The sequence below is a fragment of the Arthrobacter sp. ISL-85 genome (assembly GCF_018613675.1).
Taxonomy (GTDB): domain Bacteria; phylum Actinomycetota; class Actinomycetes; order Actinomycetales; family Micrococcaceae; genus Arthrobacter.
The window spans coordinates 110634-167331 of sequence record NZ_JAGGPQ010000004.1; the positions used below are offsets into that span (position 1 = coordinate 110634).

A 56698-nucleotide genomic window follows, 5' to 3' on the forward strand; every position below is an offset into this window, starting at 1 on the left:
CAGACGCCAAGAAGGTGGGCGAAAGCGTGAAGGACGAGTTCAAGCGCAACTAGTCCTTGCTGGTGCAGCCGCAGTGAACGGCGTGCTGCTACAGCCCAAAACGGCGGCGGGTCCATGGGATCTGCCGCCGTTTCGCTGCCCACCCACTATCGACTGCTGCGTATCTGCCGTTTAGAAGCGCCAAAACGGCAGATGCTCAGCAGTCGATGGGGTTACCAGCCGCTGCGGGTAGGCGTGTGCCCCTTTCGGGAATCTTCGGGCATCGTCATTCCGGCGCGCAGCCCGAGGAGCCGGATAGGGCGCCCGGGCTCGATCTTCGCCGCGAGATCAAGGGCGCGGGCCAGCACGTCAGCCGGGTCCGATGTCTCGGGGATCTTCCGCGCGTACGTCTTGGTGGTGAACGGGGCGTACCGGACCTTCAGCGTCAGGCCGACCACCGGCCTGCCTTCGGCAGCGACATCCTCCAGGACGTGCCCGGCCAATTCGCGGACGGCGTCGAAAATGTGTGCCTCGTCGGTTAGATCCTGCTGGAAAGTGGTCTCGCGACTGTGCCCACGGGCCACCCATGGGGTGTCATCAACCGTGCGTGAGCCGTCGCCCCGTCCCAGCTGCGCATACCAGGGGCCCATTCTCGGCCCGAATTCGGGAACCAGGTCAGACGGGTCGGCAGCCGCGAGCTCCGCCACTTTCTTGATGCCCAGGGTGGCGAGACGGCGGGACACTGCCTTTCCCACGCCCCACAGGTCGATGGTGGGCCGCTCCCCCATTACCTGGAGCCAATTGCCTTGCGTGAGGCGGAAGACGCCCGCAGGTTTGCCGAACGTCGTCGCGACTTTGGCACGGACCAGGGTGTCCCCGATGCCGATGCTGCAATGCAACTGCGTTTCCGCCAGGACGGCCTGCTGCAGGTGCCGGGCGAAGGCTTCTGGGTCAGCCGTCTCAAGGCCGACGAATGCCTCGTCCCAGCCGAGCACCTGGACGGTGGTTCGCGGTTGTGAACGCAGGACCGCCATGACTTTTTCCGACGCTTCAAGGTAGGCCTCGTGGTCCACCGGGAGAATGACTGCTTGGGGCACTTTCCGCGCCGCGATGCGCAGCGGCATTCCGGAGCCAACGCCGTAGGCCCGGGCTTCATAGGACGCCGTAGACACCACTGCCCGCTCGGTGGGGTCGCCGCGGCCGCCCACGATCACCGGCTTGCCCGCAAGCTCCGGACGGCGCAGCACCTCGACGGCAGCGATGAATTGGTCCAGGTCCACATGCAGCACCCACGGTTCGCTCACAGGCCCAGTCTGCCCCGCCCAGACGGCACACACCACCCCGCCTCCCGCCGTCGAAAGCCCTGGACCGCAACCGGCGCGACATCACCGTAGGCCGGTTACCCTTGGGCATGACGAACGTGGATCTGAGCGCCGTGAGCGCCGCCGCCGGTGGATCCTCCTCCCTTCACGGCTACCTTGCAGTACCTGAAGGACCGGGCCCGTTTCCGGGGGTCGTCATGATCCACGAAGTGTTCGGCCTGGATGACCAGACGCGCCGGCACGCCGACCGGCTGGCCCGGGCCGGCTACCTCACCCTGGCACTGGACCTGTACAGCGACGGCGGCCCGCGACGTTGCCTGGTGGGAACCATGCGTGCCATGGCGGCCCGCACGGGCCGGCCCTTCACTGACCTCGCCACGGCCCGCACATGGCTTGCGGAGTCGGAATTGGGCAACGGCAAAACCGGCGTGATCGGCTTCTGCATGGGCGGCGCATTCGCGCTGCTGGTGGCCCGGGACGGGTTCGATGCCGCCTCCGTCAATTACGGCCGCCTCCCCGGCAAACGTCAGGAGGACCTGGAAGAGGCACTGCGCGGCGCCTGCCCCATCGTGGCCAACTACGGCGGCGCAGACAAATCCCTGAAGGGAGCCGCGGCCAGGCTCGAATCAGCCCTGGACCGGCTGGGCATCGAGCACAGCGTGAAGGAATTCCCCGGCGCCGGCCACACCTTCCTCAACGATGAAGTGCTGGGACCGGCAATCCTCAGGCCGCTGATGCGGGTCATGGGCGTGGGGCCGGACCCGGAATCCGCACCGGAGGCATGGCAGCGCATCGAGGACCACTTCGGCCGGTACCTGAAGGACTGAACGGTACCTGACGGGCTGAGCCTTCCGGACATCCGGGGAAACGCCGACGGCGGGCCGCCCACTCAAGGGGACGGCCCGCCGTCGAACGTTGTCCGGAAAGAAAAGCCCTAGCTGAAGAGCTCGCTCTTGGGCTGGTTGTTCTTGACCTTCTGCCAGCCCAGCCAGAGGACCACGGCAAAGAACGGAATGGTGGCCAGCGTCCAGAGGCCCAGGTAGAACACTTCGCCGTCCTTGCTCGTCATGGTGTCGAAGCCGATCAGCACGGTGATGGCCAGCAGCCCGAGCAGGCCGGCCCAGCTGGTCCACGGCGAACCGGGCATGGGCAGGGTTGAGGTGACGCCCTTGCGGCGCCGCAGGACGATCTGGCTGGCGAAGATGGAGCCCCAGCAGAAGATCACACCAATCGAGGCGGTATTCAGCGCCAGGTCGAACGCGTGCGAGCCACCCAGCCAGATGTTCAGCAGGATGCCCACCAGGTAGAACGCGGCGATCGCCAGGATCGCGGCATACGGGACGTGGCGCTTGGACATCTTCGTGAGCCACTGCGGGGCGTGTCCGTTGTTGGCCATGGTGCGGAAGACGCGGCCGATGGAGTACAGGCCGGAGTTGCAGGAGGAAAGGGCGGCGGTGATGACGATCATGTTCATGACGTCACCCACCCAGCCCAGGCCCATCTGGCCGAAGACGGTCACGAACGGCGAGGTGCCGGCCTTGTACTGGTCCGACGGCAGCAGCATGGCCAACAGCAGGACGGACCCTACGTAAAACACCACGATGCGCAGTACGACGGCGCGGATCGCCTTGGGCACTTCGCGTTCCGGCTTTTCCATCTCGCCGGCAGTGACGCCGACCAGCTCGATGCCGTTGTAGGCAAAGATCACGGCGTTCAGGACCAGGACCATCACCAGGGCGCCCTTGGGGAACATGCCGCCGTCAGCTGCGAACAGGTTGTTGACGGAGGCGTGCCCGTCACCCACCTTGGCGTTGGTGACCACCATGAAAGTGCCCACCACCAGGAAGATCAGGATGGCCGCCACCTTGAGGCAGGAGGCCCAGAATTCGAACTCGCCGAACGCCTTGACGCTGAGCAGGTTCACTGCCACCAGGAGCGCCAGCGCGGCGATGGCCGAGACTTCCACGGGGACGTTGGGGAAGAAGAACTGGAAATACAGGCCGATCGCGATGAGTTCGGCGATGCCGGTCATGCCCCAGTTGATGAAGTACATCCAGCCGGACATGTACGCGCCCTTTTTGCCGAACATCTCGCCGGAGTAGCTCACCAGGGAACCCGAGGTTTGGCGGTACATGATGAGCTCGCCCAGGGCCCGCATAAGGAGGTAGGCGATGACGCCCGCGATGGCGTAGGAGAAGATCAGGGCCGGGCCGGTGGACGCGAGGCGGCCGCCGGCTCCCATGAAGAGGCCCACGCCGATGGCGCCGCCCATGGCGATCATGGTGACATGGCGGCGGCCCAGGGTCTTGCTGTAGCCCTCGGCGCTGAGGGATGGGTCGACGGCGGTGGATGGCGCCGTGCTGTTCTTTAGGTCTGTGGGGGTACTTTGAGGCACAACTGTTCCTTGTGGGTTGGGGGTTGGCCGCATCCGGACTTCTTATGATCAACCTCACAAAATTCGGCCCTTAGCGCTGGGGGCCAACAAATGTGAGGGTGAACGGCCGAACTGCCGAAGCTTCACGCGACCCGTCCATATTACAAGACGGTCGGGGGTGGTACGTGACGCGCACTACACGCCGGCGCCCGGCGATAGGCTGGTGGCATGGCCACAGCCCACCGCTTACCGCCCGCTCCACAGCCCCAGCTGTACCGTTTCTCCCGGATGGACCTGGCCACGTTGTGCCTCTACGTTGCCATTGCCGGCCTCTTCGCGGTGGCCGGTGATCTGCTGGCCCCGCTGCTTCGACAGGTAGCGCCTTCGCCGGCGGCAGCCTCCTACGCAGTGAACCTGCTGTTCTATGCCTCGGTGGGAATACTGGCGCTCCTGGCCGCCCGCAAAGTCGTAGTCCGGGACCTCAAAGTCCTGGCAACCCGGCCCTGGTTCACGCTGTTGATGGTGCCGGCAGCCGTGATCGCGATGATGATCCTCACCGCTGTTGTAGTTGCCGCGAACGGGCAGGTCGAAACCTCCGCGAACCAGGCCGGACTGCAGGCGCTGATGCAGCAGGTCCCTGCCTGGCTCATGGTTCCGCTGCTGGTGGTGGTGGGCCCGTTCGTAGAGGAATACATCTTCCGCCACCTGCTCATCGGCAAGATGTCCAGGCGCGTGAACATCTGGATCTGCTGCTCACTGTCCGTGGTGCTGTTCGCAGGACTGCACATCGTGGGCCAGGAAGCCATCACCCTCACCGCACTGCTCCCCTACCTGGCCATGGGCGCCACGCTGGTGTCCGTCTACATGTGGACGGGGAAGAACGTCATGTTCTCCTACTTCGTCCACGCCACCAAGAACCTGCTGGCCGTGATCCTGGTCTACGCCATCCCGCCGGAATTCTTCAACCAGATGCAGAACGTCCAGGCGTAAGCGCCCACTCAGGACCTTCCGCAAAACCCCGGCCGCCTTTACCGTGGACGGATGGGACTGAACATCCAGATAGTTGTCGATTCCGCCAGCCCCCATGAGCTGGCCGACTGGTGGGCCGAAACCCTGCAGTGGGCGGTGGAACCGCAGGACGCCGGCTTCATCCGTTCCATGATCGAACAGGGCTTCGCCGCGGAGAACCAGACCACGACGCACCGCGGCAACCTCGTGTGGAAGGACGGCGCCGCCATCCGGCCGCCGGAAGAAATCGAGTCCAAGGCCCCGGAACGGCGCATCCTGTTCCAGACCGCACCGGAGGGGAAGACGGTCAAGAACCGGGTGCACTGGGACGTCCGGCTGGACGGCCGGGACAAGGACGAGGTGCGGCGTGAGCTCGAGGCACGTGGGGCTTCTTTCCTTTGGTCCGCACGGCAGGGACCGCATTCCTGGCACACCATGGCGGACCCCGAGGGCAACGAGTTCTGCATCAGCTAAGCACGATTACTAGACTTGGACGGTGAGCAACCAGATCCCCGCCCCGGTGTCCGATGTCTTCGATCCCACGCGCTGGCGGGTGGTCTCCGGCTTCGAGGACTTCCAGGACATGACCTACCACCGCCAGGTGGAGCGGGATTCCGACGGCGGCTGGGTCCGCGACCTGCCCACGGTCCGCATCGCCTTCAACCGCCCCGAGGTCAGGAACGCGTTCCGGCCCGGGACCGTTGATGAGCTCTACCGCGCCATGGACCATGCCCGGATGACGCCGGACGTTGCCACGGTCCTGCTCACGGGCAACGGGCCCTCCTCCAAGGACGGCGGCCACTCCTTCTGCTCCGGCGGCGACCAACGGATCCGTGGCCGGGACGGCTACCGGTACGCGGACGGCGAGACGCAGGAAACCATCGACCCCGCCCGGGCCGGCAGGCTGCACATCCTGGAAGTCCAGCGGCTCATGCGCACCATGCCCAAGGTGGTCATCGCCGTCGTCAATGGCTGGGCAGCCGGGGGCGGGCACTCCCTGCACGTGGTGGCAGACCTCACCATTGCGTCCCGGCAGCACGGAAAGTTCAAACAAACGGACGCCACGGTGGGAAGTTTCGACGCCGGCTACGGCTCCGCGCTCCTGGCCCGGCAGGTGGGCCAAAAGACAGCCCGGGAGATTTTCTTCCTGGCCCGCGAATATTCCGCGGAAGACATGGTTCGCATGGGTGCGGTGAATGAGGCAGTGGACCACGGGCGCCTGGAGGAGGTGGCGCTGGAGTACGCCGCTGACATTGCCCGGCAGTCCCCGCAGGCCATCCGCATGCTGAAGTTCGCCTTCAACCTGGCCGACGACGGCCTGGCCGGCCAGCAGGTATTCGCCGGCGAAGCCACCCGGCTGGCGTACATGACGGACGAGGCGGTTGAGGGCAAGGAGGCCTTCCTGCAAAAACGCGACCCCGACTGGTCACGCTTCCCGCACTACTTCTAAGGCAGGACGGCAATGAACAGCGAAGACTCACCCAGCACCGCCCACGGTGGCCCGCTCAACATCGAACCGGCCCTGAAGGCCCTCGCGGCCGCCCTCCACGGCGAGGGCCCCGCCGTCGAACTGTCCGTTGGGCCGGACGGCGCCCTGGTGGTGGGCCACGTGGAGACCCCCGGCTGCGACGACGCCGTGGCCGTGGTCCGCACCTCCGGTTCCACCGGCACGCCCAAGGCAACCCTGCTGACCGTGGAGTGCCTCGCAGCGTCCTCGATGGCCACCGCGCTGCGGCTCAAGGGCGAGGGCCAATGGCTGCTGGCGCTGCCCGTGCAGTTCGTGGCCGGCATCCAGGTCCTGGTGCGGTCCCTCTTTGCCGGCACCCGGCCATGGGTCATGGACATGTCCGGCGGCTTCACCCCCGAGGCCTTCACGGCGGCCGCCCTGGAACTCACGGACAAGATCCGCTTCACCTCCCTGGTTCCCACCCAGTTGCAACGGCTCCTGGACGATCCCTCACCGGACACGCTCGCCGTGCTCCGCCGCTTCAACGCCATCCTGCTGGGCGGCGCCCCCGCTTCCCCGGACCTGCTGGCCGCCGCCCGCGACGCCGGGGTCCGCGTGGTCACCACGTACGGTTCCGCGGAGACCTCCGGCGGCTGCGTGTACGACGGCTACCCCCTGGAAGGCGTCTCGGTCCGGGCGGATACCGACGGCCGGATCCTGCTGGGCGGGGACACGGTGGCCGCAGGGTACATCGAGGCACCGGACGAAGAGACCGGAACATTCTTCGAGGAGGACGGGGTGCGCTGGTACCGCTCCAGCGACCTCGGCACGATTGACGACGACGGCCGGCTCACCGTACTGGGCCGGGCCGACGACGTGATCATCACCGGCGGTGTGAAGGTCTCAGCCGGCCACGTGCAGGAGCAGCTGGAAAAGTCCGACGCCGTCGCAGCGGCTTTCGTGGCAGGCGTCCCTTCCGCCGAATGGGGCCAGGCCGTGGCGGCCTACGTGGCGCTTGCACCCGAAGGTACCGCCGGCAAAGGCGCCGCCGGTGACGGCGGGCCAGGGCAGGAAGCCGGGGACACCGCCGTCGTACTTCAACAGCACTGGCAGCGGCAGCTGGGTGCCCTCGCGCCCAAAACGGTTCTCGCTGCACCGGCACTGCGGATGCTGCCGAACGGAAAACCGGACCGGCTCGCCATGACCGCGGAACTCAGCACCCTGCACGGGGGAAAGTAGAGTGGACCTGCACCACCGCGGCGGGTGTGCACGTCCCGTCCCGCCGTCTTACCGAAACAACACGAGGTACTAACCGTGGCAACAGCCGCCCAATGGATCCAAGGCGCCCGACTCCGGACGCTGCCGGCAGCGATCGCGCCCGTGCTGATCGGCACGGCCGCCGCCTACGAAATGGGCTCGTTCCTCCTGCCCAACGCCATCCTCGCCGCGCTCGTGGCGCTCCTGCTCCAGGTGGGCGTGAACTTCGCCAACGACTACTCGGACGGCATCCGCGGGACCGACGATGACCGGGTGGGTCCGCTGCGGCTGGTGGGCTCCGGTGCCGCCAAGCCGGAACACGTCAAGTGGGCGGCGTTCGGTACGTTCGCCCTGGCCATGGTCTTCGGCCTGGTCCTGGTATTCCTCACCCAGGCATGGTGGCTGATCCTGGTGGGCCTGGGCTGCGTTATGGCCGCGTGGGGCTACACGGGCGGCAAGAACCCCTATGGCTACATGGGCCTGGGCGACCTGTTCGTGTTCGTCTTCTTCGGCCTGGTGGCCACCCTGGGCACCACCTACACCCAGGCAGGGCACATCAGCCTGTCCGCGGTCATCGGCGCCATCGGCACCGGGCTCATCGCCACCGCGCTGCTCATGGCCAACAATGTCCGGGACATTCCCACCGACATGCAGGCCGGCAAGAAGACCCTGGCCGTGCGGCTTGGTGACAAGCACGCGCGCGAAAGCTACGTCCTGATGCTCGCCGTGGCCATCCTGCTGGTGGTGATCCTGGCTCCGGGCCGGCCGTGGATCCTGATCGTGCTGCTGCTCATTCCGGCCTGCCTGATGCCGGCCTGGCTGATGATCAACGGCCGCAAGCGCAAGAGCCTGATCCCGGTGCTGAAGCAGACCGGACTGATCAACCTGGGCTACAGCGTGCTGTTCTCACTGGGACTGATCCTCAGCCACGGGTTCTAGCCCTTATTGTTGCTGCCCTTGGCGTTGTTGATGGTGATGTCCGGGTTGGCGTCCAGCAGGGCGTCCTCGGCGTTGGCGTCCTGCACCTCACCGTGGGAGCGCAGCGGCTTGGCCTTCCCGGAGAAGCGGTACTGCAGGGCCGCGGAGGCGGCGTCGCGCTGCTTCTGGAAGAACAGGTAGCTGATGGCAAAGGCAATAAGCGCGGCGCAGATCACCGCCATCAGCGCCCCGACCTGCAGGAGCACGAACACGACAAACAGGGGCACGAAGATCGCCAGGCGGATCAGGGAATATTTCAAAAAGGCCACTATTCAAGTTTAGCCGTCCCGGCCAGCGGCCCCTGCGCCTCCTGACGATAGACTTGATGGCATGCTCTTCCGTGTGGCTTTGGCCGTCGCAGTCCTCGTCATCTTTGTGTATGGCCTGGTGGACGTGATCCGCACTGAGGGCCGCCAGACCCGGGGGATTTCAAAACCGGCGTGGATCATCGTGCAGGTTGTCCTGCCCGTCCTGGGTGCCATCCTGTGGCTGCTCATCGGCCGGCCGCGGGGCACCGCCCAGCCGCGGCCCAGCTACCCGCACCCCTCGGCTCCGGATGATGATCCGGACTTCCTCCGCAACCTTGAGGCGCGCCGCCGCAACCAGGCCGAGGCCGAGCGCCTCAGGAAACTTCGTGACGAGCTGGAGTCCAAGGCCAAGGATAACCGCGGGAAGCCCCAGCGCGGCACCGACGAACACGATACTGACGGACTGAAATAGGCGCATGACGTCCCGTTCCGGCGGAGAAGAGCGGCGCGTGTCCGCACCCCCACCGAGGCCCGGACTGTCCTACTCCGCGCCACCGCCCATCCCGCTCACGCCCCCGGTACCCCGGACCGTCCGCACCGCCCGCATGCTTTGGCTCTTCAGCTTCCTCGCCGGCCTTGCCGTCCTGCTGGGGTCCTTCGTGGCCCGCGACTCCAACCTGCAACGGCTGCGCGGCGTGGTGGCGGACATGGCGGCAGGCAACGACGCCGAATCGGTGGGAACGGCGGTCAGCATCGTCTTCTGGGGCAGCATCGGTGCACTGCTGCTGGTGACCCTGCTTGAGGCGGCTGTCCTGGCCGCGGTGCTTGGCCAAAGGAACTGGGCCCGCTGGGCCCTGGCCCTGCTGCTGGCCGCCCATCTGCCCGTCATGGTCCTGGCGTCCGCCTTCCTGGTCCCCGGCGGTGCCGCCGGCAGCTACGTGGTGATGTTGTGGGGCGCGGGACTTATCCTGGCCTTCGCCGGACTGGTACTGCTGTTCCTGCCGTCCTCCGCTGCCTGGCTGAAGCGCGGCCGCAGCCGGGGCTGAGCGCTTATTAGGCCGATTGCGGCTGCCGGGCCCTGCCGGTGCAGTCAGCCAGCACGCCCTCGCAGCTGCGGATGACCACCCGGCAGGCTTCCACTGCAGGCCGTGCGGCCAGCGGGCTTTCAGCGACTGACCGCCAGCGGGCCAGGGTCCGGCGGGCCTCGGACACCAGCACTTCCGGACCCGATCCGGGCGCCACGGCCAGCCGCTGCGATGCCGCGGTGCCGTGGCCGCCAATGATCCGTTCAGCTTCCGCAGCCAGCTCCGGGGCCAACTGAACCCCCGTGGTCCGCAGCGCCGCCAGCAGCCGGAGCTCACGGAATTCATGCGCGTTGGCCTGCAGCCGCTCCAGGGACACAGCCAAACGCTCTGTTGCCTGCCGCGGGCGGCTGGCCAGGAGGTCTTCCACGGCTGCGAGCGCCGTCCTGGCCTTCAGCGCCTCTGCCCTCGCCTGGAACTGCCGGTCCAGCAGCTCCAGCAGCGGATCGAGGCCGCTGCGCCTGGCAAGTTCGTGGGCCAGTGGGGTTGGTTCCCCGAATCCGTTGCGGACCAGGACAATGGCCAGCCGGATGCCAAAGAGCCCATAGCGCTCCAGCAGTGACGCCCGTGCCTCTTCTGTCAGCCCCTCCGGTTCCGTGGACCGGCGGAACCTGTCGGCCGAAAGCATCATCCGTTCGCGCGCGGCGCGGTCCAGGGTGGCCAGCAGCTGGAGGGCTTCGAAGTCCGGCTGGCGCAGGGTGCGGGCGCTTTGGGCGAGGAGCCCGGCCACCGGGACAACACCCAGTGCAAGCTTCCGGAGGTTGGGATCCAGGCTGTACCTTTCCGCGATGGTGCCGGCGGACAGGAGGGAGTCGATGCGCCCGGCTCCCACCTCATCGGCCCGGGACAACACCGCGATGGCGTTGACCGTGCCCGAGCGCCCGGCCTCGGTGTCGCGGAAAGCCTCCAGGAACCGGATGTCGGACGCGTGCAGGTGCCGCATCAGGTAGATCACGGCATCAGCTTCCGACGGCGAATCCTCCGGGGTCAGGAACCGAACGGACCGTGCGGACACGTCCTGGGAAAGAGAGGCGATGCCGGGTGTGTCGATCAGCGTCATCGCCTGCAGTGCGGGCGACGGCCATTCGACGTCGAGGCGTTCCACCTCATCCGCCCGCACGCCGTCCAGGGCGAAGACCAGGCGCCCGTCCACGCGCTTCAGCGGGAGGTTCCGAGGCTCGCCTTCTGTGGGGTGCAGGGTGATGCTGGGAGTGTGTCCATGCCGGTACCACGTGACAATGCGGGTGCATTCTCCGGTGTCGGTGGGCGCGATCTCCTCGCCGATGATGGCATTCAGGAGGGTGGATTTCCCTGCTTTCACCATGCCTGCGACGGCAATCCTCAGCGGCTCCGCCAACCGCCGGGCGTAGCCCTGCAGCGCCTGGACGGCTTGCGGGTCATCCGCATATACCTCCAGGGCTTCGCGGATCAACGCCGCGGCCCCGGCCGTGGTGGACGCCGTCATCCCACGCCTGCCGCGCTACGGGTCCCGGCCGCGGCAACCTCCACCGACACGGCTTCCGCGGCGCGATGCAGCGCGTCCACCTTTTTGAGCTCGGCCCTGATGTCCCGGATGCGGCCCTCCCGTTCCTGGGTATAGGAGTTGGCCGCCTTTTGGGCTGCTGCCACCGAATCCGACAGCGACCGGTGATATTCATCGGCGATCTCGGTGAAGTGGTCCCGGATGGTCCGCTGAACCAGGCGCAACCTGTCCTTCAACTGCTTTCCCACCTGGAACGTGACATCGTCCAGTTGGCGCCTGACCAATGCTTTCGCCTCGCCCTGGCGGCGCTTCAGCCGTGTCTCCTTGTCCTCCCGGTAGGCCTTCCGCCCCAGCAGCAGCCCGGCACCGACCGAAAGCGGATTGATCAGGGCCATCCCGAAAATGCCCGTCAGGAGGCCGAACATCAGGACACCCCCGTAGGATCCGCGCATGCCGATGAGGACTTTCTGGATCGGGTTCACACGGCCGGGATCCAGGTCCGGCATCTGGTCCACCGGGTCCAGGGCATCACCGGAATCGGACACGTGCAGGAGGGGCAGCGACACCTCGTCGGCGGCGAAGTGTTCGGCCACCTGTGCCGCCAGCCATTGCGACCGCTCGCTGGTCCAGACGAAGGTATCCGAAACCGCCGCGGCAACGCACTCCTCGAGCCACTGGGAGAATTGTGTCCAGACCGGTCCGGGATCGCCCTGGTCGATGGCGGTCTCGGCTTCCCGCTGGATCCGGCGGAGGCGGTCGCGGAGGTCATATTCCATGTCGGCTATGAGATCGTTAATGCCATCGCTGAGCGTCAGTTGCCAGCGCGCGGACCGCTTCCGCAACTCGTCCGCCTCCGTCTTGGCCTGTTCCAATGCCGTGAGCATCTGCGGGGTCCCATCGGGATTTTCCAACGCCTCAAGCTCGGACTGCAGGGACAGCCTCAGGTTTTCGGTGACGGAGAGCAGGTCCTGGCTGGCGGAGCGCCGCTGGATTCGCTGCGCCTTGCCCACGATGTCGTTGCGCAGGTGGGCCACCAGGGCCGGGAAACCCGACTCGGCGTTGAGCTCGGCGTCCTGGAGCCGTGAGGCCTCAAGGCGGAGGTCAGCGGACAGCGGAAACAGGGGGATGTCCGGTGCCACCTGGTCCAGGTGGACCCTGTCCAGCTCTTCAACGCGCCGCCAGTCCGGGTAGAGGTCCGTCTTGGAGAGGACCGCGGCAACACTGGGGGTGATCCGCATGGCCTGGCGCAGGAACCGCAGTTCCGGTTCCGTGTATTCCTGGGAGGCGTCCGAGACCAGCAGCATGGCGTCCGCCGTGGGAAGTGCGGTCAGGGTGGTCAGGGTGTGGGTGGAGCCCATGCCGCCCACGCCCGGCGAGTCGATGATGGTGAGCCCCCCGGTGAGGATGCGGCGGGGCAGGCAGACCTCAGCGGCCGTGAGGTTCAGGCTGTTTCCCGGGTTGCCCTGTTCGGAGACGAGTACCGGCAGCTCTGACAGCTCGACGGGCCGGCGCTCCATGCTGCCGTCCCCGCTCTCGCGAGTCCCGGCAAGATTTTCAGCTGCAGGGACCAGGACGGCCGCTGAGGCTGGTTCGCCGTAGCGGACAATCGTGGGCAACGAGGTGGCAATATCGTCATCCACCGGGCACACGGGAGCGTTCACCAGGGCATTGATCAGCTTGCTCTTCCCCTGCTTGAACTCCCCCACCACGATGACCCTGATGCTGGGATCCTGCAGCCGGACCAAGGCCTGGTCCAGCCGCCTGCGCAGGTCCGCGCGGTCGCCGCTGCCCAGCAACTGCAGGCCCTGCTCCACGAGTTTCACCAGCTGCCCGGCCGTCATGGGCCCCGGTTGCCTTGCCGGTCCTGCATCTGCCACAGCGTGTCCCCCTGCCCCAGCGCCAAGAATTGCCTCCCCGGAATAGCGTGTTACAGCATGGTGGAGTCGTCAACCACCGGATGGTCGATGGTGGTGTGGTTGTCCAGGTCCGCATCCGCGTGGGTGGAGTTGTCCTCCGTGAAATCCAGCTGGCTGTCCGCAACCACCAGGTTGTCCTCGGCGATGCTGCTGGCCGAGGTGTCCTGGAACGAGTCCTCCACGTGGACCTCGGCTGCGGTATGGGTGGAGCTGTCCGGGTTGAAGGAGTGGTCCGCCGCTATGGAGTTGTCGGTGGAGTTGTCGGAATTGTCGTTGAACGAGTCCCGGACGTCGAGGTCCACTTCGGTGCTGAGGGAGTGGTCCGAATAATCCGTGTGGTGGGAATTGTCCGGGCTGTCGTTGAAGGAATCGTCCACGTCCAGGCCGAGGTCGGTGTTGAAGGAGTCGGAGATGTCCGTCTGCTCATTGGCCATGCTGACGTCGCCGCCTGCATGGATGGAGTTGTCCGTGGAACTGTCGGTCGAATGGTCAGTGTTGTAGGAGTCCCTGATGTTGTCCGAGTCCCGGACGCCGGCGTCGTCACCGGCTGCCACGGCCCGGTCGCCGGAGGCCACCACGGCATGATTGTCGAACCACTGTTCCACGTCCCCATGCGCCCAGATGTTTTGGTTGACGGACTGGTCAGTGATGGTGTCCCGGTCGTCCAGCATGGTGGTGTTGGTCGTGTAGGAGAAGTGCTTCACCACGTGGTGGAGCTGTTGTACCGCGTGGGCGTGGTCGTCATGGTCGTAGTTAGCGCCGCCCTGCCCTGCGGCATGGATGGCTGAGGTGCCTCCGATATAGGCCGCCGGCGCGCTTTGTTGCCCGGCCCAGGCACTGTTGCCGCCCGTGTGGTGCTCCCGGGCGAAGGAGGAGGCATTGACTGTAATGGGAGCGTAATCGAGGACAACTGGCATAGCGGCGTCAACGTCGGCGGAGCACACGTTAGCCAGGCCGTGTGCCTCAAGTGCCCTCTCCGGGTCATCCAGGAACTCCTGCATCGCCTCCCGGCTGCCAAAGAGCTGCATCAGGAACTGAACAAGGTCATTTGCGAGTGTTGGCATATGCTTCGTCCTCACATCTCTTCTTTAAGTTGTGGATCATCCTGTCAACGTGTCCCGTTGCTTCAAACCTAGATTCGCTGCCGGGGACAGGGCATCGGGCGCTTTCCCCCTACCCGCGGGTGCCGGTCCGGGGCAGCGATGCCTCCGTGCCTAGGGGTATTAGGGGTCATTCCTGTTGCCGATTCAGTTGCTGGGAATGTTCCACGCCGAGCGCCAGCCGCAAACGTGCCAACAGGTCGGAACGGTTTTCCGCTCCCAGCCGGCGCCGGATCCTTGCGATGTGGTGCTCTGCGGTGCGGGGCGAAATGTAGATGGCCTCGCCGATCTCCCGGTAGGTCTTACCCTCAAGCACCAGCCTGGCCACTTCTTTTTCGCGTTCGCTCAATCCGGAGCCGTCCGATTGGGCGCCTTTGCCACCGATGTCGGCACCGCTTCCGGCCTGCACCTCCGCTGCTCCGGATGCTCCCCCGGGACTGCCTTGCGGATGAAGGTCCCGCGCGCAGGAGAGCAGGCGCATCATGTCCCGACGCTCGTCGGCGCGGGCGGCAGCGTGCCCGGCGAGCCGTGCCCCTTCCCAGGGCATTCCCACCGCGCCCAGCAGCCTGGCCGCATTCTCCACCTCGGCGGTCCGGAAGCGGCCTGCCAGCACCGACACCCAGGCTTTGCCCGCCGTGGCGAGGACTGCGGCAAGCTGGCTGTGGGCAGAGGCCCGGGCCAGTGCGGTTGCGTGCGGGGCAAGATCGGCGGGGCTTTCGTTCAGCAGCGCAGCCTGGACGGCGGACCAGTGCAGGGGAACAGCCCACAGCGCAGGACCGCCCAGGCGGCCCAGCAGCTTCCAGGCGTCCTCCAGGTACTGTGCCACACGGCGCGTCTCCCGCAGCCGGGCCGCGGCGATCAGCAGTTCCCCCCACGGCAACAGGTTGTAGAGGTCCACCGATGTGTGGAGCATGGCCTCTCGTGCCCGTTCCCATGCCCTGAGCAGCTCCGGCACGTCGCCGTTCCGGCGGGCAAGCCCCACCTCGAGGGCCGCGCACATGAACTCGTCGCGCGGGACCAGAGGCCAGTGGTTTGCTTTGGCCGCTTCCGTGGCCGCCAGGCGGGCGTCCTCGAGCTTGTCCTGCATCATTGCCGACCAGGCCTGGAGCAGCAGGAGCCGTGGTTGTGCAGCGTCACCGCCCTGCCCGGCTGCGGCTGCCGCCCTGCAGACGGTTTCCGCCAAATGCGGCTCACCGCTGTGCAGGGCCAGCAGGGCTGCCAGTGCGGCCGGCGTTTCCGGCAGGGGAAGGGCCGTGCCCGCCGAGTTCAGCATGTCCGATGCATGGATCAGGATGGAGATACCCTGTTGCGGTTTGTCTCCGAGGGACGCGAGGATTCCCTGGCCGGTCTGCACCAGGGCAGCCGCGAGCAGCGTTGGGGAGGCCGCCGGGGCATCGGGCTGGAAGAAGGCCTCCGCCGCCGCCCGGTCACCGGCACCGATCATGGCGACGGCGGCCAGCGGCGCAGAGGAGCCCACCCGCCCCGGACCAAGCCAGCTGTAGACGTCAGCTCCCCGGCCCAGCATTCCCCGCTGGGCCCAGACGGAGGCAGCGACATCGGCTCCGCGGCGCACGTCCGGCGGGTCCGGGCTGACCAGGAGTGCGTCGATGATGCGGGCCGCGGTATCGAGTTCCCCGTCACCGGCCGCGGCTTGGGCGCGCCTGGCTGCCGTGGCCAGCGGGTCAGCGCCGGCCAGGAGTGCTTCCTCGTAGAGTTGCGACGCAAGCCGGGGGTCATTTTCGAGCACGGCGTTCGCCGCTTGCTCCAGTTCCGCGGCCACCCGGGGATCAGCAAGGCCACCCCTCGCCAGCTCCCGGGCGAGGTTGCCCAGCGGTTGGCCTGCGGACGCGAAGACGGTCACGAGCTCACGCTGGAGCGCGTGCACCTTGGCCGTTGGCGTGGCGGCCAGCAGCGCGTGCTGGGCGGTTCCCACCACCGTTCCGTCCGGCCTCAGCAATCCCGCGGCCTCCGCGCGGTCCACCAGGGAATCAAGGTCCTCCACCGTTCCACTGATGAACTTGTGCTGGAGGTCGGCCGGAAGCGGTCCCGGCAGGGCGAAGCCCACCGAGAGCGCCAGCAGCAGCTCCCGGACGGCAGCGTTCGCACCCTTCAGCTGCTTGGCCATCAGCTCCGCGGCATGGGGCGGATGCCCCTGGTGGTCCGGTGCGGTGTGGAGGGGTACGGGTCGCTCCGCCCGCTGAAGGTGCCCGTCCATGTCAGGCCCCCGGAGATGTGGTCGGAGCCGTTGCGACGGCAGTTTCGGTGGGAGCGTCGGTGGGATCCTCCGGTGTGGGCGAGGGTGCGACGGCCGGGGTAGGCGTTAAGTCTGCCGTCGGGGAAACGGTCGGATCACCCGTTGGCGCCGGAGCAGCCATTGTGGTGGGCAGTATTGTGGGGGTCGCTCCCCCTGTGGCGGGAGAAGACGTGCCGGCGCCTGTGGGATCTGTACCGGAATTAAGCGTCGGCTGGGGATCAGTGCCCGGCGAGGAAGTCCCAGTTGGCGTGGCTGGTGCCGACGTGGGTGGCGGCGCGGTGGTTCCCGGCGACGTGGGTGGCGGCGAGGTGGTTCCCGGCGTCGCGGCCGGTGGCGGAGCGGTGCTCGGGGATGCGGTTGCGGTGGGCGCAGGGTCCGTCGGGACGGATTGCGGAGTGCCTGGCGGCGCCGCGGGGCCTACAGTGGCTGAATCCGGAACAATGCCGGTCCCGGCTGTCCCCGCGCCGGATCCCGAGGGGGGAATCGCGGCAGCGGCTCCACCGGCAGGCGCCGGTCCACCCGCGGTGGCTCCTCCGGCAGCGTCCGCCGCCTGGCCGCCCTGAATCTTCCTGCTGGTGGGTGAGGCGGACACATCGAGCCCGGGCTCCTGCCCGATCGGCTTCCTCACGCTGGCTTCAATCCGCGCGAGCGGCTGGGGCGCCCCAATGGCTGCCGCTCCCCCTCCGTCAGGAGATTCCGTGGCGCCGGTGCCCGGAGACTCACCGGTACTGGCGCCGGCCTGCGGCACGAACATCGCGGTGAGGCTTCCAAAGCCGTCCGGACTTTGCGCGGCAGTGGCCGTGAGGACCGTGAGGAGAGCTGCAGCAGCGGCAACAGCCGTGACCCGGACGGTGGGTTTCGGGGCATGCGCGCCCCTTTCCCCACGATTGGCACCGCGGGCGGCACCTGACCCCGCACCGGCACCCGCCGCCGTCGCATATTTACGCGACCAGCTGGGCAGGCCCGGGGCGATGGGAGCGGGCGGCAATGCGGAGGCCACGACGGCGGGCGGCGGTGCTCCGGCGGCCGCTTCAGTTTCTGCCGCTTCAGTCCTGGCTTCTGTTTCGGCGTTTTCGGCCTCTGCCAGGGCCGCGGCGGCGTGGGCAAGACGGGCCGCCACGGCCGCCCCGAGGCAGATGGAGGACTTGGGGTCTGCGTCCACTGCAATGGGCCGGTCCAGCTCTTCGGACACCACTTGTGCCACCAGGGGAATCCGGGACGAGCCTCCGATCAACAACACCGTGGACAGGTCTGCGGGCGCCAGGTGGAGTTGGGCCAGGGAGTGCTGCAGCGCGTCCACCGTCTCCCGCACGGGTTCTTCGATCAGGGCCTCGAACTCGGAACGGACCAGGCGGACCTGCTGCTGGACTCCGGGCAGGAGCACCGGAATGCTTGCCTCGCTGTCCGCGGACAGTGCTTCCTTGGCTTCCACGCATTCACGCCGGAGGCGGGTCAGGGCCCCACGGACCACGGGATCGGTGGGGTCCAGGTCCGTCAGGGCATTCCCGGTGTGCCCGGCAACGTAGCCGAACACCGCGGCGTCAAAGTCGGCGCCGCCGAGGTCTTCGATGCCCTCCGGACGGCCCAGCAGGTCGAAGCGGCTGCTGCCGGCCTTCCTCAGCACGGCGGTGTCGAAGGTTCCGCCGCCGAGGTCGTATACGGCGATGGTGCTGCCCTCCTCCACCCGCACCTGCGATGCGTAGTGCAGCGCTGCGGCTTCGGGTTCGGGGAGGAGTGTGACGTTCTCCAGGCCGTGGGCAGAGAGGGCGTCGCGGACTACGGACAAGCGGTGGTTGCCCCAGGCGGCGGGGTGGGTCAGGAAGACGGCCGACGCCGGGCCCCCTTCACGTTCGGCGGCCCGGTCCGCCACCCAGCGGGCCATAATGGCGAACACGTCCTCCGGCTGCAGCGCCAGGGTGCCCAGGATAATGGGTACGTCGTCGCCGACCCGGCGCTTGAATTCCCGCACCACGCGTTCCGGCGAGTCCAGTCCGCGGCGTTCGGCGGCCTCGCCCACCAGGACTGTGCCGACCTCAGGGAAGTACACCACGGAGGGAACCGATGCTCCACGCGCGCCCAGGGGCAGGCACTCGGGCACAGCGGATGCACCCTGGTGAAAACGAACAACTGCTGCTGCCGTGAAACTGGTTCCGACGTCTACGGCGAGAGCGTAGCTCATGGTTACCTCGGAAGGCTGGCGGTCCACATGCAAGCTTCATCACAGTGAACCTCACCAACGTAGCATTACCGGAGGACCCTGGGACAGCCCTGTTGCTACATCGAATGGTTAATTGGCGGCCCATTGCCACACAGCGGTTGGATTATTGGTCCAACTTCCAGTACGGGCCCTGCTTAGAGGCCGGAGTAGGAGTGGAGCCCATTGAAGAACTGGTTCACGATGGTGAAGTTGAAGATCACGCAAAGGTAGCCCACGATCGACAGCCATGCCGCCCGGGTTCCGGTCCAGCCGCGGGTGGCACGCGCGTGCAGGTATCCGGCGTAGACAACCCAGATAACGAACGTCCACACCTCTTTGGTGTCCCAGCCCCAGAACCGGCCCCAGGCCTTTTCCGCCCAGATGGCACCGAACATGAGGGTGAAGGTCCAGCCGATGAAGGCGATGGCGTTGATCCGGTAGGACAGGTTCTCCAGGCTAAGCGCGGACGGCACCAGGCGCATGAAGCCGAGCTTGTCGGCGCCGCCGGCAGCGACGGTCTTCTGCCGGTGTGACTGCACCAGCTGCAGGGCGGACATCGCGAACGTCAGGGTGAACAGGGCCGAGGAAAGCACGGCAATGGAGACGTGGATGACCAGCCAGTAGCTCTGCAGGGCGGGAACCAGGTGGCCAACGGGAGTCCAGAACGCCACCGAGGCAGCCACCAGCATGATGATCACCAGGCCCACCACGAAGGTTCCCAGGAAGCGGAGGTCGCGGCGGATCAGCGAGAGCAGGAACACGGCCGCCACCAGGAACGCGCCCGTGGTGAGGAATTCGTACATGTTGCCCCACGGCACCCGGCCGGCACCCAAAGCCCTGGTGACAACCCCTGCGCCGTGAATGAGGACGGCAAGGGTGGTCAGGGCCACGGCGACCCGCGCCGGGACCCGGCGCTCCGTGGCGTACTTCATGTCGCCGTCGGCCGTCATGACACCGCCGGTTCCGGCCCCGCCGGCCCTGCCAGCGGACGACGACGGGCGTTCAGCGCGGTCAGCGGGCCCGTCCAGGCGGGCCCCGGCCGAGCCAGCGGCAACACCGGCGGCCACGGGAACCTTAGTGGCTGCTCCGGCCTGCGCGGCTTTGAGGTCCACCGCGCGCAGGGCCTTGCTGCTCTTGGCCAGGTCCCAGGCGAAGGCTATGAAGGCTACGGTGTAGGTCCCCGCCGCCAGCAGCATGAAGAGTTCGCTGTACTGGCCCATGGTTTCGTTGATTCCAAATGGCATTACTGGTCCTTTTCGGGCCCGGTGGGGCCTGCTGGGGTGGTGAGGGAGCCTTCGGCATTGTCGACGGAGCCTGCGACATTATCGCTTGTCCGGCTGGGAGTTCGCTGGGATCCGGCAGTGTCTTCAGGCAGCTGCCACTCTGTGGTGAACAGTTTCCGAAGCGCCGCCGCCTCGCCGGCCAGGCGGTGGTCCTCGCCGCGGGCCAGGAGCCCGTATTCCACCATGGTGCGGCCGGCGGAGGCGGTGCCGGTCCGTACCCAGACGCGCCGGCGGTTGACGTAGAGCGAGAGGATCAGGCCCGCCACGGCAAGCAGGGCGAAGACCAGGGCGTACGCCTGTCCGGGGTTGTGGTGGATGTCCACGCCGATGTACCGCTTCACGCCGTCAAAGCTGATAGTGCCCTTGCCGTCCGGCAGGGTATAGGTGGAGCCGGGGGCAAGCGTGATGCCGCCTGCCGCCAGGTTCCTTGCATTGAGCGGCGTTAGGTTTTTCACGTCGAGTTCGAAGACGTTCTGCGGGGCCCCGGTGTTCAGGCCCAGGTCTCCATAGTAGGAGTTCAGGGTGAGCTGCGGGTTGAAGAGTTCCGGGTCGGCGCTGAACGAAACGTTTTTGTCATTGACGAAGGCCGTCGGGAGGAAGAAGCCAACGAAGCCCAACTGGTCCGGCTTGGCGTCGGGGACCTTGATCACCACCGAGGAGTAGTAGTTCTGGCCCTGCAGTTTGGCCACCACCGGACCCTGCATGGCCACGTTGCCGGCCCCGTCCCGGATGGTCACCACCGGCGCGTAGCCGTTGCCGGTCAGGTAGATGCTGGTGCCGCCCAGGCTCACGGGGTCGTTGACCTTCAGCAGTTCCTGTTTGGGCGGGGCGTCCGGGTTTTCCTTGGTGGTCACGGTGGCGGCGAAATCGATGGGCTGGCCGAACTTGCCCCTGGATTCGCGGTCGAAGGTGATGTTGAACTTGTTCAGCTGGAGCGAGTACGGCTGGAGCTGGCTGGACTGGAAGTTGGTGCCCGGGTTGAACTGGTCGTAGCCCACCAGGGTGTTCACGAACGTGTCGCCTTCCACCAGGATGCGCTGGCCGCTGTACCCGAACAGGCCGCCGGCGGCCACGGATACCAGCACGCCGATCAGCGAGGTGTGGAAGACCAGGTTGCCAACTTCCTTCATGAAGCCGCGTTCGGCACCGAGGGACGGAAGGGCGCCGTCGGCATCCCGGACCTCAACCCGGTAGCCGCGCTTGCGCAACAGCCCTGCCGCACCATTGATGGCGTCCGACGCCGGGACGGCTGCACCGGCGGGGATCACCAGGGTGCCGTATTCCGGCAGCCGGGACAGGCGCTGCGGGGTCCGCGGGGGCTGGGAGCGCATGGCCTTGTAGTGGGCAATGGCCCGCGGCACCACGCAGCCGATCAGCGAGATGAACAGCAGGAGGTAGATCGCGGAGAACCACGCCGAGGAGTAGACGTCGTAGAGCTGCAGCGAATCCAGCAGCTTGCCGTAGTCGGGGTGGTCCTTGATGTACTGGGTCACCACGGCCGGGTTTGCGGGCCGTTGCGGGAACAGCGATCCGGGGACAGCGGCGACGGCGAGGAGCAGCAACAGGAACAGCGCGGTGCGCATGCTGGTCAGCTGGGTCCAGGCCCACCGCAGCATGCCTTTGGGCCCCAGGGCCGGGAGGGCAGCCTGGGCTTTCGCCTCTGCAACAGGGACGGATTGCTTCTTCTTTACGTTCACACGCTCGCTCATCAGATCGGCAACTTCACGTCGGTTTGGAACCAGTACTGCAGCCCGGTCACCCAGGCACCCCACACGCCGGTGGCCATCAGCAGCCCCAGCACCACCAGGATGCCGCCGCCGGTCCGCTGGATGGCCAGGCGGTGCTTGCGGAAGAACGCCATGACGCCCATCCCCCGGCGCAGGGCCAGCGCGATCAGCAGGAACGGGATGCCCAGTCCCAGGCTGTACACAAAGGCCAGGAAGGCACCCTTGGCGGCGGAGGATCCGCCGGAGAGGCTCAGCAGCTGCACGGCAGAGTAGGTGGGGCCGATGCACGGCGCCCAGCCCAGGCCGAAGGTCAGCCCCAGCAGCGGCGCGCCCCAGAGCCCGGCGGGGGGCTTGGCATGGATCTTCGCGTCGCGCTGCAGCCAGCTGAAGCCACCCATGAAAACGATGCCCATAATGACGACCAGGCCCCCCAGGAGCTGGGTGATCCAGGCATTCTGGCTGCCCGTGATCAGCGTGCCCAACTGGCCGAACGCGCCGCCCAGCAGGACGAAGATCACGGAGAAGCCCAGGACGAACAACCCGATGCCTGCCAGCATCCGGCCGCGTTTCTGCTTCTGCAGGTCCACGCCGCTCAGGCCGGTCACATAGCCAAGGTAGCCGGGAACCAGGGGAAGGACGCAGGGGGAAAGGAAGGACACCAGTCCGGCCAGCAGGGCCACCGGAATGGCCAGCAGGATGGAGCCGCTGAGGATGGCTTCGGCGAAGGGGCTGTTCACGGTCCCGGGCCGTCCCTATTCCGCCACGGTGGCGGTGATGAGGGCCTTCAGGGTGCCCTTCTCGATTTCGCCAAGGACGCGGGAGGCCACGCGCCCCTGCTTGTCCAGTACCAGGGTGGTGGGCACGGCGCCCGGCGGCACCAGGCCTGACACGGACAGCAGGACGGCGCCGTCCTTATCGTCAAAGCTGGGGTAGGTCAGGTTGAAGGTCTTCTCGAAAGCCTCAGCCGTTGGCTTCTCATCGCGGAGGTTGACGCCGAAGAACTGGACGCCCTGGTCCTTGAACTCCTGGTGCAGTTCTTCCAGGAGCGGTGCCTCCACGCGGCACGGTGCGCAGCCGGCGAACCAGAAGTTCAGGACGCTCACCTTGCCCTGGAAGTCGGCAGGGGTTACGGCGGCGCCGCTGAAGAGCGCACCCTTGATCTGCACGGCTTCCTTGCGGTCCGCTGCGGCAAACTCGGTCACGGAGCCGTCGCCGGCAACATAGTTCTTGTTGTCGCCCGCCTTGGCCTGCTTGGCCAGCGCGTCCTCCTGGGCGCAGCCGGAGAGGCCCAGGGTCAGCGCGGTCAAGGCCATGCCGCCGGCTGCGAGCAGGCTGCGGCGTGAGGGAAGGTTGTTGTTGCTCACTGCTAGGCTCCAGGGGTGCTGGCGGCACCGGGAAGAAGGGATGCCGCAGGCTCGCTGTACTCGACCCGCACAAGCGAGCCGTCGTCGTCGAACACCAGGGACGTGACGGATGTCAGGGTGCACTCGCGCTTGCGCGGGTCGTGCCACAGGGGCCTGCCTTCGGCGCTCAGCCGTGCCGCCCAGATGGGCAACTGGTGGCTGACCAGGATGGCCTCGGGGCCCGCGGCGCCAAAGTCGCCGGCAGCAAGTTCGATGGCCCGAAGCCGCGCATCCTGCACGGCAGCGGCTACCCTTGCGGCCTGCTGCTTGTACGGTTCGCCCCATGACGGGCGCAGGGGGTTGACCAGGCGCGGCCAGTGCTTTGGCCGCCGAAGTTCGGCTTTGGTGACCTTCATGCCCTCGAAGTAGTTCTCCGCTTCGATAATGCGCCCCTCGGTGTGGATCTCCAGGTGCAGCACTTCCGACGTCGGCCGTGCGGTTTCCTGCGCACGGTCCAGCGGCGAGGCGGCCAGGTAGGTGATCCGGGCGCCGCGCTCCGCGCGCTGCCGGAAGTGTTCGGCAAGCGTCCGGGCCATCTCCTGCCCCAGTTCGGAGAGGTGGAATTCGGGGAGCCGTCCATAGAGAACGCCGTCGGGATTGTGGACCTCGCCGTGGCGGAGCAGATGGACAGTGGCTTGGGGCATGTTTACCAGTTTCTCAAAGATGGCGTGCGATCCGAAATCTCCCGCAGGTGCTTTCTACAAACAGTAGAACTCAAGTTTCTGAAGAAATGTTCCGAAACCGGGAACAAAAGATGCAAACGCATGTTTATACTGGATGCAGCAAGTTAGTTGAGGCTTCAACCGATGAAGATTCAACCGCAGGACCACAGCAGACATTCACAACAAGGAGCAACATCATGGCACTTCCCGCAGACGTCACCACCGGCACCTGGACCCTGGACAACTCCCACAGCGAGATCGGCTTCACCGTACGGCACGCCGGCATCAGCAAGGTTCGCGGGCAGTTCACCGAAGCCGCCGCAACCCTTGACCTCGCCGAGGATGTGGCTGCCTCCAAGATCAACGCCACCATCAAGACCGCCAGCTTTGACTCCGGCGACGCCAACCGCGATGGCCACGTCAAGGGCGGCGACTTCTTCGACGTGGAGAAGTTCCCCGAGATCTCCTTCGTCTCCAACGGCCTCGTGGCCAAGGGCAACAGCTACGAGCTCACCGGCGATCTGACCATCAAGGGCGTCACCCGCCCCGTCACCCTGGAAACCGAGTTCAACGGCGTGGCCGTGGATCCGTTCGGCAACACCCGCGCCGGCGTTTCCGCAGAGACCACCATCAGCCGCAAGGACTTCGGCCTGACCTGGAACGCCGTCCTGGAAACCGGCGGTGTGCTGGTCAGCGACAAGGTTGCCATCAACCTGGAACTCGCCTTCATCGCCCCCGCCGCATAATTACCCTTGCGCAACAGCACCCCGGCACCAAGCCATCGCGGCCTGGTGCCGGGGTGCCCTGCTTAATGGCAATCCACCTGCGGATACCGGTCGAATCACCCATAACGCCGCGCGCCGGGAGTACGGTGGACTTAAGCCATGCTGGGGGGAAGGCTGAGGACCGATTCCCGGCAGCCTACCTGGATCCCGACCTGCAGAAGGAACGCCCATGAGTAATCCTCCCGTCCCGCCTCCCGCGCCCCAAGACCCCGGGTCCGGCAATGACAAGCCGGGCAGCCAGCAGCCCCGCTACGGCCAGAACGCACCGCAGTATGGCCAGAACGCGCCACAGTACGGGCAGAACCAGCCCCAGTACGGCTCCCAGCCGCCGGCAGCGCCGCAGTACGGCCAGAACGCACCGCAGTACGGTTCCCAGTATGGGCAGAATGCACCGCAGGCCCCGGGCTACGGCCAGAATGCACCGCAATACGGCCAGTCGCCGTATGGCCAGTCCCCCTACGGCCAGTACCCCTCGGAACAGCCGCAGCCCGCTGGAAGCAACGGCGTCCCGCAGCTGGTGAACATCTCGTTCTGGCTGTTGATTGCGTCCGCCGTGATCTTTGTTATCTCCATGCTCACCGGACTCACCCAGCTGGATGATCCCCAGTTCCGGCAGGCCTTTGAACAGCAGGTCCAGGCCAGTGGGGCGGGCGTCACCTACGACGACATCAAGAGCGTCATCGCCGGAACGCTGGTGGTCTTCGCCATCATCGGCGCCGCCCTTTACCTGCTGGTGGCCTTCTTCATCCGCAAGGGCAAGAACTGGGCACGCATCCTGGGAACGGTGTTTGCAGCACTGTCCATATTCGGCCTCTTCGGGGTCCCCAGCTTCGCAACGCTCGGAACAGTGCTGGGAATCGCCGCCATCGTCCTGCTCTACCTGCCGGCCGCTGCCCCGTACTTCCGGAAGCAGCAGCCGTTCGCCAACCCGTATTCCGGCGGCTTCGGCAATCCGTACGGGCGGTAAACCCCCAACCGCATAACGCAGCGGCGGCCCGGGATGTCCAGCATCCCGGGCCGCCGCTGTTTAACCTGCAATCACGTTGACCTGCAATCAGGCCGTCTGCCCCGGCGCCTGCGCCCGCTGGGCGTGGTAGGCCAGGATCTGCAGTTCGGTGGCCATGTCCACCTTGCGGAGATTGACTCCTTCGGGAACCTGCAGCATCACGGGCGCGAAGCTGAGCACGCTGCGCACCCCTGCCGCCACCACACGGTCGCAGACGCCCTGGGCCACCGCGGCCGGTAGCGCCAGCACCACCATGTTGGCCCCGGTACGGTGCAGGACTGTTTCAAGGTCTGCCACGTCGCTCACCCGCAGCCATCCCACCTCGCTGCCCACCACCATCTGGTCGGCGTCGAAGATGGCCACCACGTCGAACCCGCGGGACTCGAAGCCGCCGTAGCGTGCCAAGGCCTTGCCCAGATTGCCGGCGCCCACGATGGCCACTTTCCAGTCATGCGTCAGTCCCAGGGCTGCGGCGATATGGCGGCTGAGGTACTGCACCTCGTAGCCCACTCCCCTGGTTCCATAAGACCCCACATGGGACAGGTCCTTGCGCAGCGTCGCGGAACTGACACCGGAGGCTTCCGCGAGGGACTCGGAGGAGACGCGCTCCACGCCCTCTGCCAACAGGGTGTTCAAGGCCCGAAGGTAGAGCGTCAACCGGGCCACGGCTGCAGGGGGAATCTGCTTTGCCGGCGTGCCCGCGGCAGCCGGCAGGTCCGGGACAGGCTGGGGCGTTGGATCCAAGGACGTCACTCGCATCCCCCTAATGGGCCATGGCGCGCTGCAGGACGCGTTCCAGCCGGGCTTCGTCGATCTTCCAGAAGTCGCGCTGCACCCCGTCCACCAAAACCACTGGGATTTCCTCGGCGTACCGCTCCCGCAGTTCGGGCTGGTTGTCCACCAGTTCTTCGCTCCAGGTAAGGCCCAGCGAGGCAGTGACCCGGCCGACGGCGTCGCGCGCCTCTTCACAAAGGTGGCAGTCAGCTTTGGTGACCAGGACGACGCGGGGGGTAGCCATGCCTTAACGGTATCGCCGTTCGCGCCGTGCGGGGGACGCCGACGGCGGCCAGCTAGTGGATTGACTAGACTCAACTCCATGCCCGAGGAGAAATACGTCGCCGTCGTCACGCGGCCGGTTGCTGCGCCGCAGCCCGGTGAGGCGGCGTTTTTCGACGTTGACAACACCTTGATGCGCGGGGCCAGCCTCTTCCATGTGGCGCGTAAGATGCACCAGCGCGGGGCGTTCACCCTGGCCCAGGCCGCCGGGTTCGCGTGGAAACAGTTCAAGTTCGTTACGCGTGGGGAGAACATCGACGACGTGCACGCGGTCCGCGATTCGGCCCTGACGCTGGCCGCCGGGATTACCGTTGACGACATCAAGGCCCTGGGCGAAGAAGTTTACGACGAGATGATCGCATCGCGGATCTGGCCGGGGGCCAAGGCGCTGGCGGAGCAGCACCTCAGGGTGGGCCGCCGCGTCTGGCTGGTGACGGCCACGCCCATTGAAGTGGCTACGGTGATCTCTACCCGCCTGGGCCTGACCGGAGCCCTGGGAACGGTCGGTGAAGTGTCGGACGGGATGTACACCGGACGCTTGGTTGGGGACATCCTGCACGGCTCGGCCAAAGCAGTAGCCGTCCAGGCCATCGCCGACCAGGAGGACCTGGACCTCAAGCGCTGCTGGGCGTACAGCGATTCCTACAACGACGTTCCGCTGCTGTCACTGGTGGGACACCCTGTGGCGATCAACCCGGACGCCAAGCTTCGCCGCCACGCGCGCGACCGCAACTGGCCCGTCTACGACTTCCGCGCCGGCCGCCGCGCTGCCACCCTTGGCCTCAAGGCAGCCACCTTCGGCGGCGTGGTCTACGGCCTTTGGAAAGGCTTCGCCCGCATCCGCGGCCCGCGCATTTAGCCCGCAGGCAAAAGAAATGCCCGCCGCCTTGGAAGGCGACGGGCATCTCTGCGCTGTTCGAAGTATCTCTACTTCTTGTTGCGGCGCTGGTGACGGGTCTTGCGAAGCAGCTTGCGGTGCTTCTTCTTGGCCATACGCTTGCGACGCTTCTTGATAACTGAACCCACGAAAGTTCCTTACAAACTAGATGCAGTACCTGTCTGATGGAGAATGTTCGTGGACAGAGCTACGAACTGAACAACTGACAGATTCTTACAATGACGTAAAACGTTCCTTAACAGGGTACCGCCTATCGGGAGCGCCTCAGGACAGGCCGCCTCAGGCCGTCTCGGTGTGGCCGTCCACAACAGCGCCCTTAAGGTACTGTTCAACGGCGTTTTCGGGGACCCGGTAGGAGCGGCCGAAGCGCACTGCGGGCATTTCGCCGGAGTGGACCAGGCGGTAAACAGTCATTTTGGAGACGCGCATGACCTCGGCCACTTCAGCCACGGTCAGGAACTTCGCGTTGGAGAAGTTCTGTTCTGCCGACATTTCCCTATTTTCCTTTGCTGACGGATGGACAACAGTGACCCCAGATACGTGCCAATGCGGTGTTCCGATGCTGAGCCATCCACCAACCACCTAAATAGATACTCTAGATGTTCATGTGGCAGATGTGAAAGTAGTGCTTCCCCTATTTCGCCCCCTAATCCGACTGCCTCCGCTTCCGCGCTGATGTCGCCAGCTGCTCCAGGACGGACGCGGAAACGTCCCAGTCCATGCAGGCGTCCGTGACGCTCTGGCCGTAGACCAGCGCGGACCGTCCCGCCGCATGCTCCGCAACGTCAAGGCTCTGGGCGCCGCCCACCAGGAAGCTTTCCAGCATCACGCCCGCCACAGCCCGGGCTGCCGCGCCCCCTTCCTCCAGTTGGGCGCCGATTTCCAGGGCAACCTCAGCCTGCCGGAGGTGGCTCTTGCCGCTGTTGGCGTGGCTGGCATCCACGATCAGGCGGGGGTTGAGCCCCTTGCCCGACAGTTCGGTGGACGCGCGCTCGACGTCGGCTGCAGAGTAGTTGGGCCCCCTGCGGCCGCCGCGGAGGATGACGTGGGTGTCCGGGTTTCCCGCCGTTGCCACCAGCGCAGCCCGGCCTTCGCCGTCGATCCCCAGGAAAGCCTGCGCTGCCGCTGCGGCACCGCAGGCATCGATGGCAACCTGCAGCCCGCCGTCGGTTCCGTTCTTGAAGCCGATGGGCATGGAGAGACCGGACGCCAACTGCCGATGTATCTGGCTTTCCGTAGTGCGTGCACCGATGGCGCCCCAGGAGATCAGGTCCGCCATGTATTGGGGGCTGATCGGTTCCAAAAATTCGGTGGCGGTGGGCAGCCCAAGCGCGGTGACCTGCTGCAGGAACTGCCTGGCGGCGCGGAGACCGGTGACCATGTCGTGGCTGCCGTCCAGCCGGGGATCGTTGATCAGGCCCTTCCAGCCCACCGTGGTGCGCGGCTTTTCGAAGTAGGTCCGCATGACGACCAGCAGGTCTTGCCTGTGCTTTTCAGCCCGGCTGACCAGCCGGCGGGCGTATTCCAGCCCGGCCTTGGGATCGTGGATGGAACAGGGCCCCACGATCACCAGCAGGCGGTCGTCCACGCCGTCCATGACAGCGCGCACCTCGTCCCGGCCGCGTTCGACGACGGCCGCGGCCGGGGCGTCCAGGGGCAGTTCGGCGAGGAGTTCGGAGGGGGTGGGCAGCGGAGTGAACTCACTGACGCGCAGGTTTGAGGTGGGGGCGGCTGCTGGTGCGGTGCTCATGGTCGGGGTCCTGTTCCAGATGGGAAGCGGGCCCGGATTTCAGAACCCGCCGGAGAAACGGCGAAGGGCAGAGAATGATCTCTGCCCTGTTGGCTCTGAAGGAATGCTGGATGCGTGTCAGTTAGACGCGGGCCCCTCCAGAGCCAACGAAAAATACGCATACCAACGGTTAGTCATGGAAAAGACCATAAGCCCGGGACTGCACAGCCGCAAAATCACCGTCCGTCACATTCCGTCAGCGTGATTGTTGGAGACCCGCCACCAGTTCCGCATGCTTTTGGTCAGTGAGGCGGTACCAGTACATGATTCCGACGGCGGCCAGCACCAGGACGGCGGGCAGCAGTCCGGAGGCGGCCCGGATGGCCAGCACTGCCGGGGCGGCCTGTTGCTGGAGGGATGAAGAGTACCCGCCCCATGCCAGGGCGAAGGCCACGAGGCCGCCGCCGAAGCCCATGCCCAGTTTCCGGGTGGCGGCCAGGAGGGCATAGTTGATGCCCTGGACCCTTACTCCGGTCTTCCATTCGCCGTATTCCACGGTGTCCGCAATCAGTGCCCAGGTGAGGATGCTGACCGTTGCAGCAGAGAGTTGCGCCACAATCATCCCGGCCACTGCCACCCAGGGCGCCTCTGCGGGGGCCAGGAAGACCACCAGCCCGCCTGCCGCGCCCAACATGCATCCCACGATGAACACGGCTTTCTTGCCCCACCTGGCCACCGGACGCGGCATGACGGTGGCGAGCGCCAGGGTGATCACCACCTGTGTTCCCGCCATCAGGGGGAAGAGGTCCACGCGGGAGAGGACATCGCGCAGGTAATAGAACTGGGCTGCAACCGTGGCGGAGTTTCCGGTGACCAGCAGCACGGAACTGAGGCACAGGACCACCAACGGGGTGTTGACCCTGAGGGTCTCCAAGGTTTGGCGCCAGGTAATCGTTGGAACGCTGCCGGCCACCTGTTCCCGGCATGCGATCCCGGTGAACACGTAGAGGCCGGAACCAACCACTGCGAAGACAAGCGTCAATACGGTGAAGATTGGCTGGAGGTCCCCGCCCCGGCCCAGGAGCGGTGCCACGAAGAACCCGAGCGTGGCGCCCACGGATAATCCACCGATGGTCCGGGCGCCGGCCAGCCTGGCCCGTTCGCGGGGGTCCTGCGTCATGGCGCCCACCAAACAGCCGTAGGGGACGTTCACCAGGCTGTAGGCAAGGCAGACCAGCCCGTAGGTGCAGTAGGCGTAGAGGAGTTTCAGGGATGGCTCGACGCCGGGCACGTGGAACACCGCGACGCCCAGCACCAGCGGGACGAAACCAAAGACCAGGAAGGGCCGGAATTTTCCCCAGCGCGGGCTGTGGAAGCGGTCCACGATCCGGCCCGCGGCAACGTCCGTGAAGGCATTGAATACCCGTGCCAGTACCAGGAGGGTGCCGGCAGCGGCCGCTCCGATTCCGGCGACGTCGGTGTAGTAGACCAGCAGGAACATGTTCGCCGTGCTGATGATCATGCTGTTGGCCGCGTCGCCGGCGCCGTAACCTACGATCGCGGCCCTGTTCAGTCGCTTCATTTCTCCCTGTCCCCCTGGCCGAGAAAACGTTTTCTCAGCAATGGGGAAAACTTACCCCAGAATCTTCCGCAGAAACACCAGCTGCCGGATCCAGTGGTGTTCCTGGCCGCCTTCATGGTTGTTGAACCGGTACACCTCGATTTCTTTGGCTGCACCTGTTGCGGAGGAACCGGAAGCGCCGGAGCCATAGGCGTTGAAGCTGGCGAAGACAGTGGACGGCGGGCAGATGTCGTCCATCTGGGCTGCGGAATACAGGGCCGGCGCGGTGGCGTACCTGGCCAGGTTGACGCCGTCGAAATAGTTGAGGACGCCAAGGGCGGCGTCGTAGCGGTCCCGGTGCCGGGCCAGGAACTGGGCGATCTCCGGGTAGGGCCCGCGTGGCGTGATGTCGATGGCCCGGGGGAAGTCCTGCAGGAAGGGGACGTCCGGCAGCGCGGCGATGACGCCGTCGAGCCGTCCGGCGGTGAGGCCCGCCGTGGCCACCACCAGGCCGCCGCCCTGGCTGACACCGGCCAGCACCACCCTGGCGGGATCAACGGCCGGGTGCGCCTGGGCAGCCTCCACCGCACGGAAGGCATCCACGTAGACGCGCCGGTAGTAATAGTCTTCCCGGCTGGCGATGCCCCTGGTCATCAGGCCGGCGTGGGCCACGTCCCCGGCCGAGGGGTGTGGATCCGCGGTGTGCCCCAGCGTGCCACCGTACCCCTGGCCGCGGGTGTCCATGATGAGGTGGGCGTACCCGGCCTGCGCCCAGCGCGTGTCCTGGTTGACCAGGCCGCGGCCGCCCGAATAGCCGACGTAGGTCACCACCACCGGAAGCTGGACGCCTGCCTCCCGGTTGGCGGGCAGGTGCAGCCACCCTTTGACCGGTGCTCCCCCGAAGCCGGAGAAGGTGACATCAAAGGTGTCGATGACGGTGAGGTAGTTCTCCACAGGCTCGAAGGTTGCGGTGAGCGGAAAGGCGCGGGCTTCGGCGAGGGTGGCATCCCAGAACGCGGCCAGGTCTTCCGGCGGCGTGACGTCCGAGGTGTAATTGCGCAGCTGTGCAAGGGGAAGGTCGAAGAGGGGCATCGTTGTCCTGTTCCGTTTTTCGGTTGTTTCGGCGGCCTCGCAAGGGAGTTCTTCTATTTCTACTGCACGTACCCCTGACGCACAGTGATGAGTGGTTCATAACGGCGGAGGCTCGTTCCGGCAGCGATGATTTTGCGGAGCTCGGACAGTCCGCCGGCGGCGGCTCCGGCGGCACGTGCCTGCACAAGGACGTTGCCCAGGGCGGTGGCTTCGACTGGCCCCGCGACCACCGGCCGTCCGGTGGCGTTGGCGGTGAGCTGGCAGAGCAGGGCGTTCTGGGAGCCGCCGCCCACCACGTGCACCGCGTCCACTGCGCGGCCGGCCAGGCGTTCCGCCGCCGTGATGGTCCTGGCGTAGCCGGCCGCGAGGCTGTCCATGATGCAGCGGGTGATGGCCACGGGATCGTCGGGAAGGAGGTCGCCGGTACGCCGCACCGCACCCCGGATGCGCTCCGGCATGTTGTCCGGTGCAATGAAGTAGGAATCGTCCGCGTTGACCTGGGGTCCGCCCGTGGGAAGGGCAGCAGCGGCCGCTAGCAGGGCGGCCAGGTCGGGCTCGAAGCCCTCGCCGGCCCAGGTGCGCTGGCATTCGCTCAGCAGCCACAGGCCACCCATATTGCGCAGGTAGCGGATGGTACCGTCCACACCGCGTTCATTGGTGAAGTTGGCTTCCCGGCTGGTCTCTGTCAGGACTGGATGCTTCAGTTCCAGCCCCACCAGGGACCACGTGCCCGAGGAGATGTACGCGAAAGCCTCTTCCCCGGCAGGAACAGCAGCGACGGCGGAGGCGGTGTCGTGCGAGCCAACCGCCACAACCTTGGTGTCCTGCGGCAGTCCCACTTGGCCGGCAATGGCCGGCAGGAGGGTGCCCACCGTTTCACCGGGTTGGATCAACGGCGGGAACAGGTCCTTCCGCAGCCCCAGGGCCGCGAAGAATTCGGTAGCCCACTCCCCTGCCACGGCGTCGAACAGGCCGGTGGTGGAGGCGTTGGTGGCCTCGGTCCGTCGCGCCCCGGTGAGCATAAACGCGATCAGGTCCGGGATGAGCAGTGCCTGCACACCGTCCAGGGTCCGTTCCGTGGCCAGCTGGTAGATGGTGTTGAACTGCAGGAACTGCAGGCCCGTGGTTGCGTACAGCCTCTCAGGGTCAAGGATGCGGTGCACCGGTTCCACGGCGGCGAGGCTGCGGTCGTCGCGGTAGCTGTACGGCTGTGCCACCAGCGTCCCGGAGTCGTCCACCAGGCCGTAGTCCACGGCCCAGGTGTCGATGCCGATGCCGGCGATTGTTTCGCCCTGCACAGACGCCACCGTGGCCGCGGCACGAAGACCTTCAAGCACCTCCGCGAAGAGGGCGTCGAAGTCCCAGCGGAGGCCGCCGTCGTTTTCCACCACGCCGTTGGGAAAGCGGTGGACGACTTCGAGCGCGACGCTGTTGTCGCCGTCGTTCCCGCCGGCCGTGACGCGGCCCAGGATGACCCGGCCGGAAGAGGCGCCGATGTCGACGGCGGCAAAGACGCCGCCGTCAACATCCGGAACATTCGTACTCACCGCAGGAAGGCTGCGGCCACTCCGGCGTCCACGGGGATGTGCAGGCCGGTGGTGTGGGACAGTTCGTTGCTGGTGAGGACGGCGGCGGCGTTGGCCACGTGCTCGGGCAGGACTTCGCGCTTGAGCAGGGTGCGCTGGGCGTAGTACTCGCCCAGTTTCTCCTCGTCCACGCCGTAGACCGCGGCGCGCTTGGCGCCCCAGCCTCCGGCGAAGATGCCGGAGCCGCGGACCACGCCGTCGGGGTTGATCCCGTTGACGCGGATGCCGTGCTCGCCCAGTTCAGCCGCGAGCAGCCGGACCTGGTGGGCCTGGTCAGCCTTGGTGGCGGAGTAGGCAATGTTGTTCGGACCGGCGAACACCGAGTTCTTGGAGGAGATGTAGATGATGTCCCCGCCCATGCCCTGGGCGATCATGGCCTTGGCCGCGGCCTTGGCCACGAGGAACGAGCCCTTGGCCATGACGTTGTGCTGCAGGTCCCAGTCCATTTCGGTGGTTTCCAGCAGCGGCTTGGAGATGGAGAGGCCGGCGTTATTGACCACCAGGTCCACGCCGCCGAAGGCCAGGACGGCGGCGTCGATGGCGGCCGCGACCTGCGCCTCGTCCGTGACGTCAGCCTGGACGCCAATCGCAACGTCGGACCCGCCGAGCTCTTCGGCCACCTTCTGTGCGTTCTCCAGGTTCAGGTCGGCGATGACCACGCAGGCGCCTTCCGCGGCGAGGCGGGTTGCGATGGCCTTGCCGATGCCCGAGGCGGCACCAGTCACCAGCGCGACCCGGGTGGCGTGGGACTTGGGCTTGGGCATCCGGGCCAGCTTGGCTTCCTCCAGCGCCCAGTACTCGATCCGGAACTTCTCGGATTCCTCGATGGGGGCGTAGGTGGAGATCGCCTCGGCGCCGCGCATCACATTGATGGCGTTGATGTAGAACTCGCCGGCAACCCGGGCGGTCTGCTTGTTCGCGCCAAAGGAGAACATGCCCACACCGGGGACCAGCACGATGGCCGGGTCCGCCCCGCGCAGCGCCGGGGAATCGGCATCGGCGTGGCGGTCGTAGTAGGACTGGTAGTCCTCGCGGTAGTCGGCGTGCAGTTCATGCAGCCGCGCAATCGAGTCCTCGATTGAGGCATCGGCCGGCAGGTCGAGGATCAGCGGCTTGACCTTGGTGCGCAGGAAGTGGTCCGGGCAGGAGGTGCCCAGGGCGCCCAGCCGCGGGTGCTCGGCGGACTCCAGGAAGTCCAGGACGACGGCGTCATCGCTGAAGTGCCCCAGGACCGGCTTGTCCGTGGAGACCAGGCCGCGGATCACCGGTGCCAGTTCTGCGGCCTTGGCGCCGCGTTCGGCCTCCGGCAGTGCGCCGTAGCCCGGGAGCTTGGGACCGAACGGTTCCGCCTTACCGTTTTCCTCGATGTACCTCTCGGCCTGGTCGATGATCCACAGCGAGTTGGCTTCCGCCTCTTCACTGGTGGCGCCCCAGGCGGTGATGCCGTGGCCGCCCAGGATGGTGCCGATGGCCTGCGGGTTGGCGTCCTTGATGGCGGCGATGTCCAGTCCCAGCTGGAAGCCCGGGCGGCGCCAGGGAACCCAGACCACCTTGTTGCCGAAAATCTTGGTGGTCAGCGCTTCGCCGTCCTCCGCCGTCGCAATCGCAATGCCGGAGTCCGGGTGCAGGTGGTCCACGTGCGCCGCGTCCACCAGGCCGTGCATGGCGGTGTCGATCGAAGGGGCGGCGCCGCCCTTGCCGTGCAGGCAATAATCGAACGCGGCCACCATTTCGTCTTCGCGCTCCACGCCGGGGTAGACGTTCTTCAACGCGTTCAGCCGGTCAAGCCGCAGGACCGCAAGGTTCTCTTCCTTCAGGGTGCCCAGGTCCCCGCCGGAGCCCTTGACCCACAGCAGTTGGACGTCCTCGCCGGTGACGGGATCCTTGTCGGCGCCTTTGGCTGAGGTGTTGCCGCCGGCGAAGTTGGTGTTCCGCTTGTCCGCGCCCAGGCGGTTGGAACGGGAAATCAGCTCTTCGACAGTCTTATTGGTGCTCATGCTCTTATGCGCCCCATCCGGCTTGTTGGCCGCCCACGCGGTCCTCGTTGATCTTTTTCTGGTACCCGCTGGCCTTGTAGGCAGCCATCGGGTCCGCGGGCAGGCCGCGGGATTCACGCCATCCGGCCAGGATGGGCCGGACGTCGGTGTAGAAGGCATCGTTGAAAATGCCGCTGGCAGCCAATACATCCCCGGCGCGCTGCGCCTCAGTCAATGCCTCGGCGTCCACCAGCAGGGCGCGGGCGGTCATCTCCTGGACGTTCAGGACGGAGCGGATCTGGCCCGGGATCTTCTCTTCCAGGTTGTGGCACTGGTCCAGCATCAGGGCCACACCGGAATCCTTGCCGAAGCCGCCGCCGCGGATCACTTCATGCATGATGCGGAAGAGCTGGAACGGATCGGCGGCACCCACGATGAGGTCGTCGTCGGCATAGAAACGCGAGTTGAAGTCGAAAGAGCCGAGCTTGCCCAGCCGCAGCAGCTGCATCACGATGAACTCGATGTTCGTGCCCGGCGCGTGGTGGCCGGTGTCCAGGCAGACGAACGCCTTCTCCCCCAGCGCCAGGGTCTGGGCGTAGGAGGTGCCCCAGTCCGGAACATCGGTGTGGTAGAAAGCCGGCTCGAAGAACTTGTACTCCAGCACCAGGCGCTGCTCATCGCCCAGGGCCGCGTAGATCTCCTGCAGCGACTCCGCCAGCCGGTCCTGGCGGCCGCGGAGATCGTCCTGGCCCGGGTAGTTCGTACCGTCCGCCAGCCAGATCTTCAGGTCCCGTGAGCCCGTCGCATGCATGATCTCGATGCACTCCAGGTGGTGCTCGATCGCCCGGCGCCGGACCGACTCATTGGAGGAGGTCAGGGAGCCGAACTTGTACTCGTCATCCTGGAAGGTGTTGGAGTTGACGGTGCCCAGGCCCACGCCCAGTCCGGCCGCGTAGTCCTTGAGGGCGGCGTAGTCGTCCACCTTGTCCCACGGAATGTGCAGCGCCACGGTGGGGGCCAGGCCCGTCAGTTCGTGGACCTTGGCGGCGTCCGCCAGCTTCTCCTGGACCGTCCGCGGCGTGCCGGACGTACCGAACACCTTGAACCGCGTGCCTGAATTTCCATAGGCCCACGAAGGGACCTCGATGGCAAGCTCCCCGAGCCTGCCCAGCGCCGTTGCTACGTCATTCATGATGGTTCTTTCCGGTGTTGAGCGTCTGTTTGTATGGTTGGTGCCCCGCTGCTGGAGCCTGATTGCTGGTGATGCCTGTTGTTCCGGCTGCCCCGGTTGCGTGCGTCCTGCCGGTCAGCCCGCGGAGGGCTGGGCGGCCAGTTGGCTGTCGAGGTTGAAGACTTCTTCCAGCACCTGGAACCCCTCGTCGGGCGCCTGGCCGGAATCTTCGAAAAGGGTTGCCATCCCGGCCTGCCAGCGGGCGTTGACGTCCGTCAGGGCCATGCGGGCACGAACTGCATCGAAGTCGTCGCACTCCACGTATCCCACCAGGAGCCCGTCTTCTCCCAGGAACAGCGAGTAGTTGTGCCAGCCCGCTTCCTTGAGGGCGCGCAGCATGTCCGGCCACACCGCGGCGTGGCGGCGCCGGTACTCGTTAATCAGCGCCGGCTGGACCGAGGAACGGAAACACACCCTCATCTGGACCCCTCTTCAAACTTCAAATTTTTTGAATCGTTTCATTGGTACGATTCAACGTACTCTTGGATTTGAGCAAGTGTCAAGCAATGGCAGAAACTTTTGATTCCCCGCGCGACCGTTGCGCGGCGGGCATGTCGGCACGGAGAAACAATGAACCGCACAGCCAGTATCAAGGATGTGGCCACCCATGCAGGCGTGGCCGTGGGGACCGTCTCCAATGTCCTGAACTATCCGGACCGGGTGTCGGACCGGACCAAGGAACGGGTCCTGCGCGCCATCGACCAGCTGGGGTTTGTCCGCAACGATGCCGCCCGCCAACTGCGCATTGGGCACAGCCGCACCATCGGACTCATCGTCCTTGATGTGGGCAACCCGTTCTTCACCTCAGTAGTCCGCGCGGCGGAGGACGCTGCAGCGCTGCAGGGAAGCGCCGTCCTCCTGGGCGACAGCGGGCACAATGCCAGCCGGGAGGCGAACTACATCGACCTCTTCCAGGAGCAGCGCGTGCAGGGCCTGCTGATCTCACCGGTGGGCGATGTAACGGACAGGCTGGACCTCCTCCGCGAGCGCGGCGTGCCCACGGTGCTGGTGGACCGGCTGGCGGACGAGTCCAAGTTCAGCTCAGTCGCCGTGGACGACGACGCCGGCGGGTACCTCGCTGCCCGGCACCTGCTGGACACGGGCCGCCGTCGGCTGGCCTTCGTGGGCGGCCCCACGTCCATCCGGCAGGTGGCGGACCGCCTCCAGGGGGCCCAGCGGGCGGTCAAGGAGGAGCCGGATGCCTCTCTTGAGGTGCTGGAGGCGGAGGGGCAGACGGTCCTGGCGGGCCGAAGCGCCGGCAACATGTTGGTGGCACGCGGCCGGGCGGAGCTGCCCGAGGGGATCTTCTGCGCCAACGACCTCCTGGCCCTGGGCGTCATGCAGTCGCTGACCATGACGCATACGTTCCGCATACCCGAGGATGTGGCGCTGATCGGCTACGACGACATCGACTTTGCGGCCTCCGCGGTGGTTCCCCTGTCCTCCGTCCGCCAGCCCACCCAACTGCTGGGACGGACAGCCATAGAGCTGCTGTCCGAGGAGGTGGAGTCCCAGAACCCCGTCCACCGGTCGGTGGTGTTTACCCCGGAGCTGGTGGTCCGGCAGAGCACAGCCGCACCTGACGCCGGCTGATCAGCGGGCGCAGATTACTTTCCCGTCTGCTGCAGCCACTTCATGGACTCGGTCCGCGAGGTGAAGAACCGTGTGGGGCAGGGCGGAACGTGGACACCCAGGAAGAAGTTCGCGATGATCCGGTCCACCGGGCTTGCCCCAAGCAGGGCGATCCGGTTGGCCGCGCATGGGATGGAGAACACCGAGCGGGCCTGGATGCTGACGTTCTCGGTGGTGGCCATGTCTACCAGCATCGGATAGGTGCCATCACCTGCTATCCGGTTCACCGCAGCCATCGCCGCCTGTGCATCCTCGATTTCTATGCGGACTTTGGGCTCCCAGATGAGATGGATAACGCCGTCAGCGCCCAATTCCACTGTGCCCTTGCCGCCGTCGACCAATACGGGCTCCATATCCCGCCTCCCTCCAGTGGGCAGTTCCTGCTCCCTCCATCTTGCCCCAGGACGGAAGCTCACGGTGCCTGCGACCCCCCCGGTGTTCCCTCGCAGGCAGCTTGCCTGCCAACCCGCGGCTCCTTCCGCCGCCTCCAAAGCATCACGAACCGCCAACGTCTCTGGAACAATCAACCAGACCATCGACGGCGTGGGCACGTTCGTCGGCTCGTTTACGCCGTCGGGCTTCAGCGCCCAAAACGGCCAGCTGACCGTCACCGGCCTGCTACAGGGCAGGCACCTTTACTAAGGTCAACGGCGAGGCCACCCAGGTGAGCCAGCAACTGGTCACAACCGCTGCGGCAGCACCCTCAACCGCTGCCGCCCAGGCCTCGGGCGGCAGCTGCGATGTCCTTAACCTGGTCCTCGGGCCCCTGCACCTGGACCTGCTGGGCCTCAACGTCGATCTGAACCAGGTGGTCTTGAACATCACCTCGCAGACCGGCGCAGGCAACCTGGTGGGCAGCCTGCTCTGCGCTGTCACCGGGCTCCTGGACGGTGGCAACGGCCTGAACGGCCTGGCCAACCTGCTCAACCGCCTCCTGGGACTCTAGCTCCCCGTAGGTCACAGGCAGTTACTGCAGCAGCTTCTCCACCACCAGGTTGCGATAGGCGCCCCGGAGCGGAGCCATCTGCCGGAACCCGATCCGGCCGCCGCCAAGTACCTTGTCGGAGGAATCCCGCCACTCAAAGAGCAGCAGCCCGTTAATTGAGAACTCCACCAGAGGCCCGTCCTTCACCACCTCCAGGCGGTAGAAGTCCGTGGCGTCCTCCGTGGGCGGCAACGGATCCGCGCCCTGCGCTACCAGTTCGAAGCCGGCGCTCTTGCGCAGGTTGCAGGTCCGGAAAGCCCTCTCGGACGGGAACTTGTGCCGGAAGTAGGAGACGTGCAGGGCGTCGATGTCGCCCGAGTGGTACTGCGGGTAGTAGCCCGTCCTGGGCGCGAGGGCTGGACTGAAAAGATCCTGCCCACCGTGCCCCGCAGCCGCGAAGAACAGCATGGCCAGTCCGGGCTCCGCGAGGGGAAGGAACTCCCAGCTGATGCGGATCCCGTCCGGGAATTCCTCCGGGCACCAGAAGGTCCAGTGTGCGTTGTCGCCGAACTCCCGGTCATCCAGCGATCCGGACAGTTCCAGGGCCCCGCCGTGGCTCCCCAGGCGCAGCGGCCCCTCCGTGACCCACCCGGCAACGTCGTGGGGCCCTGCCAGCGGGTTGCGGTAGAGGATGCCTGCCTCCACGCCGGTGGCGCCCACCTAGCCGCGTCCCGGCGTCGTGCTCAGCTCCTTGTCCCCGGCCGGCTCCTTGCTGCTGGGCGCACCGTATCCCAGCCCGCCAAGCCGCCGGGCCACTTCCCCGGCCACCAGGGCTGCACCCTGCTGCGAAAAATGCGTATTGTCCGCCAGGCCGCCAGGCCAGTACGCGTGCTGCCCCGGCGCGAAATGGCAAAAGAGCTCGCGGGAGCCGTCCCGCCCCAGTCGAAGATAAAGGCGCCGGGTCCACGTGTTCAGGTCCACCACGGGGACCGCCAGCTCCAGGCCGAGTTCGCGGACCACCTCCGGATAGTCCTCCAGGCTCTCGTCGAGAACGTCCGACGACGGCAAGTCCAGGAAGTGCCGGCGCTCCACGGGGGTGCACAGCAGCGCTGCCGCACCCCGGGCACGCACCTCCCCCACCATGGCGCGAAGGTTTGCCGCATAGCCGGTGCGGGCGGCCAGGTGCTGCTTTTTCTGGTCGTTATGGCCGAACTGGATGAGCACAGCATCCCCCGGGCCCGCATTGTCCAGCAGCTCCGCCCACAGCCCCTCGTCGCGGAAGGATTCCGTACTCGCCCCGCCCTTGGCGAAGTTGAACACCGCGCCCCACGTGTAGGTGAGCGGGGCCAGATGCGCTCCCCAGCCGCTCATGGGGAACTCGTGCGTGGGACAGTTGGCAACGGTGGAGTCTCCGGCCAGCAGGATTTTCATGGTGCTTCTTCCCCTTGTTGGTGCTTGCGGGCACGGTCAGCCCTTAACGGAGCCGATGAGCATGCCCTTGGCGAAGTGCTTTTGGAGGAACGGATAGAAAATGAGGATGGGCAGGGTAGCCACCACGATCACCGCGAATTTGATGCCCTGTTCCGGCGGGATGTAGTTGGGGTCCACGTTGCCCGTGCCCAGCAGGTCCGAGGCCGCGGTGACTTGGCGCAGGTACATCTGCAGCGTCCACTTCGAGTTGTCGCTGAGGTAGAGCAGGGGCGACATGAAGTCGTTCCAGATGCCCACCGCGTAGAACAGCGCAAAGGTGGCCAGGACCGGTTTGGACAGCGGCAGCAGGATCCGCCAGAGAATCCCGATCTCGGTGGCGCCATCCATCTTGGCCGACTCCTCCAGCTCCGCCGGGAGTTCCTGGAAGAAATTCTTGATGATGATCAGGCTGAACGGGTTGATGGCGGCGGGCAGGATCAGGGCCCAGTAGGAGTTCAGCAGGCCCAGATCCTTGACCAGCAGGAAGGTGGGGATCATGCCTCCGGAAAAGACCATGGCGAACACCACCAGGGACAGGATGACGTTCCTGCCCCGCAAGGTCTTCTTGGCCAGGGGGTAGGCCATGGTCACGGTGAAGGCCAGTTGGACCAGCGTGCCCACCGCGGTGACCAGGATGGTGGTGACCAGGGCGCGGACGAACGCCGGAGTGGCGAAGATGTATTCGTAGGAGCCCAGGGTGAACTGTTCGGGCCAGACGAAGAAGGCCCGGCGCGTGATTTCGGCTTCGGTGGCGAACGATCCGGCGAAGACGTACACGAACGGCAGCAGGGTAATGATGCCGATTATCGACAGGAAGACGTAGTTGGCGGCGTCAAAGATCCGGCCGCCGCGGGTGTTGTGGATTTTCATGGCTAGAACAGTCCGCTCTGGTTGAATCGCTTGGCCAGCCAGTTGGTGCCGAAGATCAGCACGATGCCCACCAGGGATTTGAACAGGCCCACGGCGGTGGAGTAGCTGTAGGCGCCCTGGGTGATGCCAACGAAGTAGACGTACGTGTCAAAGACGTCCGCCACCTCACGGTTCAGGGCATTGGTCATCAGGTAGATCTGCTCGAAGCCGGTGTTGAGCATCTGCCCGATGGCCAGGATCAGCATCACGATGATCGTGGAACGGATCGCGGGAAGGGTGATGTGCCAGACGCGCCGGAACCTGCCGGCGCCGTCGATGATCGCGGCCTCGTACTGGTCCTGGTCCACGGTAGAAAGGGCGGCCAGGAAGATGATGGTGCCCCAGCCCGTGTTCTTCCAGATGTCCTGCAGGACGATCAGCGGCCGGAACCAGGCCGGATCTGACAGGAAGTCGATGTGGGTGCCCATGGCGTTGTTCAGGAACTGGAACAGGGGACCGATGTCCAGGGCGAACAGCAGGAAGCTCAGTGACGCCACGATGGTCCAGGAGAGGAAGTGCGGGATGTACACCAGCGTCTGGACGGTGCGCTTGAGGATGGACAGCCGGACCTCGTTCAGCAGCAGCGCCAGGACAATGGTCAGCGGGAAGGCAACCCCCAGGTTCAGGAAGGCCAGGATCAGGGTGTTGCCCAGCAGCCGGAGGAAGTCAGGGTTGGCAAAGAAATCCTCGAAGTTACGGAACCCCACCCAAGGGCTGCCGTTCACGCCCAGGAACGGTACGTAATCCTTGAACGCGATGGACACCCCGTACATGGGGGCATAGCGGAACACCGCGAAGTACACCACGCCGGGCAGCAGCAGCAGGTACAGCCATTTGTAATGCGCGAAATGGACGGAAAACCTGCCCCCCTTCCGGGGAGCGGGCGCAGCCTTGCGCGTCCGCTCCCCGGCGAGGGTGTCAATGACAGGGGCCGCCATTTACTTGTTTTCCTGCCAGAGCTTGTTGATTTCGTCCTTGACCTTGTCGCCGCCGCTGGTGTCCCAGAGCTTGATGGCATCCTTGAGGCCCTGTTCGTCGATCTGGCCTGCCAGGTACTTGATCCGGGCATCCGCCACGATGTTGTCCAGCTGTGCACCCTTTGCCACGTAGGTGGCGGAAACGTAGGGCGCGGCCGGGTTGTAGACGGCGCTCTTGAGGTCCTGGGCCATGACGTCGGTGCGCTTGTCGAAGACCTGCTGTTCATAGTCGGAGGGCTGCTTCACAGGGTAGAACTCGTTGCCGGCAACGTTCATGCCCAGCTGGGCGTAGCTCTTGATGTCAGTGGTGACGGCTTTTCCTTCCGGGGTCTCCGGCTTGATGGTGGCCGCCTTGCCGTTCTCCACGGTGAAATTCACGCCCTCGATGCCGTTGTTCAGCAGCACCGCAACGTCCTTGTCGTTCATGGTGTTCAGGAAGCTGAGGACCTTGTCCAGTTCAGCGTCGCTCTTGACGCTGGCCTTGGGGATTGCGAGGAAGCCTGAGTAGCCGTCGGTGGGGTGGGCGTGGAGTTTGCCGTCAGGGCCCTCGAGGTTGCCTACGAAGCCCACCTTGTTCTGGAAGTTGCTGGGGTCTGCCTGCTTGAACAGGTTGATGAGCACGCTCACCCGCGAATCGACGTCGACAATAATGCCGCCCTTGCCGTTGAAGAATGGTTCGTTCCACTTGGTGCTGTCAAAGGTGGCGAAGTCCGGGTTGATGAGCTTTTCGTCCACCATCTTCTTGATGAACCGGTCAGCTTCGAGGAATTCGTCCGTTTCGAAGCTGGGGATGAGCTTCCCGTCCCGCTCCGTCCAGCGGTTGCCGGCGCCGTACCACTCCTCGATCACGTCGTAGGGGCTGTTGGTGCCCAGCGCACCCCATTTGGGAATGGTGATGCCGTACGTGTCGTTCTGGCCGTCGCCGTCCGGGTCCTGCTCGGTAAAGGCTTTGGCCACCTTGTACAGGTCCTCGACGGTCTTGGGCGGCTGCAGGCCCAGCTTGTCCAGCCAGTCCTGGCGGAACATGACGGCGGTACGCATGGGGGCCCGGCCGCGGAACAGGCCGTAAACCTTGCCGTTGACGCTGGCGTTCTTTTGGATGTCCGGGAACGTGGTTTTGAGGTTGGGGTACTTGTCCAGCTTGTCCGTAAGGTCCCAGAACGCGCCGGCCTGGGCGTTCTTGACGAATCCCGGCGTTTTGCCCTGGATCACCATGACCTGCGGGATGTCGGATCCCGCAAGGGTGATGTTGGTTTTGTCCTCATAGGAGGCGTTGGGGGCCCAGTTGATCTTGACCTGCTTGCCCGTGAGCTCCTCCAGCTTCTTCTGGACGGCGCCGTCAGCGGCAGGCGGCTGCGCCTCAAGGAACGGGGCCATGATGGACACGGAGGTGAGGTCCGCCGAGGGGGCGTCCCCTCCGCTGCACGCCGTGAGGGACAAGGCCGTGGCGGTGACGACGGCGGCGGCCAGGGAAAGCTTCCTGGGGATCATATTTTTCCTCTTCCACTTCGTTGGGGTTCTTGGGCTGGTTGGCCACGAATTTGATACGTTTCATTGCGGCGACCGCGCAGGGTGAAGCGCACCGGGCAGTCACCAGGTGCTCTTACGTGATTCAGGCGGTGGAGGCCCCCTGAAGGGCGGTTCGTGCGGCAGGCTCCGCCGCGGCGGATACCGATTCGTCATTGGCAGTGAAGAAGCGGTCACACAACCAGCCGGTGAGATAAAGCCAGGCTCCGATGCTGAAGAACGGAATCAGGCCCGGGAGGCAACTGCTGGCGTAGACCACCGAGGCGGACACAAACAGCAGGATGACCGTCCCCGCCAGATGCCGCACGGCGAACCGGGAGGACATCAGGAGGTACTGCGGCAGCGGCAGCTCATACCGGGCGTACATGGGGAACACGTAGCAGACGGCCCCGGCCAGGAAGATGGCCGCAATAAAGATGCCCACCGCCATGAACTGCGGGAAGATCCCGTGGCTGGTTGAAAAGTAGTTCCAGTTCAGGACCAACGCCACCGCCACAGCCATCACGGGCAGCGCGAGGATGTTCGCCCTGAAGAAGTTCCGGAAGTATGCGGAAGCGAACCCGCGAAGCAGCGGTGCCGCACTGCCGGAGGCCCGCTTGCGCACCACAATCTGCGCGGCGGCGGTGGCAGGCCCGGCACCGAAGACCCCAAAACCGAACAGGGTGAAGGCGATCCACAGCAGGTTGAGGCCCGCTACCCATACGAGCGTGTCGAAAAATGAGTAGGCGCGCGCACTGAAGGTTCCGGACAGCATGGCACGGCTCCCTTCTGTTCTCCATCGTTGCAGGGGCGAAGCGGAAAGTGTTCCGCATCACGCTGGTAATCGGCTTCTTGGAAATCTAAACCCCTCGCAGCTCACCGGTCAAGCGAATTTTTGAATCGTTACATAGCTGGACTGGAACTGCCTTCATGCCGCACACTTACTGGTGGAAAGCGCTTGCTGAATGGAGGCACGCGCCCAGGACCCCGGTGCCCGCAACGGCTGGTGCCACGGCCAGAACGGAGAACCATGGGTACGGCAACGGAAGCCGCCGGCAGCGAGGCCGCAGCAGCTTCAGCAACAGCACCGGCACCGGCACCGGCGGCAAGGGTTGCGCTGGTGGGAGTACACGGCTTCGGCGCCCATCATCTGCGGAACCTCCACCGCCTGCACGCGGCAGGCAGGGTTGAACTCGTTGCCGTAGCCGACCCGCAGCCGCCGGCACCCGGCGCCGTCCCGCCGTCGGCCGCTGTCTATCCGGCGCTTGACCAGCTCCTCACGGACACCCGCGACCTGGACCTGATTATCGTGGCGACGCCCATCCAGACGCATGCCCCGCTGGCCCTGGCCGTGCTCGCCACGGGGGCGGAACTGTACCTCGAGAAGCCCCCGGTCGCTTCCCTGGCGGACTTTAATCGGTTGTGCACGGCCGCCGCGGAGTCGGGCCGCGGCGTACAGATCGGTTTCCAGAGCCTCGGCTCGCACGCCATGAAGGCGATCGAGGAACTGTTGCAAGCGGGGACCATCGGAACATTGGAAGGCATCTCCGCCACCGGCCGCTGGGTCCGGGACCGGGCCTACTACAAGCGCTCCCGCTGGGCTGGAAAGCGGAGTATCAACGGCATGGATGTGGTGGATGGTGTGGCCACCAACCCATTGGCGCACGCCGTGGCAACCGCCCTTCGGATTGCCGGTGCGCGGACCACTGCCGACGTCGCTTCCGTGGAGACCGAGTTGTACCGGGCCAACGACATCGAATCGGATGACACCTCCGTGATCCGGATCCGCACCGCGGCGGGCTTGCCCATCACCTGTGCCCTGACCATCTGCGCGTCGGAATCCGTTGAGCCTTATGTCACGCTCCAGGGCTCGGCCGGCACCGCGGTGTTCCACTACACGGAGGACCGGCTTACCGTCGAAACGGCTGCCGGGCGCACGGAGGAAACCTGCGGCCGCGAAGACCTGACGGAGAACCTCCTGGCCCACCGGGACCACGGCGTTCCGTTGACCAGCGGCCTGGTGGACAGCGGCGCTTTCATGCTGGTACTGGAAGCCGTCCGCAGAGCACCACTCCCGGCCCCCATCGATCCTGCCTACGTCCGCTGGGAAGGTGAAGGGGACGCGGCCCACGCCGTGGTAGCGGGCATCGAGGACGCCTTGGAGCGCGCAGGACGGCAGCATGCCACGTTCAGCGAACTGGGGCTTTCCTGGGCTGCGGCCACCCCGGTGGCCTTCCCCATCCCGGCCTCCTGATGGCGTTGAAGGATACGGCAGCTGCCGGGGACACAGAGCGCCCGTGGGGCGCCGGGCAACTTCATGCCACCGACCTCCTGACGGACGGGATTGCCTCCTGCCTGACCGCTGCTCCGTCCCCCGAATTCAGTTGGCAGCTGTGCCAGGACAGCGACGGCGATCCCGCCCTTGCGCGGCAGACCGGTTACGAGCTTGAAGTCCGGGACGCGCCCGGGGGCGTGCTGTGGAGCTCGGGGGAGGTGGCATCCTCTTTCCAGCGCGGTGTCCGCTACGAGGGTCCGCCGCTCGACGACGACGCAGACTACGCGTGGCGCGTGCGCGTCCGTGATTTGGCCGGCATCCCGGGTCCTTGGTCATCCCCACAGCCCTTCAGCACGGGCCTCGGGGACAGCTCCTGGCAGGCCGGCTGGATAGGCCGTGCACCGGGTGGACGTGCCCCGCTGGAAGTCCTCAACAACGCGCTCCGGGTGGCAGGGTCCCCCTTCCTGCCGATTCCCTGCCCTGCTCCCAGCAGCTTCCGGCTTGAGGCCCGGCTGCGCCCCGTGATGGGCCGGGCCGGCCTGCTCCTGCGCAGCAGAGGCGCCGGAACCGGCCTGCTGCTCGAACTGGGTGCCGCTGGAGAAGTGGTGATCCGCCGGGCCCCGGTCTGGGAGATCCCCTCCCCCGCCGCTCCGGAGACCGAGGTATTGGCGAGCGCCCAGGCCAAGGGTGATGCGCACGGCCCATGGCGTCAACTGACTCTCAGCGATAACGGACAAACCATCCGCGTCACCCTGGACGGGACTGAACTGCTGGCCCTTGGGGAGCCGGGTGCCGGCGGTGCCGCAGCCGTCCTTGCTTTGCACCAGGCTCCGCGGAGCCAGGCGGAGTACGCAGCGCTGCGAATCACCGGTACCACCCCCGGCCTGCCCGAATCCCTCCTGCTGGAGCACCGCTTCGACGCCGGCGATGACCAGGCCCTGGCCTGCCTGGCGAAATGGTCCCGAACCACCGAACACCGCCAGCCCGATGAGTGGACCCTGTTCCGGAACACCTTCCAGCTCACCGGGAAAGTGCGGCGGGCCCGGCTTTACGCCGCCGCCAACCACCACGCCCAGCTCTCCGTGGCGGGGACGCCCTGCCTGGCCACCACATCATTCGGTTACCCTGGCGAGGGCTACTACGACGCCGCGGACATCACGGAACTGCTCGCGGGACACCCCGCGGACACACCCGTGCCGGTGACTGCGCTGCTGCACTGGTACGGACCCGGCCAGGGCCGTGCCGCCGGCATCCCGGGACTGCTTCTCCGGCTCACGGTGGACTACGCCGACGGCCGCCGCGACGTCCTCGTCTCCGGCCCCGGCTGGTCCGCGGGTGAGGCACCGTACCGCCAGTCGGGCTACCGCAACGAGGAGGGCGATCCCGTGGAACACCTGGACGGCCACGCCGCGGCGTCCCTCGGCGCAACCGGCGGCCTGCCTGCCGCCATCAGCTCCGGCGGCCAAGCGTCGTCGGACTTTCCCCGTCTGCACCCCCGCAGGACGTTCCTTGCCGGCGGGTTCGTGGCGCCGCGGAAGTTCCTGACGGCCGGCGACGGCACCATGGTGGCGGACTTTGGCCAGGTCATCCCAGCGCGTCCTGAGGTGGACTTCCTTGCCGGTGTCCCCGGGCGCACGGTCGTGCTCCGGGCCGGCTACGCTCTCCGCCCCGACGGCCGGGTGGACGCCGGGAAGACCGCCAGCCAGAACACGGACATGTCCTTCCCCTACACCCAGACCGCCGGGCCCCAGCAGTTCCGCGCCTCGGTTCATTTGGGTTTCCGCTATCTGGAGCTGCCCGGGGTGGAGGCCGCCGAGGTATCCCGCGTGGGCGCCATCACAGTCCATGGCAGCCATCCCGGCGAGGGCGGCTTCAACAGTTCGGACCAGGTCCTGGATGCGGTGTTCCGGCTGCTCCGCGATTCCGCGCTGTACGGCGTGCAGGAACAGTTCGTGGATACCCCCACCCGGGAGAAGGGCCAGTTCCTGGCCGACGCGGCGAACATCTCCTACGCCACCATGGCTCTCTTCGGCGAACATGCGTACACGGCGCAGGCACTGAGGGAGTTCGCCTGGTCCGCCGGCCGCTACTGGACAGAAGGCGAGGAGAAGGGGCGCTACAACGCCGTCTATCCCAACGGCGACGGCAAGCGCGATATCCCCGATTTCTCCCTGATGCTGCCGGAGTGGGCGGAGGAATACCACCTGCGCACAGGTGATCTTGGCACGATCCGGGAGCTGCTCCCCCACTTGCAGGACACCGCGGACTACGCCCTCAACTACATTCCCGCAGGGGGCCCGACGGCGGGCCTGGTCACCAACCTGGGCGGCGGTTCCGGGCCCTACCTGCACGGCATTGTGGACTGGCCCGCACCGGGCAGGTTCGGCTACGACATGGAGTGCGCGGCCAAGACGACGGTCAACGCCCAGGCCTACTCGGCCCTGGTGTCCACGGCGCGGCTCTGCGGTGCCGCGGGTGAGCAGGACGCGGCGGTCCGTTACGCCGCTGCAGCCCGCACCCTGGCGGGGGCCATCCGGGAGCGGTTGCGGGTGGACGGCGCCATGGTGGACGGGCTCCATGCGGACGGAACACCCAGCTCCCACGCCTCCCAGCACGCGGCATCGTTCCCGTTGTCACTGGGCATCACCGAGCCTGCCTACGCGGCTGCGGACGCCGCCCGGATTGCAGGCATGGGCATGCGCCAGGGGCCCATGACAGTGCACCGGCTGGTCCGGGCGTTGTTGAGCGAGGGCCACACGGACGCGGTGCTGGACCTCCTCACGGACAAGGACCAACCCGGCTGGGCGCGGCTCCTGGACCGTGGAGCCACCTTCACCTGGGAGGCTTGGGACCTGGAGGACGGCACCGACTACAGCCAGTCGCACGCCTGGTCAGCGTCCGTCATCAAAGAGATCCTCGAGCACCTGCTGGGCGTGCGGTACAGCGTGCCGGGCGGCAACGACGTGGTGATCGAGCCGCCGCTGTGCCGGCTGGATCACGCCGCGGGCAGTGTTCCCGTGGCCAACGGGTACGTGCACGCCAGCTGGCACCGGCGCGGCGGCCTGGTGGAGCTGGAGTGCACCGTTCCGCCCGGCAACACGGCCACCGTTCGGCTGCCCGCCGGTTCTTACGGGGTCAGGGGGCCCCGGATCCTCCAAGACCAGCGGGCGGATGCCGCCGTCGTGCCTTCCCCTGCGGGCAGCGGCGGCGAAACGGCCCAGGCCGCCCGTGAGTTCCGGGTGCACGACGGGACCTGGACGTTCATCCCCGCCTAGCAGCCCACCCCCGCTGCCGCAGTCCGGCAGGCAGTCCGAACCAACGAAGACAACACTGGAGGAGTCACATGACACAGCAGGAAACCAGTGCCCCATCGAGCATTTGGGCCAAGGTTGAGGGCATCGGCTTCGGCGGTGACTACAACCCGGAGCAGTGGCCGGTCAGTGTCCGGCTGGAGGACCTGGAGCTCATGCAGGAGGCAGGCGTGAACTTCCTCAGCGTGGGGATTTTCTCCTGGGCGCTGCTGGAACCCGCCGAGGGGCACTACGACTTCGGCTGGCTGGATGAAGTCCTTGAGAACCTCGCCGGGATCGGGGTGAAGGTGGCCCTGGCCACCGCCACCGCCGCTCCCCCGGCCTGGCTGGTCCGCAAGCATCCGGAAATCCTGCCGGTCACGGCTGACGGCACCGTGCTGGGGCCTGGCTCGCGGCGGCACTACACGCCGTCGTCGGCCGTTTACCGCCGCTACGCCGCGGGAATCACGCGCGTGCTGGCGGAACGGTACAAGGACCATCCCGCCCTGGCGCTGTGGCACGTGGACAATGAACTGGGCTGCCACGTCTCGGAGTTTTACGGCGAGGAGGACGCCGCCGCCTTCCGAACCTGGCTGGAGCGCCGGTATGGGAACATCGATGCCGTGAACGCCGCCTGGGGGACGGCATTCTGGTCCCAGAGCTACGGCTCCTTTGATGAAATCCTGCCGCCCTCCGTGGCGCCGTCCACCTTGAACCCGGGCCAGCAGCTGGACTTCCAGCGGTTCAACTCCTGGGCGCTGATGGACTACTACCGGGAGCTCGTGGCCATCCTGCGCGAAGTGACCCCAAACATCCCCTGCACCACCAACCTGATGGCCTCAAGCGCCACGAAGGCCATGGACTACTTCGATTGGGCCAAGGACCTGGACGTCATTGCCAACGACCACTATCTGGTTGCCGCAGACCCGGAACGGCACATCGAACTCGCGTTCAGCGCGGACCTCACCAGGGGTATTGCAGGCGGTGACCCGTGGATCCTGATGGAACATTCGACGTCGGCCGTCAACTGGCAGCCGCGCAACCAGCCCAAGATGCCGGGCGAGATGCTGCGCAACTCCCTGGCGCACGTGGCGCGCGGGGCGGACGCCGTGATGTTCTTCCAGTGGCGCCAGAGCTTTGCCGGCTCGGAAAAGTTCCATTCCGCCATGGTGCCGCACGGCGGCCGGGACACGCGCGTGTGGCGTGAGGTGGTGGAGCTCGGAGGAGCACTGAGACGGCTGGAGCCCGTGCGCGGCTCGAGGGTGCAGTCCCGCGCCGCCATTGTATTTGACTACGAGGCGTGGTGGGCCGGCGAGATCGATTCGAAGCCCAGCATCGACGTGAAGTACCTGGACCTGCTGCGGGCTTTCCACCGCGCCCTGTTCCTCCGCGGAATTTCCGTGGATATTGTGCATCCGTCCGCTTCGTTGGAGGGGTACCACCTGGTGCTCGTATGCACGCTGTATGCGGTGTCGGATGACAACGCTGCCAACATCGCTGCCGCTGCGGCCGGCGGCGCCACGGTGCTGGTGAGCTACTTCAGCGGGATCGTGGACATGCAGGACCACGTGCGGCTGGGCGGTTATCCGGGCGCATTCCGTGAACTCCTGGGGGTTCGCGTCGAGGAGTTCCACCCCCTGTTGGCAGGGTCCCGGCTGAAGCTGAGCGACGGCACTGTTTCCTCGGTCTGGAGCGAGCACGTCCACCTTGCCGGCGCCGAGGCGGTGCAGACGTTTACCGGGTACCCGCTGGAGGGGGTTCCCTCCCTCACCCGCAGGGCGGTGGGTGAGGGGGCAGCCTGGTACCTGGCCACGTTCCCGGACCCCGACGGCATCGATGCCCTCCTGGACAAGCTCCTGGCGGAGTCCGGCGTTGCGCCGGTTTCCCCCGCAGGCCCCGGCGTGGAGCGCGTCCGGCGGCGCTTGGCCGACGGGCAGAGCTTCCTGTTCGCCATCAACCACACGGGCTCGGATGCCCCGGTTTCCGCTGCAGGCACCGACCTGCTGACCGGCGAACCGTTTACCGGCACCGTCCCGGCCGGCAGTGTTGCGGTCATCGCAGAGGATTAGGGGCCGTCCGGGCCCGGCGCCTGTGGGTTCAGTACCGCTCGCCTGCTTTCGCCTGTCAAAACGCGCACGACGGCGGCACTCCGTTGGGTGCCGCCGGTTCGTCCTCTGCACAGGGCTTCTGGCACGCGCCCATGAGGTTTTCCACATAGGACTTTTGGGTGGCAGCCGTTGTCAGACCCTGGTGGAAGACTTTGGTTATGGAGGCGGTTTTGGGGACGGCGGCAGTACTGGAGGCGGAGCCTCAGGCACACCTTGCTGCCAATGTGCCTCGGTCCCCAGTTGGCGTTCCGATCCTTGGCGCCCTGTCGGACTCTTGTGTTGCAATGCCCGCAGTGCCTTCTGCTATTACCGCACCGTCACCGCCGGCCGTTCAACCCGCCGACGCTTCCATTGGTGATGTCGTGGCCTTGCTCGCACGGGTTCCGCTGGCTCGTGACGGTGCGGGCATGATCGATCAGCTACGCGCGCTGGAGGATCTGAAATCGCTGGCCGGTGCCCGGCAGGCCGGCATTACCGTGGCCTTTGATCTTTCCCAGCGGCGGGAGCAGGCCGCCGCAGGTGTCCCGGCCGAGGAGCAAGGCGCGGGGGTTGCGGCGCAGGTCGCGTTGGCGCGGCGGGAATCCCCGGCCCGGGGCTCCCGGCTGCTGGGCCTGGCCAAGACCCTGGCCGGGATGCCGCACACCTTCGCCGCGTTCCGGTCGGGGTTGTTGAATGAGTGGCGGGCCACCCTGATCGTGAAGGAAACCATCTGCCTCACACCCGGGGACCGGGCCGGGGTGGATGAGGAACTCGCCGCGGACACCGGCGCCCTCGACGGCGCAGGAGACAAGGCCATCGTGGCCACGGCCCGGGCGGCGGCCTCCCGGCGGGACCCCGCCTCGGTCGCGAAACGGGCCACCCGGGCGGTCACCGAACGCACGGTGAGTCTGCGCCCGGCACCTGACACCATGACCTACCTGACCGCGCTGCTGCCCGTCGCCCAAGGCGTCGCCGCCTACGCCGCCCTGACGAAAGACGCGGATACTGCCCGGTCCTCCGGGGACGACCGATCGCGGGGGCAGATGATGGCCGACACCCTCGTCGAACGCGTCACCGGCACCCCCGGCGGGATCAGCAGGGTGGAGATCCAGCTCGTCATGACGGACCGCACCCTCCTGCAGGCCGATTCCGAACCCGCCCGCCTCCCCGGCTACGGCACCCTCCCGGCGGCAGTCGCCAGGGAACTCGCCCTCGCCGGCGCCGCAGCACGCACCGGAACGGCAACAGCTGATTCGGCCATAAAGCGCGAGCTGGAGCTGTGGGTCCGCCGCCTCTACACCGCCCCGGGCAGCGGTGAGCTCGTGGCAATGGACTCCACAGCACGCCTCTTCCCGCCCGGGCTGAAACGCTTCCTCCAGATCCGGGACGACACCTGCCGCACCCCCTACTGCGACGCCCCCATCAGGCACCACGACCACATCACCGCCTGGCACACCGGCGGACCCACCACCGCGGCCAACGGCCAGGGCCTCTGCGAAGCCTGCAACCACATCAAAGAAACACCCGACTGGACCGCAAACCCGTCCCCGGCCCCCCGGCACACGGTGGCAACCACCACCCCAACCGGCCACACCTACCACTCCACCGCACCACCACTCCCCGGCACCTCGGCCACAGCCACAGCCCCGGCCCCGGCCCCGGCCCCGGCTCAAGGAGACCCACCCCAAACGTTCTGCACGGGCCCCGCAGCGCAGCCACTGCCGCCAACGGAGCAAGCCGGTTCTGTCAGGGCGCCCACGCGGCACGGACGCCACCCGACCAGGCCGTCCACCTCCCTGCCAGGCAGATACCGCCCAGATACCGCCGCGCCTCCATCGACTGGCAGAAAGCCTCCAGCGGTCCACGTCATGGTCACGGTCCGGGGAAAGTGCTGCCCCGTACGGCTGATCCATGACTGCTTGTGCTGCTCCCGCCTTACCCGCCGCTCCTGCTTAATCAGCGCCGCCCCTACTTAATCAGCGCCGCCCCGGGAGGGAACCGTTGGTTCCCTCCCGGGGCGGCGCTGCCACCCGCCGTCGGACGTTCTGGACAGGGAGGCGTCCATCCAGAACGTCCTGAGCCGTTCCGGCGGGGTGAGGACTAGCTGCTGATAGCGGACTTCATCTCATCGGTCGCCTTCTTGCCGGCATCCCCCGGGACAGCCGCTCGAAGAGGACTTCCGAGGTATACCGCTTGATGATTTCCTGGATGGCACCGGCGCCCTTCGGCGGCGGCGCCGGAGCCTCGCCGAGCTCGTCCTTGATCTGGTCGATGAACTTGACCACCTTGACGTCGGCCGGTGTCAGTTTCGGCTGGATGGCTGCCCGGACGTCAGAGTTCGGGTAGACGCCGCGGTCTGCAAGCAAGGCCTCCCCGGCTTTGACGTTGTTGGTGAGGAAGTTGATGAACTTGGCGGTTTCCTGCGGGTGCTTGGTGCGCGATGATGCTGACCAGAACTGCGAGGCCTTGTACCAAAGCTCGGAGTCAGCAGCCGATCCGGTCTTGGTGGGGAACCGCAGGATTTTCAGGTCCCCGCCGCTCGCCTTTTCCAGGGCCGGCGCCTGGTTGGACCACCAGAAGGCCATGCCGTTCTTGCCTGTTGCCAGCCCGCTTTGGTCAAGCGGCGCAGCCTCGGCTTCCACCACCTCGGATGCGGAGGGAACTGCCTTCTTCTGGCTCAGCTCTTTCAGGAAAGCCCACCACTCGGAGATGTCGCTTGGCTCAAAGCCCAGCTTGCCGTCAGATGTGTACAGTGATTTGCCGTTCTGCCGAAGCCAGACACCCAGGGAGGCTTCGTCAGTTCCGTAGGCTGCCGCGCCATAGGTTCCCTTGGGCGACTTCGCGGTGATCTCGGCGGCGATGCGGCCAAAGTCGTCCCACGTCCACTTGGTATCGTCCGGGAGCGGGACTCCCGCGGCCTGGAAGACAGCGGGGTTTGCCAGGATGGTCGCTGCGTTGATGCCTGCGGCGATACCCGTCAGCCCCTTAGCGCCCTTGCCGGCGTTAAGTGCTGCCTCGTCCAGTTTGGAAGTGTCGATGTCGTACTTGGACAGGTCGAGAAGGGCGCCGCGGCTGGAGTACTCCGTGATGTACTTCTCGTCCATCTGGATGATGTCAGGGGCGTCGTTGGCCGCGACCTGCGTGGCCAGCTTGTCCCAGTAACCGCTCCAGTCCCCGAACTCCGGCTTGATCTTGATCTTGGGGTTTTCGGCTTCGAACTGTTTGATAGCTTCCTGCGTCAGCTGGGCGCGTTTGTCGCCGCCCCACCACGAGAAGCGGAGCTCGACCGTGCCGTCAGCGTTCTGGGGGGCGGCTCCCCCGCCGCAGGCACTGAGGGCCATGACGGCTGCGATAGCGGCGGCAACCGCGCCGGCTTTACGGCTGCGGCGCCGGGCGCCTGCATTGGGTGCCTCTGCATGCTTCTTGGCAGCATTTGCGGGACGGGGAAAAAGCGGCACTGGGTACTCCGATCTTCTTTGATCCAGGTGCGGGTGATTGTTCTGAAAGCGCTTTCTAGACCTAATACTACAAGTGCCTAACTTGTAATACAAGATGCGTATCGCAGCAATCTCCCTACACGCCGCCGCAGGCGCCTTAACGCGAACGGCCCGCCACGAGGGCGGGCCGTCCGGACGGGATTGTACTTTTTGGGCTACTTGATACCGGTTGTAGCAATGCCCTTGATGAGGAACCGCTGGCCGAAAAGGAACACCAGGAAGACGGGCAACAGCGAGACGATGGACATTGCGAACAACGATCCCCAGCTTGTGGCTGACTGCGAATCCACGAAGGCCCGCAGCGCCACCGGAACTGTGAACATGTCCGGATCCGTGAGGTAGATCAGGGCCCCGAAGAAGTCATTCCAGGTCCAGATGAAGGTGAAGATGGTGGTGGTGGCCAGTGCGGGCACCATCAGGGGCAGGATGACGCGCAGGAAGATACGCGGGTGCCCGGCGCCGTCGATCCTTGCGGCCTCATCGAGCTCCTTGGGGATGCCGCGGATGAACTGCACCATCAGGAAGACGAAGAACGCGTCCGTGGCCAGCAGCTTGGGCACGATCAGCGGCCAGAAGGTGTTTACCCAGCCGATCTGGGAGAACAGGATGTACTGCGGAACGATCACCACGTGGAATGGCAGCATGATGGTCAGGAGCATGATGCCGAAGAACAGCTTCTTGGCGGTGAACTGCAGCCGCGCGAACGCATAGGCGGCCATCGAGCACGAAATCAGGTTGCCCAGGATGGATCCGATCACCACGATGGCCGAGTTGATCATGTAGTGGCCAAAGGGGTGGGTCAGGGCTGACCAGCCGGAGGTGTAGTTGCTCATTTCGAGGCTGTTGAGCCAGAGGCCCGGGTCCCGGAAGATCAGCTCGTTCGGACGGAGCGAGGACACCACCATCCACAGCAGTGGGTAGATCATCAATGCGCCGGCAAGGATCAGGATCGCGTGCTTGATGAGGCCTTTGGTCCGCTGCGCCCTACTGAAAGCCAGGGTGCCGCGGGACTCACGCGGTTTGCGATGGTTCGTGGGCTTGCGGGCGCCGGAAGACTTCTTGTCCCGGGCGGGCAGCGTCTCAAGCTTAGTCGTCATAGAAAACCCAATACTTAGAAGCGATGAAGTTGATGGCAGTGAACACGCCGATGATGAGCAGCAGCACCCAGGCCATGGCGGACGCATAGCCCATATCGAACTGGCCGAAGCCCTTTTGGTAGAGGTACAGGGTGAAGAACATCGTGGAATCCGAGGGGCCGCCGTTACCGCCCGAGACGATGAACGCCTGGGTGAACGACTGGAAGGAGCCGATGATCTGCAGCACCAGGTTGAAGAAGATAATTGGACTCAGCATCGGCAGGGTGATCCGCCAGAACTGCTGCAGGGTGGTGGCGCCGTCAACCTTCGCAGCCTCGTAGTACATGTTGGGGATCTGGCGCAGGCCGGCCAGGAAGATGATCATCGGGGCGCCGAAGGTCCAGACGTGCAGCA

General features: G+C 66.2%; 52 protein-coding genes and 1 pseudogene (2 of these 53 only partly in view). 19 read left to right on the forward strand and 34 right to left on the reverse strand.

Annotation, left to right across the window (positions count from 1 at the left end):
* Positions 1 to 53 carry the 3' portion of a CsbD family protein gene (locus J7I84_RS02550; RefSeq protein WP_214940219.1) on the forward strand. 124 nt of this gene lie to the left of the window's left edge, so 53 of the gene's 177 nt are visible here — the last part of the coding sequence; its start codon lies beyond the left edge, outside the window; the stop codon is at positions 51 to 53.
* A 159-nt stretch (positions 54 to 212) separates the two neighbouring features.
* On the opposite strand, the gene J7I84_RS02555 is transcribed toward J7I84_RS02550, so the two are convergent.
* Positions 213 to 1268, reverse strand: a complete 1056-nt coding sequence (locus tag J7I84_RS02555; RefSeq protein WP_214940408.1) for a DNA polymerase IV — start codon at positions 1266 to 1268, stop codon at positions 213 to 215.
* Between the two features lie 122 nt (positions 1269 to 1390).
* On the opposite strand from J7I84_RS02555, the gene J7I84_RS02560 reads away from it, so the two are divergent.
* Positions 1391 to 2128 (forward strand): dienelactone hydrolase family protein, encoded by a 738-nt coding sequence (locus J7I84_RS02560; protein ID WP_214940222.1) that lies wholly within the window; start codon positions 1391 to 1393, stop codon positions 2126 to 2128.
* A 107-nt stretch (positions 2129 to 2235) separates the two neighbouring features.
* Here the strand turns inward: J7I84_RS02560 and J7I84_RS02565 are convergent, their stop codons facing one another.
* Positions 2236 to 3696 (reverse strand): amino acid permease, encoded by a 1461-nt coding sequence (locus J7I84_RS02565; RefSeq protein WP_214940225.1) that lies wholly within the window; start codon positions 3694 to 3696, stop codon positions 2236 to 2238.
* A 207-nt stretch (positions 3697 to 3903) separates the two neighbouring features.
* Between J7I84_RS02565 and J7I84_RS02570 the strand changes: the two genes are divergently transcribed.
* From J7I84_RS02570 to J7I84_RS02590, 5 genes are all read left to right on the forward strand, one after another.
* Positions 3904 to 4665 carry a CPBP family intramembrane glutamic endopeptidase gene (locus tag J7I84_RS02570; protein ID WP_214940228.1) on the forward strand — a complete coding sequence of 254 codons (762 nt, stop codon included), beginning with the start codon at positions 3904 to 3906 and terminating at the stop codon, positions 4663 to 4665.
* Positions 4666 to 4716: 51 nt separating this feature from the next.
* The gene (locus J7I84_RS02575) at positions 4717 to 5157 is read left to right on the forward strand and encodes a VOC family protein (protein WP_214940232.1); all 441 of its coding nucleotides are present in this window, start codon (positions 4717 to 4719) and stop codon (positions 5155 to 5157) included.
* Between the two features lie 22 nt (positions 5158 to 5179).
* The gene (locus J7I84_RS02580; RefSeq protein ID WP_214940234.1) at positions 5180 to 6133 is read left to right on the forward strand and encodes a 1,4-dihydroxy-2-naphthoyl-CoA synthase; all 954 of its coding nucleotides are present in this window, start codon (positions 5180 to 5182) and stop codon (positions 6131 to 6133) included.
* A gap of 12 nt (positions 6134 to 6145) precedes the next feature.
* Positions 6146 to 7369: an AMP-binding protein gene (locus tag J7I84_RS02585; RefSeq protein WP_214940237.1), complete on the forward strand. Its 1224-nt coding sequence runs from the start codon at positions 6146 to 6148 to the stop codon at positions 7367 to 7369.
* Positions 7370 to 7444: 75 nt separating this feature from the next.
* Positions 7445 to 8326, forward strand: a complete 882-nt coding sequence (locus J7I84_RS02590; protein WP_214940239.1) for a 1,4-dihydroxy-2-naphthoate polyprenyltransferase — start codon at positions 7445 to 7447, stop codon at positions 8324 to 8326.
* On the opposite strand, the gene J7I84_RS02595 is transcribed toward J7I84_RS02590, so the two are convergent.
* Positions 8323 to 8634, reverse strand: a complete 312-nt coding sequence (locus J7I84_RS02595) for a DUF4229 domain-containing protein (RefSeq protein ID WP_214940241.1) — start codon at positions 8632 to 8634, stop codon at positions 8323 to 8325. The genes J7I84_RS02590 and J7I84_RS02595 overlap by 4 nt on opposite strands.
* A 61-nt stretch (positions 8635 to 8695) precedes the next feature.
* Between J7I84_RS02595 and J7I84_RS02600 the strand changes: the two genes are divergently transcribed.
* Entirely contained in the window at positions 8696 to 9085 is a 390-nt protein-coding gene (locus J7I84_RS02600) for a PLD nuclease N-terminal domain-containing protein (RefSeq protein ID WP_214940243.1), read from the forward strand.
* A gap of 4 nt (positions 9086 to 9089) precedes the next feature.
* Complete coding sequence (locus tag J7I84_RS02605) at positions 9090 to 9659, forward strand: hypothetical protein (RefSeq protein WP_251045952.1); 570 nt, start codon at positions 9090 to 9092, stop codon at positions 9657 to 9659.
* 7 nt (positions 9660 to 9666) lie between these two features.
* Here J7I84_RS02605 and J7I84_RS02610 read toward each other — a convergent pair whose 3' ends face one another.
* The 10 genes from J7I84_RS02610 to J7I84_RS02655 all read right to left on the reverse strand — a co-directional run bounded on the left by J7I84_RS02610 (position 9667) and on the right by J7I84_RS02655 (position 23702).
* Positions 9667 to 11160: a dynamin family protein gene (locus J7I84_RS02610; RefSeq protein ID WP_214940245.1), complete on the reverse strand. Its 1494-nt coding sequence runs from the start codon at positions 11158 to 11160 to the stop codon at positions 9667 to 9669.
* Positions 11157 to 13019: a dynamin family protein gene (locus J7I84_RS02615; protein ID WP_214940247.1), complete on the reverse strand. Its 1863-nt coding sequence runs from the start codon at positions 13017 to 13019 to the stop codon at positions 11157 to 11159. Before J7I84_RS02615 ends, J7I84_RS02610 begins: the two co-directional genes overlap by 4 nt.
* Before the next feature lie 86 nt (positions 13020 to 13105).
* The gene (locus J7I84_RS02620; RefSeq protein ID WP_214940251.1) at positions 13106 to 14158 is read right to left on the reverse strand and encodes an IniB N-terminal domain-containing protein; all 1053 of its coding nucleotides are present in this window, start codon (positions 14156 to 14158) and stop codon (positions 13106 to 13108) included.
* A gap of 166 nt (positions 14159 to 14324) precedes the next feature.
* Positions 14325 to 16409, reverse strand: a complete 2085-nt coding sequence (locus J7I84_RS02625) for a LuxR C-terminal-related transcriptional regulator (protein WP_214940254.1) — start codon at positions 16407 to 16409, stop codon at positions 14325 to 14327.
* A 1-nt stretch (position 16410) separates the two neighbouring features.
* A complete protein-coding gene (locus J7I84_RS02630) occupies positions 16411 to 18627 on the reverse strand; it encodes an Hsp70 family protein (RefSeq protein WP_214940256.1) in 2217 nt (738 codons plus the stop codon).
* Between the two features lie 173 nt (positions 18628 to 18800).
* On the reverse strand, positions 18801 to 19889 hold the full coding sequence (gene ccsB, locus J7I84_RS02635) for a c-type cytochrome biogenesis protein CcsB (RefSeq protein ID WP_214940258.1): 1089 nt from the start codon (positions 19887 to 19889) through the stop codon (positions 18801 to 18803).
* Positions 19889 to 21637 (reverse strand): cytochrome c biogenesis protein ResB, encoded by a 1749-nt coding sequence (locus J7I84_RS02640; protein WP_214940260.1) that lies wholly within the window; start codon positions 21635 to 21637, stop codon positions 19889 to 19891. Before J7I84_RS02640 ends, ccsB begins: the two co-directional genes overlap by 1 nt.
* Positions 21637 to 22392: a cytochrome c biogenesis CcdA family protein gene (locus tag J7I84_RS02645; RefSeq protein WP_214940262.1), complete on the reverse strand. Its 756-nt coding sequence runs from the start codon at positions 22390 to 22392 to the stop codon at positions 21637 to 21639. Before J7I84_RS02645 ends, J7I84_RS02640 begins: the two co-directional genes overlap by 1 nt.
* Before the next feature lie 15 nt (positions 22393 to 22407).
* Positions 22408 to 22968, reverse strand: coding sequence for a TlpA disulfide reductase family protein (locus J7I84_RS02650; protein ID WP_214940414.1), 561 nt, complete (start codon positions 22966 to 22968; stop codon positions 22408 to 22410).
* A gap of 53 nt (positions 22969 to 23021) precedes the next feature.
* Positions 23022 to 23702: a histidine phosphatase family protein gene (locus J7I84_RS02655; RefSeq protein ID WP_214940264.1), complete on the reverse strand. Its 681-nt coding sequence runs from the start codon at positions 23700 to 23702 to the stop codon at positions 23022 to 23024.
* Between the two features lie 215 nt (positions 23703 to 23917).
* Between J7I84_RS02655 and J7I84_RS02660 the strand changes: the two genes are divergently transcribed.
* Positions 23918 to 24466, forward strand: coding sequence for a YceI family protein (locus tag J7I84_RS02660; protein ID WP_214940266.1), 549 nt, complete (start codon positions 23918 to 23920; stop codon positions 24464 to 24466).
* Positions 24467 to 24674: 208 nt separating this feature from the next.
* Complete coding sequence (locus J7I84_RS02665) at positions 24675 to 25472, forward strand: hypothetical protein (protein WP_214940268.1); 798 nt, start codon at positions 24675 to 24677, stop codon at positions 25470 to 25472.
* 87 nt (positions 25473 to 25559) lie between these two features.
* Here J7I84_RS02665 and J7I84_RS02670 read toward each other — a convergent pair whose 3' ends face one another.
* Both J7I84_RS02670 and J7I84_RS02675 read right to left on the reverse strand, forming a co-directional pair.
* The gene (locus J7I84_RS02670) at positions 25560 to 26264 is read right to left on the reverse strand and encodes a redox-sensing transcriptional repressor Rex (RefSeq protein WP_214940270.1); all 705 of its coding nucleotides are present in this window, start codon (positions 26262 to 26264) and stop codon (positions 25560 to 25562) included.
* Positions 26265 to 26274: 10 nt separating this feature from the next.
* Positions 26275 to 26529, reverse strand: coding sequence for a glutaredoxin family protein (locus J7I84_RS02675; protein WP_214940273.1), 255 nt, complete (start codon positions 26527 to 26529; stop codon positions 26275 to 26277).
* Positions 26530 to 26607: 78 nt separating this feature from the next.
* On the opposite strand from J7I84_RS02675, the gene J7I84_RS02680 reads away from it, so the two are divergent.
* Positions 26608 to 27426, forward strand: coding sequence for an HAD family phosphatase (locus J7I84_RS02680; RefSeq protein ID WP_214940276.1), 819 nt, complete (start codon positions 26608 to 26610; stop codon positions 27424 to 27426).
* Positions 27427 to 27494: 68 nt separating this feature from the next.
* On the opposite strand, the gene J7I84_RS02685 is transcribed toward J7I84_RS02680, so the two are convergent.
* The 9 genes from J7I84_RS02685 to J7I84_RS02725 form a co-directional block, all read right to left on the reverse strand.
* Positions 27495 to 27593, reverse strand: coding sequence for a 30S ribosomal protein bS22 (locus J7I84_RS02685; protein WP_003792170.1), 99 nt, complete (start codon positions 27591 to 27593; stop codon positions 27495 to 27497).
* 151 nt (positions 27594 to 27744) lie between these two features.
* Positions 27745 to 27957 carry a helix-turn-helix domain-containing protein gene (locus tag J7I84_RS02690; protein WP_043452394.1) on the reverse strand — a complete coding sequence of 71 codons (213 nt, stop codon included), beginning with the start codon at positions 27955 to 27957 and terminating at the stop codon, positions 27745 to 27747.
* A 154-nt stretch (positions 27958 to 28111) separates the two neighbouring features.
* The gene (locus J7I84_RS02695) at positions 28112 to 29215 is read right to left on the reverse strand and encodes a 3-deoxy-7-phosphoheptulonate synthase (RefSeq protein WP_214940278.1); all 1104 of its coding nucleotides are present in this window, start codon (positions 29213 to 29215) and stop codon (positions 28112 to 28114) included.
* A 235-nt stretch (positions 29216 to 29450) separates the two neighbouring features.
* Complete coding sequence (locus J7I84_RS02700) at positions 29451 to 30776, reverse strand: glycoside-pentoside-hexuronide (GPH):cation symporter (RefSeq protein WP_214940281.1); 1326 nt, start codon at positions 30774 to 30776, stop codon at positions 29451 to 29453.
* Between the two features lie 51 nt (positions 30777 to 30827).
* On the reverse strand, positions 30828 to 31847 hold the full coding sequence (locus J7I84_RS02705) for an acetylxylan esterase (RefSeq protein ID WP_214940283.1): 1020 nt from the start codon (positions 31845 to 31847) through the stop codon (positions 30828 to 30830).
* 59 nt (positions 31848 to 31906) lie between these two features.
* Positions 31907 to 33394, reverse strand: coding sequence for a rhamnulokinase family protein (locus J7I84_RS02710; RefSeq protein WP_214940285.1), 1488 nt, complete (start codon positions 33392 to 33394; stop codon positions 31907 to 31909).
* Positions 33391 to 35430 carry a bifunctional aldolase/short-chain dehydrogenase gene (locus J7I84_RS02715; RefSeq protein ID WP_214940287.1) on the reverse strand — a complete coding sequence of 680 codons (2040 nt, stop codon included), beginning with the start codon at positions 35428 to 35430 and terminating at the stop codon, positions 33391 to 33393. Before J7I84_RS02715 ends, J7I84_RS02710 begins: the two co-directional genes overlap by 4 nt.
* A 4-nt stretch (positions 35431 to 35434) precedes the next feature.
* A complete protein-coding gene (gene rhaI / locus J7I84_RS02720; protein ID WP_214940289.1) occupies positions 35435 to 36601 on the reverse strand; it encodes an L-rhamnose isomerase in 1167 nt (388 codons plus the stop codon).
* A 114-nt stretch (positions 36602 to 36715) separates the two neighbouring features.
* A complete protein-coding gene (locus tag J7I84_RS02725) occupies positions 36716 to 37060 on the reverse strand; it encodes an L-rhamnose mutarotase (RefSeq protein WP_214940291.1) in 345 nt (114 codons plus the stop codon).
* A gap of 150 nt (positions 37061 to 37210) precedes the next feature.
* Between J7I84_RS02725 and J7I84_RS02730 the strand changes: the two genes are divergently transcribed.
* Positions 37211 to 38233 (forward strand): LacI family DNA-binding transcriptional regulator, encoded by a 1023-nt coding sequence (locus J7I84_RS02730; protein ID WP_214940293.1) that lies wholly within the window; start codon positions 37211 to 37213, stop codon positions 38231 to 38233.
* A gap of 14 nt (positions 38234 to 38247) precedes the next feature.
* Here J7I84_RS02730 and J7I84_RS02735 read toward each other — a convergent pair whose 3' ends face one another.
* The gene (locus tag J7I84_RS02735; protein ID WP_214940295.1) at positions 38248 to 38625 is read right to left on the reverse strand and encodes an STAS/SEC14 domain-containing protein; all 378 of its coding nucleotides are present in this window, start codon (positions 38623 to 38625) and stop codon (positions 38248 to 38250) included.
* Positions 38626 to 38689: 64 nt separating this feature from the next.
* On the opposite strand from J7I84_RS02735, the gene J7I84_RS21420 reads away from it, so the two are divergent.
* Positions 38690 to 38914, forward strand: a complete 225-nt coding sequence (locus tag J7I84_RS21420; protein ID WP_251045954.1) for a hypothetical protein — start codon at positions 38690 to 38692, stop codon at positions 38912 to 38914.
* Positions 38915 to 38936: 22 nt separating this feature from the next.
* The gene (locus tag J7I84_RS21425; protein ID WP_251045956.1) at positions 38937 to 39218 is read left to right on the forward strand and encodes a hypothetical protein; all 282 of its coding nucleotides are present in this window, start codon (positions 38937 to 38939) and stop codon (positions 39216 to 39218) included.
* A gap of 21 nt (positions 39219 to 39239) precedes the next feature.
* On the opposite strand, the gene J7I84_RS02745 is transcribed toward J7I84_RS21425, so the two are convergent.
* The 6 genes from J7I84_RS02745 to J7I84_RS02770 all read right to left on the reverse strand — a co-directional run bounded on the left by J7I84_RS02745 (position 39240) and on the right by J7I84_RS02770 (position 44834).
* Positions 39240 to 39917 carry a DUF1961 family protein gene (locus J7I84_RS02745; protein WP_214940297.1) on the reverse strand — a complete coding sequence of 226 codons (678 nt, stop codon included), beginning with the start codon at positions 39915 to 39917 and terminating at the stop codon, positions 39240 to 39242.
* On the reverse strand, positions 39918 to 40628 hold the full coding sequence (locus J7I84_RS02750) for a rhamnogalacturonan acetylesterase (protein ID WP_214940301.1): 711 nt from the start codon (positions 40626 to 40628) through the stop codon (positions 39918 to 39920).
* 36 nt (positions 40629 to 40664) lie between these two features.
* On the reverse strand, positions 40665 to 41537 hold the full coding sequence (locus J7I84_RS02755) for a carbohydrate ABC transporter permease (protein WP_214940304.1): 873 nt from the start codon (positions 41535 to 41537) through the stop codon (positions 40665 to 40667).
* A 2-nt stretch (positions 41538 to 41539) separates the two neighbouring features.
* Entirely contained in the window at positions 41540 to 42514 is a 975-nt protein-coding gene (locus J7I84_RS02760) for a sugar ABC transporter permease (RefSeq protein ID WP_214940307.1), read from the reverse strand.
* A complete protein-coding gene (locus tag J7I84_RS02765; RefSeq protein ID WP_214940310.1) occupies positions 42515 to 44044 on the reverse strand; it encodes an extracellular solute-binding protein in 1530 nt (509 codons plus the stop codon). It lies immediately after the preceding gene.
* Between the two features lie 121 nt (positions 44045 to 44165).
* Complete coding sequence (locus tag J7I84_RS02770) at positions 44166 to 44834, reverse strand: YesL family protein (protein ID WP_214940313.1); 669 nt, start codon at positions 44832 to 44834, stop codon at positions 44166 to 44168.
* 255 nt (positions 44835 to 45089) lie between these two features.
* Here J7I84_RS02770 and J7I84_RS02775 point away from each other — a divergent pair, with 255 nt between their 5' ends.
* From J7I84_RS02775 to J7I84_RS02790, 4 genes are all read left to right on the forward strand, one after another.
* The gene (locus J7I84_RS02775; protein ID WP_214940316.1) at positions 45090 to 46313 is read left to right on the forward strand and encodes a Gfo/Idh/MocA family protein; all 1224 of its coding nucleotides are present in this window, start codon (positions 45090 to 45092) and stop codon (positions 46311 to 46313) included.
* Complete coding sequence (locus tag J7I84_RS02780; RefSeq protein WP_214940319.1) at positions 46313 to 49609, forward strand: family 78 glycoside hydrolase catalytic domain; 3297 nt, start codon at positions 46313 to 46315, stop codon at positions 49607 to 49609. Before J7I84_RS02775 ends, J7I84_RS02780 begins: the two co-directional genes overlap by 1 nt.
* Before the next feature lie 68 nt (positions 49610 to 49677).
* Entirely contained in the window at positions 49678 to 51693 is a 2016-nt protein-coding gene (locus tag J7I84_RS02785; protein WP_214940322.1) for a beta-galactosidase, read from the forward strand.
* 446 nt (positions 51694 to 52139) lie between these two features.
* Complete coding sequence (locus tag J7I84_RS02790) at positions 52140 to 53687, forward strand: HNH endonuclease (RefSeq protein WP_311381052.1); 1548 nt, start codon at positions 52140 to 52142, stop codon at positions 53685 to 53687.
* Between the two features lie 124 nt (positions 53688 to 53811).
* Here J7I84_RS02790 and J7I84_RS02795 read toward each other — a convergent pair.
* From J7I84_RS02795 to J7I84_RS02805, 3 genes and pseudogenes are all read right to left on the reverse strand, one after another.
* Positions 53812 to 55169: pseudogene (locus J7I84_RS02795) on the reverse strand (ABC transporter substrate-binding protein).
* 194 nt (positions 55170 to 55363) lie between these two features.
* A complete protein-coding gene (locus tag J7I84_RS02800) occupies positions 55364 to 56305 on the reverse strand; it encodes a carbohydrate ABC transporter permease (RefSeq protein WP_214940324.1) in 942 nt (313 codons plus the stop codon).
* Positions 56295 to 56698, reverse strand: partial view of a carbohydrate ABC transporter permease gene (locus J7I84_RS02805; RefSeq protein ID WP_214940327.1) — the 3' portion only. Its footprint extends 541 nt past the window's final position; 404 of the gene's 945 nt are visible here — the last part of the coding sequence; its start codon lies beyond the right edge, outside the window; the stop codon is at positions 56295 to 56297. Before J7I84_RS02805 ends, J7I84_RS02800 begins: the two co-directional genes overlap by 11 nt.

What these genes read in the sequence shown, in the direction of transcription:
- J7I84_RS02560 (WP_214940222.1), top strand. Translation starts at nt 1,391, where the DNA reads ATGACGAACGTGGATCTGAGCGCCGTGAGCGCCGCCGCCGGTGGATCC.
- J7I84_RS02570 (WP_214940228.1), top strand. Translation starts at nt 3,904, where the DNA reads ATGGCCACAGCCCACCGCTTACCGCCCGCTCCACAGCCCCAGCTGTAC.
- J7I84_RS02575 (WP_214940232.1), top strand. Translation starts at nt 4,717, where the DNA reads ATGGGACTGAACATCCAGATAGTTGTCGATTCCGCCAGCCCCCATGAG.
- J7I84_RS02585 (WP_214940237.1), top strand. Translation starts at nt 6,146, where the DNA reads ATGAACAGCGAAGACTCACCCAGCACCGCCCACGGTGGCCCGCTCAAC.
- J7I84_RS02600 (WP_214940243.1), top strand. Translation starts at nt 8,696, where the DNA reads ATGCTCTTCCGTGTGGCTTTGGCCGTCGCAGTCCTCGTCATCTTTGTG.
- J7I84_RS02605 (WP_251045952.1), top strand. Translation starts at nt 9,090, where the DNA reads ATGACGTCCCGTTCCGGCGGAGAAGAGCGGCGCGTGTCCGCACCCCCA.
- J7I84_RS02610 (WP_214940245.1), bottom strand. Translation starts at nt 11,160, where the DNA reads ATGACGGCGTCCACCACGGCCGGGGCCGCGGCGTTGATCCGCGAAGCC.
- J7I84_RS02615 (WP_214940247.1), bottom strand. Translation starts at nt 13,019, where the DNA reads ATGACGGCCGGGCAGCTGGTGAAACTCGTGGAGCAGGGCCTGCAGTTG.
- J7I84_RS02620 (WP_214940251.1), bottom strand. Translation starts at nt 14,158, where the DNA reads ATGCCAACACTCGCAAATGACCTTGTTCAGTTCCTGATGCAGCTCTTT.
- J7I84_RS02625 (WP_214940254.1), bottom strand. Translation starts at nt 16,409, where the DNA reads ATGGACGGGCACCTTCAGCGGGCGGAGCGACCCGTACCCCTCCACACC.
- J7I84_RS02630 (WP_214940256.1), bottom strand. Translation starts at nt 18,627, where the DNA reads ATGAGCTACGCTCTCGCCGTAGACGTCGGAACCAGTTTCACGGCAGCA.
- ccsB (WP_214940258.1), bottom strand. Translation starts at nt 19,889, where the DNA reads ATGCCATTTGGAATCAACGAAACCATGGGCCAGTACAGCGAACTCTTC.
- J7I84_RS02640 (WP_214940260.1), bottom strand. Translation starts at nt 21,637, where the DNA reads ATGAGCGAGCGTGTGAACGTAAAGAAGAAGCAATCCGTCCCTGTTGCA.
- J7I84_RS02650 (WP_214940414.1), bottom strand. Translation starts at nt 22,968, where the DNA reads ATGGCCTTGACCGCGCTGACCCTGGGCCTCTCCGGCTGCGCCCAGGAG.
- J7I84_RS02655 (WP_214940264.1), bottom strand. Translation starts at nt 23,702, where the DNA reads ATGCCCCAAGCCACTGTCCATCTGCTCCGCCACGGCGAGGTCCACAAT.
- J7I84_RS02660 (WP_214940266.1), top strand. Translation starts at nt 23,918, where the DNA reads ATGGCACTTCCCGCAGACGTCACCACCGGCACCTGGACCCTGGACAAC.
- J7I84_RS02665 (WP_214940268.1), top strand. Translation starts at nt 24,675, where the DNA reads ATGAGTAATCCTCCCGTCCCGCCTCCCGCGCCCCAAGACCCCGGGTCC.
- J7I84_RS02675 (WP_214940273.1), bottom strand. Translation starts at nt 26,529, where the DNA reads ATGGCTACCCCCCGCGTCGTCCTGGTCACCAAAGCTGACTGCCACCTT.
- J7I84_RS02680 (WP_214940276.1), top strand. Translation starts at nt 26,608, where the DNA reads ATGCCCGAGGAGAAATACGTCGCCGTCGTCACGCGGCCGGTTGCTGCG.
- J7I84_RS02690 (WP_043452394.1), bottom strand. Translation starts at nt 27,957, where the DNA reads ATGTCGGCAGAACAGAACTTCTCCAACGCGAAGTTCCTGACCGTGGCT.
- J7I84_RS02695 (WP_214940278.1), bottom strand. Translation starts at nt 29,215, where the DNA reads ATGAGCACCGCACCAGCAGCCGCCCCCACCTCAAACCTGCGCGTCAGT.
- J7I84_RS02700 (WP_214940281.1), bottom strand. Translation starts at nt 30,776, where the DNA reads ATGAAGCGACTGAACAGGGCCGCGATCGTAGGTTACGGCGCCGGCGAC.
- J7I84_RS02705 (WP_214940283.1), bottom strand. Translation starts at nt 31,847, where the DNA reads ATGCCCCTCTTCGACCTTCCCCTTGCACAGCTGCGCAATTACACCTCG.
- J7I84_RS02715 (WP_214940287.1), bottom strand. Translation starts at nt 35,430, where the DNA reads ATGAGCACCAATAAGACTGTCGAAGAGCTGATTTCCCGTTCCAACCGC.
- rhaI (WP_214940289.1), bottom strand. Translation starts at nt 36,601, where the DNA reads ATGAATGACGTAGCAACGGCGCTGGGCAGGCTCGGGGAGCTTGCCATC.
- J7I84_RS02725 (WP_214940291.1), bottom strand. Translation starts at nt 37,060, where the DNA reads ATGAGGGTGTGTTTCCGTTCCTCGGTCCAGCCGGCGCTGATTAACGAG.
- J7I84_RS02730 (WP_214940293.1), top strand. Translation starts at nt 37,211, where the DNA reads ATGAACCGCACAGCCAGTATCAAGGATGTGGCCACCCATGCAGGCGTG.
- J7I84_RS02735 (WP_214940295.1), bottom strand. Translation starts at nt 38,625, where the DNA reads ATGGAGCCCGTATTGGTCGACGGCGGCAAGGGCACAGTGGAATTGGGC.
- J7I84_RS02750 (WP_214940301.1), bottom strand. Translation starts at nt 40,628, where the DNA reads ATGAAAATCCTGCTGGCCGGAGACTCCACCGTTGCCAACTGTCCCACG.
- J7I84_RS02755 (WP_214940304.1), bottom strand. Translation starts at nt 41,537, where the DNA reads ATGAAAATCCACAACACCCGCGGCGGCCGGATCTTTGACGCCGCCAAC.
- J7I84_RS02760 (WP_214940307.1), bottom strand. Translation starts at nt 42,514, where the DNA reads ATGGCGGCCCCTGTCATTGACACCCTCGCCGGGGAGCGGACGCGCAAG.
- J7I84_RS02765 (WP_214940310.1), bottom strand. Translation starts at nt 44,044, where the DNA reads ATGATCCCCAGGAAGCTTTCCCTGGCCGCCGCCGTCGTCACCGCCACG.
- J7I84_RS02770 (WP_214940313.1), bottom strand. Translation starts at nt 44,834, where the DNA reads ATGCTGTCCGGAACCTTCAGTGCGCGCGCCTACTCATTTTTCGACACG.
- J7I84_RS02775 (WP_214940316.1), top strand. Translation starts at nt 45,090, where the DNA reads ATGGGTACGGCAACGGAAGCCGCCGGCAGCGAGGCCGCAGCAGCTTCA.
- J7I84_RS02780 (WP_214940319.1), top strand. Translation starts at nt 46,313, where the DNA reads ATGGCGTTGAAGGATACGGCAGCTGCCGGGGACACAGAGCGCCCGTGG.
- J7I84_RS02785 (WP_214940322.1), top strand. Translation starts at nt 49,678, where the DNA reads ATGACACAGCAGGAAACCAGTGCCCCATCGAGCATTTGGGCCAAGGTT.
- J7I84_RS02790 (WP_311381052.1), top strand. Translation starts at nt 52,140, where the DNA reads ATGATCGATCAGCTACGCGCGCTGGAGGATCTGAAATCGCTGGCCGGT.
- J7I84_RS02800 (WP_214940324.1), bottom strand. Translation starts at nt 56,305, where the DNA reads ATGACGACTAAGCTTGAGACGCTGCCCGCCCGGGACAAGAAGTCTTCC.